Here is a 53,791-nt window from a genome sequence, read left to right on the forward strand (position 1 = left end):
CTTCCGTGCTTTTAGCCCCGGTGTCGCCCGATCACTCGTGAAATCCCGAGGCTAGAGCAGGATGCCCAGCGCCGCGTCGGCCAGGGCAACGATCGCCACGGCGGCATCGGGGTCGGAGGTGTCGGCCAGGCCGTCGACGCCGAGGGTCGCGGCGACCCAGGCATCGATGGCGGCCACCGCGCGCGGGGCGTCGAGGTCGTCGGCGATCGCGGCGAGGACCTCCTCGACCACGGGACCGGCCGGCGCGCCGGTGCCGAGAGCGGCCGCCTTGCGCCACTGTGCCAGCGAGTCCAGGGCCTCGAAGAGCTCGGCGTCGGTCCACTCCCAGTCACTGCGGAAGTGGTGGCGCAGCAGCGCGAGGCGGATGGCCATCGGATCGATGTCGCTGTTGCGCAGGGCCGAGACGAAGACGAGGTTGCCGCGCGACTTCGACATCTTCTCGCCGTCGTAGCCCACCATGCCGGCGTGGCTGTACACCTGGGCGAACGACGTGCCGGGGACCGCTACCTGGGCGTGACCGGCACACATCTCGTGGTGCGGGAAGACCAGGTCGCTGCCGCCACCCTGGACGTCGATGCCGGCGCCGAGGTGGGTCATCGCGATCGCGGCACACTCGATGTGCCATCCCGGCCGCCCGGCACCCCACGGGCTGGGCCACGAGGGCTCACCGGGACGCTCGCCACGCCACACGACGCAGTCGAGCGGGTCGCGCTTGCCCTCGCGGTCCGGGTCTCCCCCTCGCTCGCCGAACAGCGACAGCATCGTGTCGCGGTCTAAGCCGGACTCGTCACCGAAGGCGGTGTCCGCGGTGACCGAGAAGTACAGGTCCTGCTCGACCTCGTAGACCGCCCCCGCCTGCTCGAGGACCTGGATGAGGTCGATGACCAACGGGATCGACTCGACGGCGCCGACGTAGGCCGCAGGTGGCAGGACCCGCAAGGCCTGCATGTCCTGGCGGAACAGCTCGGTCTCACGCTCCGCGAGCTCGACCCAGTCGATGTTGACCTTCGTGGCCCGCTCCAGGAGCGGGTCGTCCACATCGGTGACGTTCTGCACGTAGGTGACGTCGTGTCCGGCGTTGCGCCAGGCCCGGTTGAGGAGGTCGAAGCCGACGTAGGTCGCCGCGTGGCCCAGGTGGGTGGCGTCGTACGGCGTGATCCCGCAGACGTAGAGGCGCGCTGGGCCCTCGGGCGACGTGGTGACCTGCCGGCCGGAGGACGTGTCGTGCAACGCGACCGCCGGAGCGGTCACGGGCAGCGTCGGGATCGTCGGGGGGTTCCAGGCACGCATGTCGGCAGCCTACGGCCAGGGCTCAGAACGGTGGCCACGGGATCGATGGCCACTCACCACGGGGCACCGGAAGCACGCCGTGCTCCAGGAGCCGCCGGCAGCGTCGCCCCAGCACGGTGATCTCCAGGTCCGTCAGGTGATCGGCCAGGGTCTCCCCCAGGTCGCCGGACAACGCGCTGATCACGCGCTCGATGCCGGCGACGTCCTCGTCGCCGAGGGGCTCCCCGTGCCAGCCCCACAGCACCGTGCGCAGCTTGGCCTCGTGGTGGAACGTCAGACCGTGGTCGACTCCGTAGCGATGACCGGAGGTCATCTCCAGGACGTGTCCGCCCTTGCGGTCGGCGTTGTTGGTGATGACGTCGAAGACGGCCATCCGACGCAGCGGCGCCGTGTCCTCGTGGATCAACGTGACGTCGCGGTCGTGGTCGTCGACACCCTCGAAGACCGTCCGCCACCCCCGCGGCACCTCGGTCGGGGCCACCAACGTCACGGCCTCCTGCTCGGGATCGGGCTCCTGCCACTCCTGAAGCATCCCGAGCCCGTGCGGCCCGTCGCCCAACCAGGTCCGGGGCACGACGTCCCAGCCGACGACCTGCGAGACGGCGTACGCCGCCACCTCGCGGCCGGCGAGCGTCCCGTCGGGGAAGTCCCACAGGGGCCGCTCCCCCGCCACGGGCTTGTAGACCACCTTGCGCCCGTCCAGCTCACCGAGGAAGGTCGCGTTCGAGGCCGGCATGATCCGGCCGTGCAGCTCCAGTGCGCTCATCGGGCCGCGGGTGCCCACAGCCAGGTCACGGGTCGCGCCGGCGGAACCCGTTGGCGCGCACGCACAGGTGTCCGGCGGGGTCGATCGGGTTGCCGCAGAACGGACAGCTGGGACGGCCCGCCTCCAGGACCTGCTCGGCCCGCTTGACGAACGAGCGCGCGGCCGCGGCGGTCAGCCGGACCAAGAACACCTCGTCCGGCTCGGGCTCCTGGAAGTCGTCCTCGTCGAGCTGGTCGGGCGAGACCACAGCCGCCTCGGAGAACGGGAACACCTCGATGACCACGCGTTCGTCCGAGGGATCCCACGACAACGTCATCGTCCCGGCACGAAACTCCTCCTCGATCGGCTGCTCGAGCGGTGCCGCGTCATCGAGGGCCAGGGGCGCCACCGCCGGGACCACCGACTGGCTCGCCTGGTTGGCCATCACCTCGTCGAGCAGCTCGTCGATGCGCTCGGCGAGCGCGGAGACCTGTTGCTTCTCCAGCGAGACACTGGTCAGCCGCGCACCCGTGCGCGCCTGCAGGAAGAACGTGCGCGCGCCCGGCTCACCGACGGTGCCGGTGACGAAGCGTTCCGGCGGGTCGAAGCCGTGGACGATCGGAGCCATGCCGCTCACCCTATGACCGGGCCGTAGGGCTCGCGCCCGGGGCATCGGGTCCGGCGCCACCGCCGACGACGGCACCAGCGTCCACGGACGCACCAGCCGAGGACTTGCGTGAGGTGCGCCCCTTGCGTGGCGCGGCCTTGAGCCACGAGAGATCTCCCTCGTGGGTGTTGGAGGCCAGCACGTACGGGCGCGCGCCGGTGTAGCGGATGATCGAGATCGATGCCGGGTCCACGCCGATGCGCTGGAACAGGTCCAGGTGCATCCCGAGCGCATCGGCCAGCACCGACTTGATGATGTCGCCATGGCTGACGGCCACCCACACCGCTCCCTCGCCGTGCTCGGCCTCGATGGCGGCGTCACGCTGTCGGATCGCCGTCACCGAACGCGCCTGCATGGTCGCCATCGACTCCCCGCCCGGGAAGGTGGCGGCGGAGGGCTGCGACTGAACCGTCTTCCACAGCGGCTGCTTCGCCAGGTCCCTCAGGGCGCTGCCCTGCCAGTCGCCGTAGTCGCACTCGGTGATCCCCTTGTCCACCGTGACCCGCAGGCGACGGTCGGCGCCCTGGGCGCCCAGGACAGCCTTCGCCGTCTGGCGGCACCGCTCCAACGGGCTGCTCACCACTGCCACGAGCGGCACGGCCGCGATGCGCGCGGCGGCGCGGTCGGCCTGCCCGGTGCCGACGTCGTCGAGCTTCACCCCGGTCATCCGCCCCGCGAGCATGCCCGACGCGTTCGCCGTCGTACGCCCGTGTCGGACGAGGATCACCGTTGCCATGTCGGCGACTCTAGGGCGTCCACCGAAACCGTCGACGGCGCTAGGTTGAGCACGTGATCGTCGACAGCGCCGTCTACAAGGGTGGCAACCGATTCGCCGTCGACTGCCAGCCGCACGACTACGCGGCCCTGCGGCAGAGCGCCGCCGACGGCGAGGGCTTCGTCTGGCTCGGCCTGTACCAGCCCAGCGAGATGGAGCTCACCGAGGTCGCCGAGGCGTTCGGGCTCCACGGACTGGCGGTCGAGGACGCCGTCAAGGCGCACCAGCGGCCCAAGGTAGACCTGTACGACGACCATCTCTTCCTCATCCTCAAGACGCTCTGGTACGTCGACGCCGACGACGCCGTGGAGACCGGTGAGATCAGCCTCTTCGTGGGACCCGACTTCGTGATCACCGTCCGCCACGGTCGCGGCTCGCAGCTGCAGGACGCGCGACACCGGCTGGAGCAGTCGAGCTCGCTGCTCACCCACGGGCCCTCCGCGGTGGTCTACGCCGTCAGCGACGTGGTCGTCGATGCCTACACCGAGGTCGTGGTCGCGCTCGAGGAGGATGTCGACGAGGTGGAGGCGTCGGTGTTCTCCCCCGAGCGCACCCGCGACTCGGCGAGGATCTACGCCCTCAAGCGCGAGATCGCCGAGGTACGGCGTGCCGTCCTGCCGCTGCGCGAGCCGATGCGACGCCTCGCCGCCGGGACCGTCCCCGGCGTACGCGGGGAGGCGGCGCCGTTCTTCCGTGACGTCGTCGACCACCTCAACCAGGCGGCCGAGATCGTGGACAGCCTCGACGGCCTGCTCTCGACCGCCTTCGACGCCCACCTGGCCTCGATCTCGGTGCAGCAGAACGACGACATGCGCAAGATCTCCGCGGGCGCCGCCATCGTCGTCGTCCCCACGCTGATCGCCGGGATCTACGGGATGAACTTCGACGACATGCCGGAGCTGCACTGGAGCCTGGGCTACCCGTTCGCCCTGCTGCTCATGGCCGGTGCCTCGGGGGCACTGTGGTGGTTCTTCAAGCGGGCCGGCTGGCTATGACGACGCTCAGGCGATGAGCACACCGGTACCGACCAGCACCAGCGTCGAGACACCCAGCACCACGCGGTAGAGCACGAACGGCGTGTAGGAGCGGGTGGAGACGTAACGCAGCAGCCACGCGATCGCGGCGTAGCCGACGACGAAGGAGACCACCGTGGCCACCGCGGTGGGGCCCCAGCCGTAGGTGTTCTCCCCGTTGGGGATCTCCTTGAGCTCGAACAGACCGGCGCCCACGACGGCCGGGATGGCGAGCAGGAACGCGTAGCGCGTGGCCGCCTCCCGCTCGTAGCCGAGAGCCCGGCCCATCGACAGCGTCGCCCCGGACCGCGAGACTCCCGGGATCAGGGCCATCGCCTGGGCCACGCCCATCAGCACGGCGTCGCGGAGCGTGATCTGCTTGATCTTCTTCTCGTTCGAGCCCAGACGGTCGGCGACACCGAGGATCAGGCCGCCGACGATCAGGGTCGTGCCGATGATCCACAGGCTGCGGAAGTCGTTCTCGATCACGTCCTTGAGGGCGATGCCCAGGACCACGATCGGCAGGGAGCCGACGATGATGAACCAGCCCATCCGCGCGTCGAGATGACCGCGGAGCTCGGGGCGCACCAGGGACCTGAGCCAGGTGGAGGCGATGCGGAGGATGTCCTCGCGGAAGTAGATGAGGACCGCGAGCTCGGTGCCGATCTGGATGACCGCGGTGAAGGCGGCTCCCGGGTCTCCCCAGCCGAACAGCTCGGGATAGATGCGCAGGTGCGCGCTGCTCGAGATCGGCAGGAACTCCGTGAGCCCCTGGATCGTCCCGAGCACGATGGCCTGGAGCATCTCCCACACCCGCCGAAGCCTAGGGCGTGTCGGTGGGCAGTTCACCACCGGCTGGCCCCACTTGGTTAGGTTTCTGCCATGCAGCAGCGACGTGTCGGCGGCACCGGCCTCCAGGTCTCGCGTCTGGGCCTCGGCACGATGACCTGGGGACGAGACACCGACGAGCACGAGGCTCGCGAGTCCCTGATCGCCTTCGCCGAGGCCGGCGGGACGTTGATCGACACCGCGGCCGGCTACACCGACGGCGAGTCCGAGCGACTCGTCGGGCACCTGATCGGCGACGTGGTGGCCCGGGACGAGATCGTCCTCGCCACCAAGGCCGGCGTGTCTCGCCGCTCGGGCGAGCGCGTCGTGAACACCTCGCGCGGCCACCTCCTCGCGTCGTTGGACGCCTCCTTGGAGCGGCTCGGCGTCGACCACGTCGACCTGTGGCAGGTGCACACCTGGAGCAACCAGGCCCCTCTCGAGGAGACCTTGGCCGCACTCGACCACGCCGTCTCGTCGGGACGCACGTCGTACGTCGGGATCAGCAACTACACCGGGTGGCAGACCGCACGCGCCGCGACGTGGCAGGAGACCGTGCCCGGGCGCACGCCCGTCGCCAGCACGCAGGTCGAGTACTCCCTGCTCAACCGCTCCGTCGAGCGAGAGGTGCTGCCGGCCGCCCTGGCGATGGGGCTGGGAGTCCTCCCCTGGTCACCGCTGGGCCGCGGAGTGCTGACCGGCAAGTATCGAGGAGGGACGCCGGTCGACTCCCGCGGCGCGTCCCCGACGTTCGCCGGCTTCGTGGGCGCCTACCTCGACGAGGCGAGCGCCCGCGTCGTGGAGGCTGTCGCGCGCGCTGCCGAGGGCCTGGGGTGGACCCCGCTGGAGGTGGCCCTGGTCTGGGTGCGGGACCGCCCCGGGGTCACGGCGCCCATCGTCGGGGCACGTACGGCGGCCCAGCTGCGCGGTTCCCTCGACCTCGAGGACAAGACCCTGCCCACCGAGCTCGTGCGGGCGCTCGACGACGTGTCGCAGCGATCCGCATGAGCCGCAGGGAGCGGCGTGCCCCGCGCGCCGGCGTGGAGTGGGAGTTCGACAAGGTCAGCTTCGACCGGGACTTCTCTCGCGGCGTCGTCACCAAGCTGCTCGTCGACCGTGCCGAGCACGGCGGCTGGGAGCTCGACCGCGTCCGCATCGGCAACGACGGCGTGCGCCGAGTGATCCTGCGCCGCAAGATCATCCGGGCCGTCCGGACCGCGTAGGCGCACGCGGCGCACCTGCGCGGCCTACGCCTCGCCGAGGAACCGGTCGAAGACCCGCGCGCCGAACTCCAGCGCGTCGACCGGCACCCGCTCGTCCACCCCGTGGAAGAGCGCCGTGAAGTCCAGGTCGGCCGGCAGGCGCAGCGGGGCGAAGCCGTAGGAGCGCATGCCGAGCTTGCGGAAGTGCTTGGCGTCGGTGCCTCCGCTCATCGTGTACGGCGCCACGATGCCCTCCGGGTCCTCGGCGAGGATGGAGCGCGTCATCGTGGCGACCAGGTCGCCGTCGTACGGCGTCTCCCACGGCTGCTGGTGGGAGACGAAGTCCCACTCGATGCCGTCGCCGCAGAGCTCGCGCAGGGTCTCGAAGAACTCGTCCTCGTAGCCGGGCAGGAAGCGACCGTCGATGTGGGCGCTGGCCTCGGTGGGGATCACGTTGACCTTGTAGCCGCTCGCGAGCTGCGTGGGGTTGACGGTGTTGCGGATGACCGCGCCCAGCATCCGGGTGGCTCCCCCGAACTCCTCGACCAACGCCTGGGCGTTCTCGGGGGTCGCCTCGGTCCCGGCCAGGTCGGCCACTGCAGCCAGGAGCACCTCCATCGTCGGCGTGAGGCGGACGGGCCACTGGTGGGCGCCGATGCGGGCCACCGCGGCGGAGAGCCGGGTGACGGCGTTGTCTGAGTTGATCATCGAGCCGTGTCCGGCCCGTCCGCGGGCGGTCAGCTTCATCCAGGCCATGCCCTTCTCGGCCGCCTCGATCAGGTAGAGCCGCCGACCACGCACGGTGGTGCTGAACCCACCCACCTCGCCGACGGCCTCGGTGACGCCCTCGAACTCGTCGCGGTGCTCGTTGACCAGGACCTCGGCGCCGTGATGGCCGCCGGCCTCCTCGTCGGCGGTGAAGCAGAGCACCATCGGACGGTCCGGGACCTGTCCGGCGCGCTGGCGGGCCCGCACGGTCGAGAGGAGCATCGCGTCGAAGTCCTTCATGTCGACCGCGCCGCGCCCCCACACGTAGCCGTCCTGGATCTCCCCGCTGAACGGGTCGACCTGCCAGTCCTCGGCGGCAGCCGGCACGACGTCGAGGTGCCCGTGCAGCAGGAGCCTCCCCCGACTGTCGTCGCCGCCACCCCAGGTGGCCACGACCGAGGTGCGACCCGGCGTGGACTCGTAGAGACGCGACTCGATGCCTACCTCGTCGAGCAGGGCCGCGACGTACTCGGCGGCCTTGCGCTCTCCCGGACCCTCGGTGCCGGACGGGTCGCCGTAGTTGGTGGTGTCGATCCTGATCAGCTCGCGGCACAGGTCCACGACCTCCGCGGCGGGGTCGTAGGACGGGACACCCGGACCGGCAGGAGCGCCTGCCTCATCGCTGCTCATGTGCCCATAGTGGCATTCGCGGGAGACAGCCCCGATGCAGGTCGTGGGCACGTCCTTTGCTACTGTTCCGACGCACTCGTCCGGGTGGCGGAATTGGTAGACGCGCTAGCTTGAGGTGCTAGTGCCCCATTAGCGGGCGTGGGGGTTCAAGTCCCCCCTCGGACACTCAGAAGGCCCAGGCTCCACTGGGCCTTTTGTTCATTTCCCCTGCGCCGGCACCCGCGATCAGGGCGCGGCGTTCCCCAGCGGCCGGGCAGGATGGGCGGGTGTCCTCCGACTACCACTTCACCGGCACGTGGACGCTGCCCTCACCGCCGCATCAGGCCCGCGAGGTGGTCGTGGACCTGGCCCGCTATCCCGAGTGGTGGCCCCAGGTCGTCGCGGTGGCCTCGCTGGGCCTCGATGTCGCTCGCGTGCTGTGCCGTTCCCGGCTTCCCTACACCCTCGACCTCGTGCTCCACGCCGCGTCGCGCGAGCTGCCCGACCTCGAGGTCCGGGTGGGTGGCGACCTCGACGGCTACGTGCGCTGGCGGCTGACCCCGGGTGCCCAGCCGCGCACGACGCTGATGGAGCTCGACCAGCGCGTCCGGGTCACGGGCCCCCTGACCCTCGTGTCTCCACTGTTGCGCCCGGCCCTCGCCTGGAACCACCGACAGATGATGGACTCCGGTGTCGCCGGCCTCGTCGACCGGCTCACCCGCGCGTGACCTGCGGGCACGCGCCGCCGTACGACCAATCTTGACTCGTTCAAGTTTGTGGGACACAGTGGAGCCATGGCGACGAGTCCTGGATCCGAGCAGCTCCTGCGCTCCGCGCAGCTGCGCGTGACCCGACCGCGGATGGCGGTCCTCGACGCGGTGCACGACCACCCGCACGCAGACACCGAGCAGATCATCGCCTCGGTCCGCACACGCCTCGGCGACGTCTCGCACCAGGCGGTCTACGACGTGCTGCGGGCGTTGACGTCCAACGGTCTCGTCCGTCGCATCCAGCCGTCCAACTCCGTGGCGCGCTACGAGGCCAGGGTGGGCGACAACCACCACCACGTCGTGTGTCGCGCGTGCGGCTCGATCGCCGACGTCGACTGCGCCGTCGGCGAGACCCCGTGCCTGACGGCCAACGACGACCACGGCTTCACGATCGACGAGGCCGAGGTCATCTACTGGGGCACGTGCCCCGCCTGCGCCGCCTCGTCCGCGCCCTCCTCCTGACCCCTTGGCCCGACCCTGCAACACCTCGACGCACCGCCCGTCTGATGCACCGCTACGAAAGGAACCCGATGACCGAGAGCGACCACGTGACTCGCGAGAAGGAAATGAACACCCAGGAAGCCGGCGGTTGCCCCGTCGGCGGCCGGTTCAAGCACCCCACCGAGGGTGGTAGCAATCAGGGCTGGTGGCCCAACCAGCTCAACCTGAAGATCTTGCGCAAGCACGCGGTCGCGGCCAACCCCATGGGCGAGGAGTTCGACTACGCGCAGGCCTTCGCCGGCCTCGACCTGGACGCGCTGACCCGTGACGTGGACGCCCTGATGACGGACTCTCAGGACTGGTGGCCGGCGGACTTCGGTCACTACGGCGGCTTCTTCATCAGGATGGCGTGGCACAGCGCCGGCACCTACCGGGTCAGTGACGGCCGCGGAGGTGCCGGGGCCGGCATGCAGCGCTTCGCACCGCTGAACAGCTGGCCTGACAACGGCAACCTCGACAAGGCGCGGCGACTGTTGTGGCCGATCAAGCAGAAGTACGGAAGCGCCATCTCGTGGGCCGACCTGATGGTCTTCACCGGAAACCGCGCGCTGGAGACGATGGGCTTCAAGACCTTCGGCTTCGCCGGTGGTCGCGCCGACGTCTGGGAGCCCGACGAGGACGTCTACTGGGGCCCCGAGCAGACCTGGCTCGGCGACGAGCGCTACACCGGTGACCGCGAGCTGGAGAACCCCCTCGCGGCCGTGCAAATGGGCCTGATCTACGTCAACCCCGAAGGCCCCAACGGCACACCCGACCCGCTCGCCTCGGCACGCGACATCCGAGAGACGTTCGGCCGGATGGCGATGAACGACGAGGAGACGGTGGCCCTCATCGCCGGTGGCCACACGTTCGGCAAGACGCACGGCGCGGCCGACCCGGAGCAGTACGTCGGCGCCGAGCCGGAGGGCGCCGACCTCGAGGAGCAGGGCTTCGGCTGGAAGCAGGGCTTCGGCTCCGGCAAGGGCCGCGACGCCATCACCAGCGGCCTCGAGGTGACCTGGACCTCCACGCCCACCCAGTGGAGCATGAAGTACTTGGAGAACCTCTATGCCCACGAGTGGGAGCTCACCAAGAGCCCCGCGGGCGCCTACCAGTGGCAGCCCAAGGACGGCGCCGCTGCCAACACCGTGCCTGACCCGGAGAGCGGCGAGCTGACCCGGCCGCCGACGATGCTGACGACCGACCTGGCCCTGCGCATGGACCCGGTCTACGGGGAGATCACGCGCCGGTTCCTGGCCAACCCGGACGAGTTCGCCGACGCGTTCGCCCGCGCCTGGTACAAGCTCACGCACCGCGACATGGGACCGATCCAGCGCTACCTGGGGCCCCAGGTCCCGCAGGAGACGCTGCTGTGGCAGGACCCCGTCCCCGCCCTGGACCACGACGTCGTCGACGCCGACGACGTCGCCTCGCTCAAGGCCGCGATCCTCGAGGCCGGCCTCAGCACCTCCCAGCTCGTCTCCACCGCCTGGGCCTCGGCCTCGACGTTCCGCGGCAGCGACAAGCGCGGCGGCGCCAACGGCGGCCGGATCCGTCTCGAGCCGCAGAGCAGCTGGGAGGTCAACGCCCCCGACCAGCTGGCGACGGTCATCAGCGCCCTGGAGGGCGTCCAGGAGTCGTTCAACGCGGCCCAGTCCGGCTCCAAGCGGGTCTCGTTCGCCGATCTCGTCGTCCTGGCGGGCTGCGTCGGTGTCGAGCAGGCCGCGAGCGCCGCCGGAAGCCCGGTGCAGGTCCCGTTCACCCCGGGCCGCACCGACGCGACCGCGGAGATGACCGACGTCGAGTCCTTCTCGTGGCTCGAGCCGGCGTCCGACGGGTTCCGGAACTTCTCGGGCAAGGGCCACCGCCTTCCGGAGGAGTACCAGCTGGTCGACCGCGCCAACCTGTTGACCCTCACCGCACCCGAGATGACGGTCCTCGTCGGTGGGCTTCGCGTCCTGGGTGCGAACTACGACGGCTCGGACCTGGGCGTCCTCACCAGCACCCCGGGCACGCTGACGAACGACTTCTTCGTCAACCTGCTCGACATGGGCCACACCTGGTCGAAGGTGTCGGAGAACCCCGACACCTACGAGGCCCGGACCGCCTCCGGCGACGTGGCGTGGACCGGGAGCCGGGTGGACCTGCTGTTCGGCTCCAACTCCGAGCTGCGAGCGATCGCAGAGGTCTACGCCAGCGCTGACAGCCGGGAGAAGTTCGTCACCGACTTCGTGGCCGCATGGTCCAAGGTGATGGACCTGGACCGCTACGACCTGGACTGACCCTCCCCCAGGCGTCACCAGGCGTCACCAGGCGTCACCAGGCGTCCCCAGACGTCCCCAGACGTCCCCAGACGTCCCCAGACGTCCCCAGACGTCCCCAGACGTCGTGGCATGATCCCTCGGCTCGACGCCGACGTTCACCCCAAGGCACCCGGTTCCACTCAACGCAGTGGAACCGGGTGCTTTGCTGTCCCCGGACGTCGAACAGGTCTGGACCAGCCATGCAAAGTAAAATTTCTGTGCAGCGTGCATAGCCTGCACGCAGTCGGGCACGTAGGTCACCCAGCCCGGCACCGGCGACGTCGAGTCAGCCCGATCGGTCGGCGTCTCCCCCGGGTCCGGACCCCGGAGCGCGACCGGCAAGAATCACGCTCGCGAGGCCCGAAGCGTCGGGTGCGCACATGCCCGCTTGCTCGCTGTTAGCGCAGGTCAGTAGGGATTGCCCCGACTCGCTCGACTCGCGGGCGCGCCCGCGGCACGCCCCCTCGGCCGGGCCCGCAAGAGTCGTGACCGGCGCATCCTGGCGAACGCCGTCGCCGAGCTCGGCCGGCCCTCGCAGGGACCGCGAATGCCCTCCGCAGCCCTGCACAATCCGGCCACCATCCTGCCCGCTTTCGGGCATCACCGGGCCCCACAGGTCGCAACGACCCTTCCCAGCGGTCGAGGATCCGGCACAATCATCGTGAGTCAAGCCTGCTTGACAACAAATGACCAGCCGGAGTGCGCATCACCCTGACGCGCACCTTCACCCCAGGAGATCTCGATGACCAAGTTCCGCACCGCACTGCTCGCCCTGACCGTCGCTTTCACGATCGCCGGCGGCGCCGGCGCCGCCAGCCAGGTCGACGCCGCACCTGCCGGCAAGACGATCGTCAAGCAGACCAACGTCCGCGGCGGCGACAGCTGGTGCTGCTGAGCCGGCGGCTCATCACCACGACGCCACCCCACCCAGGCACACCCCACAGCACGCCACTCTTCAGGAGATCTCGATGACCACGTTCCGCACCGCACTGCTCGCCCTGACCGTCGCCTTCACGATCGCCGGCGGCGCCGGCGCCGCCAGCCAGGTCGACGCCGCACCGTCCGGGAAGACGATCGTCAAGCAGACGAACGTCCGCGGTGGCGACAGCTGGTGCTGCTGAGCCCCGAGCTCGGGCTAGGAGGACGGGACGGGCGCCGCGGACGGCGCCCGGCTGAGTCCCGTGGTCGCACCCGCTGATCGGTAGGCGGCTGCCGACTCGCGATACAGGCCCAGCTCGTCGAGGAACGCCCCCAGCTCGAACCAGAGCTGGCCGACGCCGTGCTCGTCCTCGACCTCGGCCAGGCGCGCTGCGCCTTCGCGGAAGTGGGCGACTGCTGCGTCACTGCGACCCTGGGCCGCTGCCACCTGACCGCGCAGCACCAACGCCTCGACCGCCAGGAGCTCGGAGGCGTCGGCACACGTCACGGCGGCGATCTCGACCAGGGTGGCCGCCTCGGCCAGGTCGCCGATCAGGAAGTGGGCTCGAGCCAGCCCAATCTGGATGCGGGCGCGGTCGAAGGCGTTGATGTCGCTGACCTGGCCCTCGGCCTGGGCATGGATGAGCAGCGCCAGGGCCTGCTCCGGCTCCGGCGGCGAGGTGCGCAGGTGCAGCAGTCCCAGCTGGATCCGCAGACGAGCCTGGCTGCGAGCGTCCTCGGCCACTTCGAGCAGCGCCAAGGCCTTCTCGGCCAGCGGGAGGGCTGCGTCGATGCGACCCTGCCGCGACTCCATCACCGATGTGTTCCAGTACGCGGCCGCGCGAGCAGCCGGGGAGTCGAGCTCCTCGGACTGCTGGACCGCTCGCTGGCACACCCGCACGGCGTGGCTGGTGTCGCCTCGCTCGTAGTGGGCCGCAGCGACGGTCACCGCGAGACGGATCCCGTCGGCCGTGCCCTCCAGCTGGCCGCGATCGACCAGCGCCGCGGCACGGTCCCCGATGTCGGCTGCACGGGCGAAATCACCGGCCTCTCGGTAGCAGCGGCTGAGCGCCGTGAACGCGCTCAGAAGGCGCAGTGCGTCGGTGTCGCCAGTCACGACAGCTTCCAGGGCCTCGATGGCGGCGTCCTGGTTGTCGTTGGCCTCGAGGGCCAACGCGCGCAGCAGCCGGGCCTGACGAGCGAACTCCGGCGGCACCGCCGACGTGCGTGCCGCCTCGGCGAGCACGTCCTCGACCCCCTTGAGCGCCACGTCGGGCGACCCGGTCTTCAGCGAGAGCTCAGCGAAGTCGAGCTCCAGCGTCAGCCGGGCGACCACGGACGCATCGTAGGTGATCAACGAGTCGTCGGGAGCGAGGAGTTCCTCGGTGGTGCAGTGCAGACGCTCGGCCAAGGCGATCAGCAAGTCGGCGCCGGGGCGACGCTGTCCCGCCTCGATCCGCGAGATGTACGCCGTCGACATGTCGGTGCCGGCGGCGTCCCCCTGCGTGAGCCCCGCACGTTGACGAGCGTGCCGGATCCGTCGGCCCAGAAGCGCCGGATCGATCGCCTTGACGTCGACGCGGAGGTCGGCGAGAGCCGTTGAGGTAGGGGTCACGAGGCCATTGTGCCCGAATGTGCCTGACAGGTGTTGTTCTTGGGGCACACATTTTCCTGTGAGTGCTCCGGCGAGAGGCCTCACTGAATACTCTGGTGGGTAATTTCGATCAGGTCAACCGCCAGGTGGTCCCGACCCAGCCGGGATCGCTCTCCGCCTCGCCCTGCACGTCTCCGTCGAGCGCCGTCGCATCGCGTCCACCAGCCAGCGAGCGTTCGATCGCCTCGTCGATGCCCAGGTAGGTGCGTCCCGGAAGCAGCTCTCGGCGCACGTCCCTCTCGGCGCAGACCATGTCGTGCGAGAGGCTCTTGACCAGGGCCTTGACGGTCGAGCGGGGAACGCCGGTCAGCGCGGCCACGGCCTCGCCCACGAGCACGGTCGGAGCGAACAGCACCGGCACGTGAGGGCGACTCACGCCCGCCGCCTTGGCGTACCGGGCGAGCAGCTCGGCGTAGGAGACCACCTCGTCCCCGCCCACGTCGTAGTGCCGGTTGCGGGGCTCCCCCACCAGGGCGGCTGCGATCAGGGCGACGACGTCGGAGACCGCGATGGGTTGGATCCGACGGTTCATCCACAACGGGACCGCAGAGACCGGCAGCCGGTCGCTGACGCGCCGCAGCACCTCGAAGGACAACGACCCGGCGCCGATGACCATGGAGGCACGCAGGACCGTCGCCGGCGTGGGACCAGCCAGCAGGAGCTCCTCGACCTCCAGCCGGGAACGGAGGTGATCGGAGAGCTCGCCCTCGGGCACGATGCCCGACAGGTAGACGATCCGGCCGACCCCCGCGTAGGCGCACGCCGCCACGACGTACTCGGCGGCCTCCCGGTCCCGGTTCACGAACTCTCCGGCACCCATCGAGTGCACCAGGTAGACGACCGCGTCCACGTCGCGGATGGCCAGGTGCACCGACACGGTGTCCTCGACGTCGAGGTGACGGGTGGTGACCGACTCGCCCCAGGCGTACGACGCCAGAGCGTCGGTGTCGCGGGCCGTGGCCACCACCTCGTGCCCGTGCTCGAGCAGCGCGGGGATCAGCCGCGAGCCGATGTAGCCGGTGGCCCCGGCCACCAGGACGCGCATCTAGGAGTCCCGCGCTGCAGGGAGACGATGTGCCATGCGCGTCACGCTACGCGACGGCCGAGGACCCATCGGGGGGAGAAGATCGACCCGCCATACTCACGCCATGACCCGACCCCCCGCTCTTCGGCTCGGCTTCGTCACCGGTGCGACCCCGGACAAGTGGGCGCGCACCTGGCGAGAGCGCCGGTCCGAACCCCTGGAGCTGGTGCCCCTGAGCGAGACACACCAGGAGGCCGCGTTGCGGGGTGGCGAGGTCGACATGGCCCTGGTCCGCCTGCCCGTGCGGCGCGAGGCACTCCACTGCGTCACCCTGTACGACGAGGTCCCCGTCGTGGTCGCCTCGCGCGAGCACTTCGTCGCCGCGGCCGAGGGCGCAGTCACCCTCGCCGATCTCGTCGACGAGCAGCTGGTGCTGCCCCACGTCTCCGGTTGGACGCCCACGTGCCCCCAGCAGCCGTGGCCGCCGATGTCCGCGCAGGAGGCGATCGAGACAGTGGCCGCCGGCACGGGCGTCGCGATCGTGCCGCGCTCGATCGCCCGGCTCCACTCCCGCAAGGACGTCGTGGAGCGGGAGGTCGGCGACCTCGCCCCCACCAGCATCGGGCTGGCCTGGCTCGTCGAGCGCGACGACGAGCAGACGCAGGCCTTCGTCGGCGTCGTGCGTGGCCGGCGGGCGGGCTCGAGCCGAGGCTAGGGGGCGGAGGCCACCGCGCCGCGAGGACCTACCAGCTGGTCGGGAGGGGGCGTCCCTCGTGGAACCCGGCTGCGGACTGCACCCCGACCAGCGCTCGCTCGTGCAGCTCGGCGAGGCTGGTCGCACCCGCATAGGTGCATGCGGAGCGGACCCCGGAGCAGATCTGGTCGATGAGGTCCTCGACGCCGGGACGCTGCGGGTCGAGGTACATCCGCGACGACGAGATGCCCTCCTCGTAGAGGCTCTTGCGGGCTCGGTCGTAGGCGGACTCGGTCACCGTCCGGTTGGCCACGGCACGGGCCGACGCCATGCCGAAGGACACCTTGTAGGCGCGTCCGTCCGCGTCCTCGAGCAGGTCTCCCGGGGACTCGTGGGTGCCGGCGAACCACGATCCCACCATCACCGACGACGCACCCGCGGCGAGAGCCAGGGCCACGTCGCGCGGGTGCCGGACCCCTCCGTCGGCCCAGACGTGGCCGCCCAGGTCGGCCGCCGCCTCCGCGCACTCGAGCACGGCGGAGAACTGCGGCCTACCGACTCCCGTCATCATCCGAGTCGTGCACATGGCGCCCGGGCCGACCCCGACCTTGACGATGTCGGCCCCGGACTTCAACAGCGCCCGGGCCCCGGCCGCCGAGACCACGTTGCCCGCTGCCACCGGCACCTCGGGCGAGAGTGCTCGGACGGCGCTCAAGGCGTCGATCATCCGGTCCTGGTGGCCGTGGGCGGTGTCCACCACCAGGCAGTCCACTCCAGCCGCCAGCAGCGCGGACGCCTTCGCGTCGACGTCGCCGGTGACCCCGACCGCGGCGGCGACGCGTAGGGACCCGCTCTCGTCCACAGCCGGGTCGTAGAGCGTCGCGCGCAGGGCGCCGGTGCGGGTCAGCACCCCCACCAACGACCCGTCGGCGTCGACCGCCACCGCGAGCGCCACCCGAGCCGCATCGATCTGGTCGAACGCGTCGCGGGGGGCAGTGTCGGCCTCGATGACGACCGCCGGCGCCCGCATCACCTGGCCCGCCTGCGCGAACCTGTCCACGTCACGGCAGTCCTCCTCCGTGACGATCCCCACGGGTCGACCCTCGACGACGACGACGGCGGCACGGTGTGCTCGCTTGGGCATCAACGAGAGCGCCTCGGCGACCGTCTGGTCAGGCCGCAGCTGGATGGGCGTGTCGAAGACGAGGTGGCGCGACTTCACGTGGGCCACGACGTCCGCGACGACAGGAGCGGGGATGTCCTGGGGCAGCACCGTCAGCGCACCACGGCGAGCCACGGTCTCGGCCATGCGTTTGCCGGCGATGGCGGTCATGTTCGCCACGACCAGAGGAAGGGTGGCCCCGGTCCCGTCACGCGTGGTGAGGTCGACGTCGTACCGGCTGGCCACCGCTGACTCGCGCGGCACCATGAAGACGTCGTCGTAGGTCAGGTCGTGGGCGGGGGTGACGTCGTCGAGGAACTGCACGTCCCGATGCTACGAGGTGGCGCCACGCACTCCGCACCTACAGTGGCGGCCATGACGAGGACGGCAGTCGCGCGCGCGCCCGGACGGGTCAACCTGGTCGGCGAGCACACCGACTACAACGACGGTGTCTGCCTCCCCATCGCCCTGCCGCAGGACACCGTCGCCCGGGTGAGCCTGCGCGCGGGCGACCGGATCAGCATCACGAGTGCGCAGCAGGCGTCCGTCTGGACCGGGGACCTTGCCGGCTGCGGGCCCGGACGAGTGGACGGGTGGGTGGCCTACGTCGCCGGGGTGCTGTGGGCCCTGGACCAGGAGGGGTACGACGTACCGCCGGGCCTGGACGTGCACGTGACGGGCACTGTCCCGCTCGGTGCCGGACTCTCCAGCTCCGCGTCGCTCGAGGTGGCCGTCGCCGTCGGGGTGCTCGCCCTGACCGGACGGCGGCTCGACGAGAGCGAGCGGCGTCGTCTCGTGCAGGTGTGTCGGCGAGCCGAGACCGAGGTGGCCGGAGCCCCCACGGGAGGGCTCGACCAGTCGGCTGCGCTGCTGACCGAGCCCGGTTGCGCGCTGCTGCTCGACTTCCAGGACGGCTCCACCGCGACGGTGCCTCTCGGATGGACCGCGGCCGGGCTGGAGCTGGTCGTCATCGACACGGGCGTCTCGCACGCCTTGACCGCCGGGGACTACGGGGCCCGGCGACGCGAGTGCGAGGACGCCGCCCTCGCGCTGGGGCTACCGAGCCTGCGCGACGCCGACGAGGACGCCGTGCGCCGACTCGCCGACGCCACGCTGCGGCGTCGTGCGGCACACGTGGTGTCCGAGAACGCACGGGTCCTCAGCGTCGTCGCGGCCCTCGATCGGGGGTCCTGGACCGACGTCGGGGAACTCTTCACCGCCTCGCACGCGTCGCTGCGCGACGCCTTCGAGGTCTCGTGCCCCGAGCTCGACCTGGCGGTGGACACGGCCCTGGCTGCCGGTGCCCTGGGCGCTCGGATGACCGGGGGCGGTTTCGGGGGCTCGGCGATCGCCTTGCTCCCCGCCGACCGCGTCGACGCCGTACGGCGTGCCGTGGACACGGCGTACGCCGACGCCGGGTTCCGCGCGCCGCGGCACCTCGACGCACCCGCGTCGGCTGCGGCGCGGGTGGTCGAGGTCAGCGGCTGAGGAGTCCTACTTCAGCTCGGCGCTGCTGAGCCCCAGGACGCGACGAGCCACGATCAGCTGCTGGATCTGCTGGGTGCCCTCGAAGATGTCGAGGATCTTGGAGTCGCGCGACCACTTCTCGAGCAGCTCGGCCTCGCTGTAGCCGACGGAACCGGCCAGCTCGACGCAGCTCAGCGTGATGTCGGAGCCCACGCGGCCGGCCTTCGCCTTGGCCATGGAGGCCTCCAGCGAGTTGGGCTCGCGGTTGTCGGCCATCCACGCCGCCTGCAGGGTGAGCAGGTAGGCGCCCTCCCAGTCGGCCTCCATCTGGAGGAACTTCGCAGCGGCCGCGGACTGCACGACCGCGGGGCGGTCGTAGTCGACCTCCACCCCGGCCTTCGCCAGCAGCTCGCGGGTCAGGTCGAGCGACGCGCGGGCGCAGCCGACGGCCATCGAGGCCACCAGCGGGCGGGTGTTGTCGAAGGTCGCCATTGCTCCGGCGAAGCCCTGCCCACTGCCACCCGGGTCGATCTCGGGCGAGCCCAGCAGGTTGTCCTTCGGCACCCGGCAGTCCTCGAAGATGATGGTGGCGGTGTCGGAGGCCCGGATGCCGAGCTTGTGCTCCAACCGGTCCACGCGCATCCCGGGGGTGCCCTTGGCGACGACGAAGGACTTGATCGCGGCTCGTCCCAGGTCTCGGTCCAGGGTCGCCCAGACGACGATGTGGTCGGCCCGGTCGCCCGAGGTCACGTAGATCTTCTCGCCGTTGATGACGTACTCGTCGCCGTCGAGCACGGCGGTGGTCGTGATGTTGGCCGAGTCGGAGCCGGTGCTCGGCTCGGTGATCGCCATCCCGGCCCAGACGCCGTCCAGCCGGGCGAGCTGCTCGTCGTTGGCCACCGACGCGATGGCGGAGTTGCCGAGTCCCTGACGAGGCATCGACAGCAGCAGACCGACGTCGCCCCAGCACATCTCGGCGATCGACATGACCGACGCCAGGTTGGCGCCGTTCTTGACCGTCGTGTCGGCGTCCTTCTCGTCGCGGCGCACGCCGGCGGCACCGGCGCCCTCGCTCGCGCCGGAGTCGGCGAGACCGTCGATCATCGCCGCGAGCATGTCGAGCTCCTTGGGGTACTCGTGCTCGGCGCGGTCGTACTTGCGCGAGATGGGGCGCAGCATGTTCATCGCGACCTGGTGGGCCTGACCCACGAGTGGGCGGAACTTCTTGGGGTCATCGAGAGAGATGGCCATCAGACGAGCACCGAACCTTCCATGATGCCGATGGCCCGCAGGTCGCGGTACCAGCGTTCGACGGGATGTTCCTTGACGAAGCCGTGTCCGCCGAGCAGCTGCACGCCGTCGAGGCCGATCTGCATGCCCTTGTCGGTGCACAGCTTGCGGGCCAGGGCCACCTCACGGGTGAAGTCCTTGCCGGCGGCCGCGCGGGAGGCCGCCTTGTAGGTGACCAGGCGCATCGCCTGCAGCTCGATGGCGATGTTGGCGACCATGAACGCGACCGACTGACGGTGGGCGATCGGCTCGCCGAACGCCTGGCGTTCCTTGACGTACGGCGTCACGTAGTCCAGGACGGCCTGCGCCGTCCCGACGGCCAGTGCGCACCAGGCCAGGCGCGAGAGCCGCACGCACTCGCGGTACGTCGTCCCGCCGTCGTCGCCGAGCACCGCGTCCGAGCCGACCGTCACGTCGCTGAGGGAGAGACGAGTCAACGAGGCCGCACGGACCCCCATTGCCGGGTCACCCTCCACGGCGAGTCCCTCGGCGCCGGACTCCACCAGGAAGAGCGTCGGGGCACCGTCCAGCAGTGCGCCGACGATGAACAGCTCGGCCTCGGCGCCCCGAGGCACCAGCGACTTCACGCCGTTGAGGGTGAAGCCGTCGCCGGACCGCACCGCGGTGGTGGCGGGGGCGAGGACGTCGAAGAGGACGGTCGGCTCGGTTAGGGCGAGCGCGGCTGCCGGTGCGTCGTCGCCGGTGAACGACGGGAGGTAGGTCTGCTGCTGGGCGTCGGTGCCCCACAGCCCGAGGGCCGTGGCGACGGCGCCCGACGACAGGCTGGCGACGGCCAGGCCCATGTCCCCCTTCGCGAGCGCCTCCGCCACGAGGGTCCCGGCCATCGCCGAGCGCTCCTCGGAGATGCCGCCGAGCGCCTCGGGCACACCGAGGATCGGCAACCCGATCTCCAGTCCGGCCTTCAGGACGGACTCGGGCGCTGCACAGGCCTCGTCGGCCTCGGCGGCCGCGGGCCGCACGACCTCCGCGGCGTACTCCGCGACGACGTCGACGAGCATCTGCTCGTCCTCGGTCGGAGTCAGGTCGAACACACCTGTCCGCGGAGCAGGCTCGACACGCACGCCGGGACGACCGACCTTGCCCGCCCTGGCGAACGTGCGCCCGGCGGTGGTCAGCGTCTTGAAGCCGCTGCTGGTGATGCTGAAGACCGCCTGCTCGGTCGGCTTGCGCAGGCCGACGCGGTCGATGAGGTCGCTCTGGGCGAGCCGGTTCAGGCCGGCCACGAGGTAGCCGATCGGATCTCGCGACTCGGTGGTCGCAATGCCGTGCCGGCCGCCGGGGCGGAGGCTGTTGAGGAGGGACATGCGCCAAATGTAACTCCGAGTTACACATTGCGCTACACCTGTGGTGGTGGGAGCCGTCACAGTCGGCGGGAGCTCGCTCGCGCCCTTCCCGGCCGCTCTCTAGGATTCGGCTCATGCCCGACGACGTACCCCTCGCCCCGCACGGCCCCCTTCCCGACGGCGGCACGGTGCGCCCGATGACGCGCTGGGGCACCCCGGTGATGCACCGACCCCAGGCGAAGGTCACGACCTACGACGAGGCCCTGCGTGGCCTGGCCGCCGACATGGTCGCCACCATGTACGCCGCCGACGGCGTCGGGCTGGCCGCGTGCCAGATCGGTGAGGACGTGGCGATGTTCGTCTTCGACTGCCCCGACGAGGACGGCACCCGCACGGTCGGACTGGTGTGCAACCCCGTGCTGTCCCTCCCCGAGGGCAAGGACCGCCGGCTCGACGAGGACGACGAGGGGTGTCTGTCGTTCCCCGGCGCCTTCGTCGAGTGCGCTCGCCCCGACGAGGCGTCGGTGACGGGGACGGGGCTCGACGGCGAGCCCGTCGCCTTCTCCGGCACCGGCCTCCTGTCCCGCTGCCTGCAGCACGAGACTGACCACACGCTGGGCACGGTCTTCGGCGACCGACTGCCGACCAAGGCACGCAAGCGGCTCACCAAGGCCCACGACAAGGCGGCCGACGAGTTCCCACCGGGCTGGCCCGCCGAGGTCTGAGGAGCCTGGGGGCGGCCCGAGGTCTGCCGTTTGGTCCCAAACGACGACATCCGGGCCGCGAGAATCGTCGTTTGGGACCAAACGGCGTCCTGACCAGCCCGGGATCGCGCTCGGGAGCGCGTCAGCGTCGGGCGGTGACGTAGCAGGCGACCGCGGAGGCGGCGGCGACGTTGAGGGAGTCGATGCCTTCGCGCATCGGGATGATCGCGCGGCGATGAGCGGCGTCCTGCCAGCGTGACGAAAGCCCATGGCCCTCCGACCCCAGGACGAGGGCCACCCTGTCGAGACCGGACACGGCGTCCTCGATGGGTGTCGCGTCGTCGGCCAACGTGAGTGCAACCGTCGTGAACCCGGCTGCCCCGACGACGTCCAGACCGCTGGCCCAGTCGGGCAGGCGGGTCCAGGGCAGCGCGAAGACGGCACCCATCGCCACCTTGATCGAGCGTCGGTACAACGGATCCGCGCACCGCGGGGCCAGGAGCACGGCGTCGAAGCCCAGGGCCGCCCCCGAGCGGAACACCGCGCCCACGTTGGTGTGGTCGACCAGGTCCTCCAGCACCAGCACCGAGCGTGCGCCGTCCAGCACGGTGTCGACCGTGGGCAGGGGGCGCCGCTCCAAGGACGCCAGCGCGCCGCGGTGCACGTGGAAGCCGGTCACCTCCTCGGCCAACGACTCCGCCAGCACGTAGCAGGGCGCGTCCGTGGTCGAGAGCACGTCGGCCAGCCCGTCCAACCAGCGCGGCGCCATCAGGAACGAGCGCGGCGCGTGCCCGGCCTCGACGGCACGACGTACGACCTTCTCCCCCTCCGCCAGGAAGAGTCCGTGCTTCGACTCGAAGCTCTTGCGCAGCTGTACGTCGCGCAGGTCGCGGTAGTCGAGGAGCCGCGCGTCCTCGGGATCATCGATCTCGACGAGCTCAGCCATCGAGCGCTGCCGAGTCGTCCTCCGCGTCGACGGGCAGGTCGGGGTACCGCTCGGGGTGCGCGACGGCGACGACCTCGCCGACGACGATGATCGCCGGCGGGCGGACGTCCAGGGCCGTGAGGTCGTGGGTGAGCTCGCCCAGGGTCGACAGCACGGTCCGCTCCCCCGGCATCGTCCCGTCGCTCACGACCGCGACCGGGGTGGACGCCGCTCGCCCACCCTCGAGCAGCGCCGCCGCGATGTGCGAGCCGTGCTCGACCGCCATCATCAGCAGCAGGGTGCCGCGGAGCCGGGCGACGGCCGACCAGTCCGTCAGCGAGCGTTCGTGGCCCGGAGGCAGGTGCCCGGAGATCACGGTGAACTCGTGGGCGACTCCCCGGTGGGTCACGGGGATCCCGGCGATGGCGGGCACCGCGACGGGGCTCGTCAGACCGGGGATGACGGTGACCTCCACGCCGGCTGCGCGGCAGGCCAGGATCTCCTCGTAGCCGCGCCCGAACACGAAGTTGTCGCCGCCCTTGAACCGCACGACGCGCTGTCCGGACAGTGCGCGCTCCACGATGATCCGGTTGATCTCCTCCTGCTGGGCCGAGCGGCCGCGGGGCAGCTTGGCGACGTCGATCAGCTCGACGTCGGCGGGCAGCTCGCCCAACAGCTCACGCGGGGCCAACCGGTCGGCCACGACGACGTCGGCCGCCATCAGTGCGTTGCGTCCCGCCAGGGAGATCAACGTGGGGTCGCCCGGACCACCACCGACCAGAGTCACCCCGGGGCCACGGGTGCGCTGCGGCGCCGAGGTGAACTCCCCGTTGCGCAGCGCCTCCAGCACCTGATCGCGCACCTGGACCGACCGGCGAGGATCTGCCTGGGCCAGCACGGCCACGGTCACCCCGGACTCGCGTCCCACGGCTGGGGTCCAGGCCGTCGCGGCGCCGGCGTCGTCCGAACGGACACAGAAGATCCGTCGCTGCTCGGCGGCTGCGGAGACCTCCCGGTTGACGTCGGGGTCGTCGGTGGCGGCGATGACGTACCAGGTGTCGTCGAGGTCGGCTGCCACGAACGCACGCTGCTCCCAGACGGCCTCCCCCGCGCCCACGAGTCCCTCGATGGCCGGCGACACCTCGGGTGCGACCACCACCACCCGTGCTCGCGCCGCGATCAGCTGGGGCACCCGTCGCTGCGCGACGTGTCCTCCGCCCACCACGACCACACGCCGGTCGGCCAGCAGCAGTCCCGTCGGGTACACGTATGCGTCGTCCACGTGGCGCATCATTCCGTCTCCGGGGTGAGGACTCCCAGCCGGGAGGTCGCTACCGTCGGGGACATGGTTCTCGAACGCCCCGTCAGCCCCAACCCCTACGACCTGCTGCCCGCGGCCGCGTCGTTCACCGTCACCAGCGCGGACGTGACCGAGGGTCAACCCCTGAAGGACGACCAGGTGGCGGCCCTGGGCAACACTTCGCCCCAGCTGTCCTGGGACTCCTTCGACGGCGCCCAGAGCTACACCGTGACCTGCTTCGACCCGGACGCACCCACTCCCAGCGGCTTCTGGCACTGGGTGCTGGTCGACCTCCCCGCCGACGTGACCTCGCTCGCCCCGGGCGCGGGCGCCGAGGGCGCCGAGCTGCCCGGCGGCGCGTTCATGTGCCGCAACGACGGCGGCGGCCACGGCTACATGGGCGCCGCACCGCCGGAGGGGGACCAGGTGCACCGCTACTACTTCGTCGTCCACGCGGTGACGCAGGACGCCCTCGGCGTCGATGCCGACGCCTCGCCGGCGGTCGTTTCGTTCAACCTCGCCTTCAAGACCGCCGGGCGCGCGATCCTGCACGGCACCTACCAGCACTGAGCAGCCCTGAGCAGCCCTGAGCAGCGCTGAGCAGCCCTGAGCAGCGCTGGGCAGCCCTGGGCAGCCCTGGGCGCCGTGACTACCGGCGGGTGATGATCAACACGGCCCGGTCGTCATCGCCGCGCGCGACCTGACCGACGATGCGGGCCGCCGCACCGTGCACCCCGCGCCGGAAGGCGCTCCGCCCGACGTCCTGCAGCCAGGCGATGCCGCTGTCGAGGTCGTTGGTCGGTGTCTCGACGACCCCGTCGGTGTAGAACATCAGCGCGTCCTGGGGCGCCAGCACTCCCGAGCTGCCGGTGAGCTCCGGCTGCGGCATGATCCCCAATGCCAGTCCACGTGAGTTGTCCACCGTCCAGGCCTGGTCGCGTGCCGTCCAGCGCAGGGCGGGCGGGTGACCGGCGCTGAGGATCGTGTAGCGACCGCTCTTCAGGTCCAGGCTCAGGTGCACCGCCGTCGCGAAGGTCTCGACGGAGTCCTGGCGCAGCAGGAAGTCGTTGGCCGCGTCGAAGAGGTCACGCTCGTGCATGGCACCGACGAGGCCGCCCAGGGCCCCCGCGAGCAGCAGTGCGGACGGCGCCGCGGTGACGCCCTTGCCGACGACGTCCACGAGCACCAGCTCCAGCTGCTGCTTGTCCTCGTCGAGGTCGGCGACCATGAAGTCCCCGGCGTACCCCACCCCGTACGCCGCCACCATGGCACTCTGGGCGTGCCACCCCGGTGGCAGGTCGGGGACCCGGCCCTGGGCCGTGAGCCGGTCTCGGAGATCTGAGAGCAACGCCTCGCTCAGCGGCGTCGGCAACCCGCTGCGCTGTCGGCTGGCCACGTAGAGCACCAGGGCCACCGCCAGGGTCAGGATCACGATGCCCGCCACCCTCCTGTCCGTGGCTGCTTCCTGGGAGAGGCAGGCCACGACACCGGCAACGCTGATCGCGCCCGTCAGGCCGACCAACGGCCAGAAGCGCAGCAGCAGCATGCCCAGCATCAACCACAGGAGGTAGCCGGCGAGCGGGAAGAGCTCGTAGCGGCTCACGGACACGGCGAACGACGCGGCCACCCCCGCGGTCAGTCCCCCAGCGGCGACGAGCTGGCTGCGATGAGTGCCCGAGCGCCAGGAGGTGCTCAACTCGGCCAACCAGCTCACAGCCGAACCGTAACCGCTGGTCGTCGCCCACTCGCGCAGCGCCGCGCTCGCCGGGTCTCGTCGTGGCGGCTCGTCCCGCGGACTCTGTCCCGCGACCCGGGGCGGAGGCGCCCGCACCTGCTGGAAGACTGCTCCACATGGGTCACGCGCAGAGCCCCGACATCCTGGGCCCGCCGTGGGAGGCGGAGACGATCACGTTGCCCCCCGACGACGAGGGGCCGGTCGTGGTCACTCTCGTGCGCCGGCGAGCGGCTCGTCCCACGGGACGCGCCGTGCTGCACGTGCACGGCTTCGCCGACTACTTCTTCCACACCGAGTACGCCGCGTGGTGGCTCGAGCGAGGCTACGACTTCTACGCCGTCGACCTGCGCAAGTACGGCCGCTCGATCCGCCCGCACCAGACCCCGACGTACGTCGCGGACCTGCACGAGTACTTCGCCGACCTCGACGTGGCCTGGTGGCGCATCGTCCGGCGCGACGCGCACGACCACGTGGTGCTCAGCGGTCACTCGACAGGTGGTCTCACGGTCCCGTTGTGGGCCGACGCCCGGCAGCCGCCGGAACTGGCCGGGGTGGTGCTCAACTCACCCTGGTTCGACCTTCAGGGGGCACCGTGGATGCGCACACCCCTGGCCGGCGCGCTCTTGGAGCGCCTGGGTCGTGCCCACCCTCACCGCGAGATCCCCCGCGACGTCAGCGGGGTCTACGGGCGAAGCCTGCACGTCGACCACGGCGGTGACTGGGAGTACGACCTGGGGTGGAAGCCCGTGGAGTCCTACCCCGTGCGCCTCGGATGGCTCCGGGCGATCCGGCGCGGACACGCCCAGCTGCACGCCGGCCTGTCGGTGCTCGCACCGGTGCTGGTGCTGACCTCGGCGTCGACCCTGCACACCGCGGAGATGAGCGATGACGCCCACACGCACGACATCGTCCTCGACGTGCCACAGATCCGTCGCTGGACCACGTCGGTCGGCCCCCACGTCACCTACGTGGCGATCGACGGCGCCCGGCACGACCTGGTGCTGTCACGTCCCGAGCCCCGGCAGCGCGTCTACGACGCGCTGGGACGCTGGTGCGGCGCCTACCTCACGTGATCCGCGGCGGGCCCGGTCAGCCAGCGTGCAGAGCGGTGGCGCCCGACGGGGCCACGCGGCGCAGCCCGAACCCGGAGCCGCCCCGCCCAGCGCGACGCGACGGCGTGTGGCGTCCGCCCAGGGCGGCCGCGACGGCACGTCCACGAGCGCTGATGAGCGCCGGGTCGACCTCGGGCAGCATCGCGTGCAGGAAGGCGACCGGCGTGTCACCGTGCTCTCCGGACGTCGGACGCGCCATCGCCAGGACCTGCAGGTGGGGGGTTGCCGGACCGGTGTCGCGGAACTCGAAGTCGCCCACCTCCGGGTAGTCGCGAAGCGCTGCGGCCATGGTCTTGAGGGTCTTGCGGATCCGGCGCTGCAGCCGGGCATCCACCTGGTCGGCCGACAGGTGGCCGACCGGGACGACACTGGCGGCGAAGGGCAGGCCCGTGGGACCGCCGAGCAGGACCCGCAGCTCGTGGTCCTCCCAGATGACCGCCTCGGACGGAGCGCACAAGCGGCAGTGACCGGCGGCGGCACTCTCGCCGGCACCGCGCGACGAGGCCGCACGGGACGAGTCGGGGGACACGGTGTGGGGGGGCACACACCGAATCTAGAGGTTGCAGGAGCCCACCAGGGTCGATTTGGCGCGATTCCACCCGAGTGACCACGTCCGTCTAGTCACATCTAGTCATCGGGCGCACGGCCTCCCGGCGCGAGGAGGGGCAGTAGGGTCCTGGGCATGAACTCTGTGACGGGACTCTCCCTCGGCCGCATCGGCATCGGCATCGCCTCCCTGGTCAAGCCCGACCTCGTGCAGTCGACGATGGGCACCACCACGACCAACCCGCTGCTCACCCAGTGGTTCGGATCGCGCGAGGTCGCTCTCGGCGCCGCGACCCTGCTCGCCAGTGGTGGCGCACGCAGCAGCCTGGTGCTGATCGGCATGGCGGTCGACGCCGCGGACGCGGCGACCGCCTACCAGGCCGTGCAGAAGGAGCTGATGCCGCGCAACGTCGGGCTCGGCTTCGCCGGCGTCGCCGCGGGCGCCGTCCTGTCCGGCCTGCTCGGCCTGCGGGTGAAGAAGAAGGTCAAGCTCACCAAGGCAGAGAAGAAGGCCTTGGCGCGAGCCTGAGCAACGCGCGCGCACCTGAGCAACGCGCGCGCACCAGGGAGCCCGCCCGGACCCGAGCCACCGGCCGAGCTCCCCCACAGAGCTGTCAGGGTCGCCTGTGGATGTCCTCGCTCATCCGCACGATGGCAAGATAGAACTCCAGGGTCATCCTGATGAACGCCAGGTACAGCACGACACCGACGGGGCCCAGGAGCAGGACAACGACCCCAGCGCCGGCGGACTGGCTGAACGCTGCGATGAGGAATATCAACCAACCCAGCACCAGCGCGATGGTCGCCAGCACGTAGACGAACTTCACGATCATGGGCGTGATGAAGTGGTTGAAGCCGAAGTCAAAGAGCGCCCCGAAGAAGCCCTTCGCCTGGTCTTGGGGCGATGGGCTCCCCGGTTGGCCGCCAGGTGGCGGAGGGGGAGTCGATCCGTAGTTGCTCATGCGTTCCTCCAGAGTGTTGGGTGCACGTGAGCCTAGCGATCCTCGAGGCTCCTTCGGGTCAGATCAGAGCGGACGTACTCGACGGCCCCTCGCCCCGCAAGACCGCCCTCACGTCAGGACGAACGTCGTCAGGGCGACGACTCCCACCACCACGATCACCGTGCGCAGCACGATCGGCGGGAGTCGTCGCCCGACGCGTGCGCCCAGCAGCCCGCCGAGAGTGGCGCCCACCGCGATCAGCCCCACGATCGCCCAGTCGACGTCGGCGACGACCACGAAGATGACGCCGGCCACGAGGTTGACCGAGCCGGCAAGGACGTTCTTGACGGCGTTGTTGCGCTGGATGTCCTGCGGGACGCCGATGCCCAGGACGCCCATGAGCAGCACACCCTGCGCAGCGCCGAAGTAGCCGCCGTACACGCCCGTGCCCAGCACTGTGGGCCAGACCCACGCGGACTCACGCTCGCGCGGCGCCTCGTCGCTTTCGGCGGCACGCGCGGCGACGCGGCGCGAGATCCGCGGCTGGAAGATCACCAGCAGCACGCCCAGCCCGATCAGGACGGGTACGACGGCCTCGAACGCTCCCTCCGGCAGGACCAGCAGCAGGACCGCGCCCACGACCGCGCCGATGACGGACGCGGACAGCAGCCGCAGCACGAGGCCGCGCTGACCCTCGAGCTCTCGCCGGTAGCCGTAGGCGCCGGTCAGCGAGCCCGGTACCAGTCCGATGTTGTTGGAGACGTTGGCGGTCACCGGTGGCACGCCGAAGGCGAGCAGCGTCGGGAACGTGATGAGCGTGCCGGAGCCCACGACGGTGTTGATCGTCCCGGCCCCGACCCCGGCGAGCAGGATCGCGACCGCCTCGAACAGCGACACCTCAGGTCTGGGGTGGAGCCGGGGGCTCCTCCGGTGGGACCTCTCCGGGCGCCACGGTCGGGTCAGGTACGTCGGTCTGCGGTGTCGGGCCGGGCGCCTTCGCGCCGGCGTTCGGGTTGGCCGCGGCGGCGGCCTCGGCGATCGCCTGCTCCACGGCTGCACTGGTGCGCTGGCGCTCCGGGTCGGAGTCGCCCGGCGCCGCGCCCACCTCGGGGGTCTCCACGGAGCCCATGTCGACGCGCTGCCGCACCCCGTCGGTCTTGTCCGGGATGCCCTTCAGGTCGTTCATCGTGGAGCCGAGCCCCTCGAGTGCCTTGCCGATCTCGCTCGGGACGATCCACACCTTGTTGGCGCTGCCCTCGGCGATCTTCGGCATCATCTGGAGGTACTGGTAGGACAGCAGCGACTGGTCCGGGTTGCCGTCGTGGATGGCCTGGAAGACGGTCAGGATCGCCTGGCCCTCACCCTGGGCGCGCAGGATCGAGGACTCCCGGTCGGCCTGGGCGCGCAGGATCAGTGCCTCCCGGTCACCCTCGGCGGACAGGATCGAGGACTGCTTCTCACCCTCGGCCGTCAGGATCGCCGCCTGGCGACCACCCTCGGCCGTCAGGATCTGGGCCCGCTTGTCCCGGTCGGCACGCATCTGCTTCTCCATCGAGTCCTTGATGGAGGGCGGCGGGTCGATCCCCTTGAGCTCGACGCGGTTGACCCGGATCCCCCACTTGCCGGTCGCCTCGTCGAGGACCCCGCGCAGCCGGTTGTTGATCTCGTCGCGGCTCGTCAGGGTGCCCTCGAGGTCCATGCCGCCCACGATGTTGCGCAGGGTGGTCATGGTGAGCTGCTCGACGGCCTGGATGTAGTTGGCGATCTCGTAGGTCGCCGCCACCGGGTCGGTGACCTGGAAGTAGATGACCGTGTCGATCGAGACCACCAGGTTGTCCTGGGTGATCACCGGCTGCGGCGGGAAGCTGACGACCTGCTCGCGCAGGTCGATGGTGTAGCGCACCTTGTCGATGAACGGGACCACGACGTTGAGCCCCGCGGACAGCGAGATCCGGTACTTGCCGAACCGCTCGACGATGCCGGCGCGGGCCTGAGGCACGATCCGTACCGTCTTGGCCAGCAGCACGATCACGAAGATGAGCAGCAGGGCCAGCAGGATGAGGGCGACGTCCATGATTCTCCTCGTTCGAACGGGTGGGGTCTCGGTGCAGCACGCGGACTCGGCGGGGACCTGGGATCAGATCACACGTCGTTCAGGACTCCAGACGCGGGACCGGGTGCACGTAGGCGGTGGCGCCCCGGATCTGGAGAACCTCCACGGTCTCGCCCTCAGCGATCGAGACGTGCTCGTCGTAGGGCGCCGCGGTCCACACCTCGCCGGCCAGCTTGACGCGTCCGACCTGAAGGCCGCTGATCTCCTGGGTGACGAGTCCTCGCTGGCCCAGGAGCTTGTCGTGCCCCTGGGTGAGCGTGGGACCGCTGTGCAGCCGGCGCGCCACGGAGGGCCGTACCAGGGCCAGCATCCCGACCGAGGCACCGGCAGCGATGACCGCCTGGACGGCGAACGGGGCGCCGAGCAGCGCCAGCACCATCCCGGCGACGGCGCCGACGGCGAGCATCATCAGGATGAGGTCCAAGCTGAACATCTCGGCCACACCCAGGAGCACCGCAGCCGCGAGCCAGGCGCTCCACAGGTTGTCACTGAGCCAGTCCATGACGCGACTCTACCCGCGCCCGGTGCCGCGTCCGGCTCAGCGGTGCCGGACGTGGCGCCGCGCCGCGTAGCGTCCGTCCTCGGCCTGTGAGAGCACCAGCGGCATGCCGAAGGCAGCCGAGAGGGTGCGCTCGGTGAGCACGTCGTCGACGGGCCCCTCGGCCACCACACGACCCTGCCGCAGCAGCAGAGCGTGGGTGAAGCCCGGCGGGATCTCCTCCACGTGGTGGGAGACGAGCACCGTGGCCGGGGAGTCGGGGTCGTAGGCCAGGGTCGAGAGCGTGGAGACGAGGTCCTCGCGGCCGCCCAGGTCCAGTCCGGCAGCCGGCTCGTCGAGGAGGAGCAGCTCGGGGTCGGTCATCAGGGCACGGGCGACCTGCACCCGCTTGCGCTCGCCCTCGCTCAGGGTGCCGAACGTCCGGTCGGCCAGGTGCTGGACGCCGACCTCGATCAGGAGGTCGTCGGCTCGTCGGTGGTCGAGGTGGTCGTATTCCTCACGCCAGCGACCCAGCACGCCGTACGCCGCCGAGATGACGACGTCGCGCACGACCTCGTGGCGGGGCAGCCGCTCGGCCAGGGCGGCGCTGGTGAGCCCGATGCGTGGGCGGAGCTCGAAGACGTCGACGGCGCCGATCAGCTCCCCGAGGACGCCCGCGGCACCCGAGCTCGGGTGCATCTGCGCGGCCGCGACCTGGAGCAGCGTGGTCTTGCCGGCGCCGTTGGGACCGAGGACGACCCAGCGCTCGCCATCGCGCACCACCCAGGTGATCCGATCCAGCAGCACGGCATCGCCACGGCGCACCGTGACGTCCGAGAACTCCAGCACCGCAGCCATGCCGTCACCCTAGCGAGAGCTGTCGCCGGCCTCGTCGCGACCTGTGTGGGGCGGGTGGATAGCGTCGGGCGACGTGACCGACGAACGCACGACCGGCCTTGCGCTGCTGCCGCTCTCCGGCCGCCTGGCGTGGTGGGGTACGTCGTGGCTGCGCGGCGCGGTGGGGCCCGACGACCTGCTCGACGCCGTCATCGCCGGCGACGTCACCCATGTGGTCCTCGGGACCGATGGGCCCGGCGGTCTGCTGTCCGCACTCGCCGAGCTGCGCACCCACGGCGCGTCGGCGTTCGGGGCTGCCTTCCCCGCGGAGGGCGACCTGGTCGGGCTGGGCGGGCCGCGGGAGTTCAACGACGCTGCCCTGGACGTCGGCGAGGCGGTGGTGGCCCTCGGGTGCGACGCCGGACTGGTCCCCTCCCGGGTCGGCCCGACGGTGGAGTGGACCGTCCTCCAGGCGCGGCGCCGTCAGGTGCCCGACGTCGGGGAGGCCGATCGTGAGCTGCGCTCGGTGCTCATCGACACAGCGCAGCGGCTGGCGGACCTCGACGTGGCCCGCTGGCGACCGGAGATCGCCGATCGACTGATGAACCTGCGACGTCGTCCGTCGCTGGTCGCCGCGCCCGGGGTCCCGACCCGCTGTGTCGACCTGGCTGCCCGGGCCCTGCAGGCCCTCGAGATCGCCGACCTGGCCCTGGAGGACGACGGTGCCGCGCTGTCGGTGCACGAGATCGACCGGCGCCGGGGAGCCCTGACTCCCCTGGCTCGTGCGGGGCGTCGGGCACTGGTGGCAGCGTGCTCTCCCGACGGATGGCCGCCGGCCTGACCCGGCGACCGGCGCCCGACGTGAGGACCGGCTCAGGCTCCCCACACCCCGAGCTCGTTGCCACTCGGGTCGACGAAGTGGAAGCGTCTCCCGCCGGGGAACTCGTAGGGCCCCGTCACGATCTCGCCCCCGGCGTCGGCGACCGCAGTGGCGCTCGCGTCGAGGTCGGCAGACCACAGCAGGACCAACGGACCCCCGCGCGACGGGACGCCCGTGGCGTTGAGTCCCCCGACCTCACCGTCCCCCTCGACCCACCGGATCCCGGCGTACTCGGGCCCGTAGTCGTTGAACTGCCAGCCGAATGCCTCGGCGTAGAAGGCCTTCGCCTGCGCCAGGTCGGAGACGTTGATCTCCACGTAGTCGATCGCGTGGTGCACGTGTTCGCTCATGACGTCCAGCATGGACCACAGCACCGACAGCCGGCGCGACAGCGATAGCCTCGCTGGCGATGAGTGCCCAGCGTCCCGAGACCCTGCTGATCACCCTGACCGGCAAGGACCGGCCGGGGGTGACGTCGTCCATGTTCAGCACGTTGGCACTGGCCGGGGTGGAGGTGATCGACCTCGAGCAGATCATCTTGCGACGCCGCCTGATCCTGGGCGTCCTGGTCAGCGCGCCACGGGACTGGAAGAAGCTCGCCACGGCGGTGGAGGCCACCGCCGCGTCCCTGGACATGAGCGTCGAGATCGAGCGAGGCTCGGGTGACAACAAGGCACGACGCGAGGGTCGTTCCCACGTCACGGTCATCGGCACCCCGCTGCGCGCCGCCGCGATGGCGGCGATCGCGGGGCGGATCGCGGACACGGGCGGCAACATCGACCGCATCGAACGCATGGCGCGCTACCCCGTCACGGCCATCGACCTCTTCGTGTCGGGCTCCGACCCCGAGACCCTGCGCACCCTCCTGGCCCCCGAGGCCGCCGAGCAGGGCATCGACATCGCCGTCCAGCCCGCCACGATGCTGCGCCGCGGGATGCGGCTGATCGTGCTCGACGTCGACTCGACGCTGATCCAGGGCGAGGTGATCGAGATGCTGGCCGCCCACGCCGGCCACGAGCCCGAGGTCGCGCGGATCACCGAGCAGGCGATGCGGGGCGAGATGGACTTCGAGGAGTCGTTGCGCCGACGCGTCCGCTTGCTCGCCGGGCTCGACGCCGCCGTCCTGGACCGCGTGTACGCCGACATCGTCGTCGCCCCCGGGGCCCGGACGATGGTGCGCACCCTGCGCCGCCTCGGTTACCGCTTCGCGATCGTCTCGGGCGGCTTCAGCCAGATCACCGACCGGCTGGCCGACGACCTCGGCATCCACTTCGCCCGTGCCAACGAGCTCGAGATCGTGGATGGCCGCATCACCGGCGAGATCGTCGGCGCCGTGGTCGACCGGGCCGGCAAGGCGGAGGCACTGCGCGAGTTCGCCGAGAAGGTCGGCGTCAGCCAGGACGCCACCATCGCGATCGGTGACGGCGCCAACGATCTCGACATGCTCAACGCCGCCGGGCTCGGGATCGCGTTCAACGCTCGCCCTGTCGTGCAGCAGGCAGCCGACACGGCGGTCAACGTGCCCTACCTCGACGCCATCCTCTACCTGCTCGGCATCTCCCGGGAGGAGATCGAGGCCGCCGACGCCGAGGCCGGCTTCGTCACGCCCTCCCCGCCGGTGTGAGCACGACGCGCTGCCCGAAGTCCGGGGTCAGCGCGGTGGTCTCGAGCCGGTGCGCCTCCATCGCGCGCTGAAAGCGCTGGGCAGGCGTCACGAAGAGCCGGTGGTGGTTGCCGGGTCGCAACCGCTTGAGCCACAGCGGCCAGAACGTCCCGTAGTGGACGGCGAGCGCCCAGGTGGCACCCACCTGGGACAGAGCCTCCACGGCCTCCTCCGGGTCGAGGTGCTCATCACCGAGCGAGGGGCCCCAGCCGCCGATCGGCACGGCCGCGAGGTCGACCGGCTCGAGGGCCTCGAAGGTCTCCCTCATGCCGGTCAGGCCGGTGTCGCCCGGGTACCAGCAGCTGGTCCGGCCGTCGGTGAAACGGAACCCGATCGCCGGCACGTCTCCCCCGCGCTCGAAGGTGCTGCGCCGACCGCTGTGGTGTGCCGGGAGCACCTCGAGGTCGAGGCCCGCCACGTCGACCCGGTCCCCCGGCTCCACCTCCACGAGGGCCCGGCCCCGAAGCGACCTCACCACGTCCGGCGCACCGCGTGGCACCACCACCGGCACCTCGCCTGCGAAGGAGTCGAGGGACGGCACGTGCAGGTGGTCGTGGTGCAGGTGCGAGATCAGCACCACGTCGGCGCGTGCGGCATCGCTCGGCGGTGCGGGCGCGTGGCGTCGCAGGTGGTAGAGCCGGTCGGTGAGCAGCGGGTCCGTGGCCACGGTGACGTCGCCCAGCTCGATGCTCGTCGTCGAGTGCCCCCACCACGTGACTGCGGGGGCCCGGTCCGGTTCTTCGCTGCGCATGGCGGTGCGGTGTCGTCCCGAACCCTCAGCCGCGACCCACGTGGTGACCGGTGAGGCGCGCCGTGCCCGGGGCCAGGTCGGCCCAGCTGCCGTCGTACCGGAACACCGTGGCCGCACTCGTCGGGTAGCCCATCGCCAGCTCGTTCGTCGCCTCGACGTCGCCCTCGCCGTCGTCCAGCAGCTGTGCGAGGTAGGCGACCGTTGGGTTGTGCCCGACGACCAGGACGTGCCGATGAGCGTCGTCGACGAGCCGCACCAGGTCCAGGGCCGTCTCCACGCCGGCGGCGTACAGACCCTCGTCGTACGACGTGTCGACGCCGCGCCAGGCGGCCCCCGCTCCGCGGGAGACGTGCTCGAAGGTCTCCCGCGTGCGCAGGGCGCCGGAGACGAGTGCGTGGTCGGGGACGACGCCGCGGCCCGTCAGCCAGGCCCCGGCCGCGGCGGCGTCTCCGTGACCTCGCCGGGCCAACGGGCGCTCGAAGTCGGAGGGGCCGGCCTGCTCGGCCTTGGCGTGGCGCATCACCACCAGGGTGCGGGGCGTGGACATGTCCTCATCCTATGAGGGTCGATCGGAGTCCCTCTCCTATGGTGTGCTCATGTCTCCTGGGCCCCTCATGATCATCGGCGGCGCCGAGGACAAGCTGCGCGGTCGCGCGATCCTGCGCGAGTTCGTGGCCGCGAGCGGCGGCGCGGGCGCCAGGATCGTCGTCATGCCGACGGCCTCCGCACTCGGGTCGGAGGTCGTGGAGGTCTACGACGCGCTGTTCAGGCGTGAGGGCGCCGGCGAGGTGCTCGCCGTTCGTCCTGAGACCCGCGCCGATGCCCAGGCTCCCGACCTGGTCCGCGTCCTCGACAGCGCGACGGGGATCTTCATGACGGGCGGCAACCAGCTGAAGCTCTCGGCCATCATCTCCGGCACGCCGCTCGGGGACGCCGTCGTGGCCGCCCACGAGCGCGGCGCCGTCGTGGCCGGGACGTCGGCGGGAGCCAGCATCCAGTCGAGCCACATGGTCGCCTTCGGCGGCCCCGGGGCGACGCCCAAGCAACGGATGACCCAGGTTGCCGCCGGGCTGGGACTCCTCCCGTCCACGGTGATCGACCAGCACTTCGACCAGCGCAACCGCTACGGCCGGCTGCTGATGATCGTGTCGCAGTCCCCCCAGCTGCTCGGGATCGGCGTCGACGAGGACACCGCGGCCGTCGTGGAGCACGTCACCGAGGCCGACGGGTCCGAGCACGAGATCCTCTCGGTCGTCGGGAAGGGTGCGGTGACCATCTTCGATCCCGCCCACATCGTGACCAACGCCTACGAGGCCAGCCGATCGGCCCCGCTCCTGGCCAGCAACGTCGTGCTCCACGTGCTGCCGGAGGGCTCCTCCTTCGACCTGGGCACACGTACGCTCGTGCCGCCGCGCCCCGCCGTCGAGTCGAGCGTCGCTGCCGAGCTCGCGGCCGCCGGACGCGACCTACGTCAGCAGGCTCGCGACATCGCCGCCGACGACGCCTCTCCGCAGTCGCTGCGCCGCAGACTGGCGCGCAACCGACGCAAGCCCGACCCCCTGGCCGCTTCCGAGGACGGAGTCACCTCATGACCGAACGCCCCACCCCGGACCTGACCATCACGGAGACCCGCGTCTACCGCGGGGCCAACGTGTGGTCCTACGACCGAGCGATCCACCTCGTCGTGGATCTCGGGTCGCTGGAGGACTACCCCACCAACACGCTGCCCGGATTCACCGACAACCTCGTGGCGATGCTGCCGGGGCTGCGGGAGCACTCCTGCTCGCGCGGGAAGCGGGGCGGGTTCGTCGAGAGGCTCAACGAGGGCACGTGGCTGGGTCACGTCGCCGAGCACTGTGCCCTTGCCCTGCAGCAGGTCGTGGGGCACGACGTCCGCCGTGGCAAGACGCGCGGGGTCAAGGGCAGCACCGGGGTCTACAACGTGGTCTTCGGCTACATCGACGAGCAGGTCGGGCTCGCTGCGTCCCGGCTCGCCGTACGACTGGTCAACCACCTCGTGGAGGCCGACCCCGGCTTCGACTGGGACACCGAGCTGGAGGACTTCATCCGGCGCGCCCAGCGCACCGCCTTCGGTCCCTCGACCCAGGCGATCCTGGACGAGGCCGTCTCGCGAGACATCCCGTGGATCCGGCTCAACCAGTACTCCCTCGTGCAGCTCGGCCAGGGTGTCCACGCCAAGCGGATCCGCGCGACGATGACCTCCGAGACCTCCGCCATCGCCGTCGACATCGCCTCCGACAAGGACCTGACCACGCGCCTGCTCGCGGCAGCCGGCCTGCCGGTCCCCAAGCAGGACACGGTGCGCACCGAGGACCAGGCGGTGCGCGCCGCCGAGCGGATCGGCTACCCAGTGGTCGTGAAGCCGCTCGACGGCAACCACGGCCGCGGCGTGTGCCTGGACCTCCAGGACGAGGCAGACGTGCGGGAGGCCTTCCCGATCGCCCAGGAGCAGTCGCGGCGCGGCTCGGTCATCGTCGAGTCGCTGATCGTCGGCAAGGACTACCGCTGCCTGATCATCGACGGCCGGGTGGCCGCGATCGCCGAGCGGGTGCCCGCCTCGGTCACCGGCGACGGCATCTCCACCATCGAGCAGCTGGTCGACACCGCCAACGCCGACCCACGCCGCGGTGTGGGACACGAGAAGGTGCTCACCCGGATCAAGGTCGATGGCGCGGCCGTCCAGCTGGTGCGTGAGCAGGGCTTCGAGATGACCGACGTCGCCCCCGACGGGCAGGTGGTCAAGCTGGCACTGACCGGCAACATGTCGACCGGCGGCATCTCCATCGACCGCACGTTCGAGGCCCACCCCGAGAACGTCGAGATCGCCGAGGAGGCCGCCCAGATGGTCGGCCTCGACATCGCCGGCATCGACTTCATCTGCCCCGACATCACCGAGCCCGTGCGCGAGACGGGCGGGGCCATCTGCGAGATCAACGCGGCGCCCGGCTTCCGGATGCACACCCATCCGACGATCGGCGAGCCGCAGTTCATCGCCAAGCCCGTGGTGGACATGCTGTTCCCGCCCGGCGCCACCTCCCGGATCCCGATCGTGGCGGTGACCGGCACCAACGGCAAGACCACCACCTCGCGGATGATCAGCCACGTCTTCAAGGGCATGGGCCGCAAGGTCGGGATGACCTCGACCGACGGGGTCGTGATCGACGAGCGTCTCCTGATCCGCTCGGATGCGAGTGGTCCCCGCTCGGCCCGGATGGTGCTGCAGAACCCCCGCGTCGACTTCGCGGTCTTCGAGGTCGCCCGCGGCGGCATCCTGCGTGAGGGCCTGGGCTACGAGCGCAACGACGTCGCCGTCGTGCTCAACGTCCAGCCCGACCACCTGGGGCTGCGGGGCATCGACACCGTGGAGCAGCTCGCGGACGTCAAGGCCGTCCTGGTGGAGGCCGTGCCGCGCGACGGGCACGCCGTGCTCAACGCCGACGACCCCCTGGTGCGCGACATGCGGCGGCGCTGCTCGGGTCAGGTGGTGTGGTTCTCGATGGACGAGCCCGGCTCCGAGACCCGCGACATGATCGATGCCCACTGCCGCCGCGGCGGCAAGGCGCTGGTCCTCAACCCCAGCGAGCGCGGAGAGATGATCGTGGTCAAGCACGGACCCCGCGAGATGCAGCTGGCCTGGACCCACCTGCTGCCCGCCACCTTCGGCGGCAAGGCCCGGATGAACGTCCAGAACTCCCTGGCCGCGGCGGCCGCCGCGTTCGCCGCGGGCGCTCCGCTGCACGACATCCGGCAGGGCCTGCGGACCTTCTCGACCAGCTACTACCTCTCGCCCGGCCGCCTCAACGAGGTCGAGGTCAACGGCATCAAGGTGATCGTCGACTACTGCCACAACGCTCCCGGCATGCGGATGCTCGGCGACTTCGTCGACCGGGTGGGCGACTCCCTGGAGTCCTCCCACGATCTGGCCCGGCCCTCGCGGATCGGGGTGATCGCGACAGCCGGAGACCGTCGCGACCAGGACATGCGCGAGCTCGGCGAGATCGCCGCTGCGCACTTCGACGTCGTGGTGGTGCGCGAGGACGTCGCGCTGCGCGGCCGCGCGCGCGGTGAGGTGTCCGGGCTGGTCACCGAGGGAGTCCGTACGGCGATGGCCGCCGGCTCCCGGTGCAAGCAGGTCGAGGAGGTCCTCGACGAGATCGAGGCCGTCCAGCACGCCATGGCGCGCGCCAACCGTGGTGACCTCCTGGTCATCTGCGTCGACGAGCACGCCTCGGTGATGAGCGAACTCGAGAACTGGTCGTCGCAGGCCCAGGCCGGCTCGGGCGCCTCGCCCGACGCCCCAGGGGCCGACCCCGACTACGCCCCGGCTCCCACGGAGCCCTGAGGTGGCGGCGGCCGAGTCGTGGGGCCGACTGCTCGCCTCGGCCTGCATGCGCTCGGGCACTCCGGGCGCCGTGCTGGGCGTGTGGCACGACGGAAGCCGCACCGTGGTCCCGCACGGCGTGCTCAACACGCGTCCGGGGGTCGAGACGATCGAGGACTTCGTGCTGGAGCGTCGGGCCGTGCGGCTCGAGGTGTTCGAGGACGCGTCGGGGCTCGGGGTCCACATCCGGCCGACCGGCGACTTCGTCCTGGGCACCCCGGAGACCGTACGACTCGTGCCCTGTGACTCGTCGGGTGACCGGCACGTCGCGCGCTCCGAGGAAGGCGACCCGTGGACGCCCTTCACCTTCTCCACCCTGCCCGACGGCACCCCCCAGCTGTTCTTCAGCAGTCGCGTCGCGCCACTGGTCTCCCGACGTCCGCAGGTGGAACGATGAGGATCCTGGACCTGGCCTCGGTGCCGCGGCGACGGGTGGAGGCGCACGGCAGCCGGGGCTTCGACGTCGGCGCGCTCGGCCTGACCGCTGAGGCCCACCTGGTGGTGGTGCGACTCGAGGCCGGGGGTGTGGTCGGGCGGCACCCTGCTGCGGGACGCCAGCTCATGGTGGTGGTCAGCGGTGACGCCCTGGTGGCGGGCTCCGACGGCGTCGAGGTGGCGCTCGTCCCGGGTCAGGCGGCCGTGTGGGAGCCGGGCGAGGAGCACCGCACGAGCACCGTGGCCGGCCTGGTCGGCTTCGTCATCGAGGGCGACGTGGACCTGGCGGCGCCCGGCCATCACGTCGATCCAGGAGACGTCTGAGCTGCGCTGACCCGAACCAGTCCTGCGGGTCAGCCCAGTCCTGCCGGGTGGGTCGGGGTCAGTCCGTGACCGTCACGTCGGCGCGGAAGTCGCGGGTCGTCTCGGCCGCCGACTCCAGGTTGATGCCGTCGACTCGATAGGTGGCGGTCCCGATGCCACCGGAGTCGGCCCAACCGCACACCAGGAGGTCGACGTAGGGCCCCAGGCGCGGGATCGTGCCGCACGCCATGGCCCCGCTGAGCTCACCAGCCGGGACCTCCACCACGTCCACGATGCCCGTCCCGTCGAGATAGTCCTGCAGCGCGTCCTCGGGAGTGCCGACCAGCTCGCGCGCCAGGTCGGTGGAGGCCGGCACGTTGATGCCGTTGTAGACGAGGATGTCGTCGGCCGAGCGACGGTACTGCCCGTAGACCGGCTCCAGCGTCTCGTCGGCCCGCAGGAGTCGCTCGCGCAGCTCGGCCTCCTGGGCCTCCGGGCCGGCGCCCGTCTGCAGGGTCCACAGTCCGGCCTGCTCGGGAGCCACGAGACTCCGGTTGCCCTGGTCCCCGACGTCCTGCGGGACGTTCTCCAGCCGGTCGGGCACCTCGTTGGTGAGCACCACGAGGACGACCGCCGGGATGACCACGATCGGCGGGTAGAGCCACCAGCTCCACGCGGACGTGGAGCGCCACGCCACCAGGGCACAGACCGCCGCGACCAGCAGGGCCGGCCCGGCGACCGCGCCGATCGAGGACACCGTGCTCTGGCCGGGGTTGCGCGAGATGACGAACGGAGCCAGGACCGCAGTCGTCAGGGCTGCCCACGGCAGCACCATCAACCACGCAGAGCGGTTGGGACCGCCCGGGGCGGACCGGTGGCTGCCTTGTCCGGACCGCTCCGAGGGCCCGGGCGCGGCCGAGGTAGCCGGGTCGGCGGTCTCGGTCGGCTCGGGCATGCCCACAGTCTCCCCTACTCCGCGCCGTCACGGCATGCTTGGGCCATGGAGCCGTACGGCGTGGCGCACCTGGTGATGCTCGGCGTCTTCGTCGTCGGTGTCCCGGCGGCCGTGCTGCTCGGGCGACGTGGCCGACGTACGGGTGCCATCATCGTCTCCCGAGCGCTGGCACTGCTCCTGCTCGTCGCTGCCGTGCCCTTCCTGGTGCTGGACCTCGCCACTCGCTTCGAGGTCGGAGTCAGCCTTCCGCTGCACCTCAGCGACCTGGCCTGGATGGCGGCGGCCCTCGCGCTGTGGACCCGGTGGCGATGGGCGGTGGCCCTGACCTACTTCTGGGGTCTGGTCCTGACGACCCAGGCGATCGTCACCCCCTCCTTGGGCGAGGACTTCCCGGACCCGCGCTTCGTCGGGTTCTGGGTCCTGCACCTGCTCGTCGTCTGGGCCGCGATCTACCTGGTGTGGGGACTCGGGCTGGCGCCGCGGTGGCATGAGTACCGGATCGCCCTCGGGCTGACGCTCGGGTGGGCGGTCGGGGCCTACGCGTTCAACCTGCTGGCCGACACGAACTACGGCTACCTCATGCGCAAGCCGTCCAGTGGATCGGCGCTCGACCTCTTGGGGCCCTGGCCGGTCTACGTGGCGGCGGAGATCGCCATCGTGGCCGTCGTCTGGGCGCTGATGACGTGGCCGTGGGTGCATCGCGCGGAGGCCGCGACCTCGGGATCAGGGTGAGGCGGCGGCGCGCACCTTGGCTGCGAGCGTCGGATGGTCGTCGGCGGTGCCGCCGTGCTCCGCGATCCAGTCGTAGCAGCCCTGACGGTCGGCATGGCACATCACGCCCACGACGTCACCGGGCAGCGCCTGGCCGACCAGCGCCGACAGGACCGCCACCTCCGTCGGGTAGGCGGGAACGCCCGAGACGCCCACCCGCTCGGCTCCCGCCCGCATCAGTGCCTCCAGCTCCTCGGTCGAGCGTCCTCGCAGGTACTTCTCCTTGTGACCGATCGCGACGACGTCACTGTCCCGGGCCGCGATCTCGCCGAGCTTCTCGATCAGGTCGTCGGTGCGGTCCCCGACCACCCCGAGACCGAGCAGCAGCCGCCCGCCCTGCTGGCGGACTCCGTTCATGATCTCCATGAGCGCCTCCAGGCCCGCCTCGTTGTGCGCCAGGTCCATCACGACCGACACCGGCGTGGCCTCCTGGGAGGAGGCGGGCAGGCTGAAGAAGTTCATCCGACCCGGGTTGTGCTCCGCGTCGGGCAGGAAGGTGCGCAGGCCCTCGACCACCACGTCACGGGGGATCCCGATCGCCAGCGCGGCCGACGCCGCGGCCAGCGTGTTCTCCACGTTGAAGCGCGAGAGACCCGCGAGGGTCATCGGTACGTCGACGAGCTCGATGAGGGGGTCGGGATCGGCGTTGGCGCGCAGCACCGACACCCAGCCGTCGATGACCACCGTGGCCCGCCCGCGCTCGCTGAGCGTGTCCCGGACGCCGGGCGCGTCGACGTCGCGGGAGAAGACCCATGGCTTGGCGCGGACCGCGGTGCGCATGGCGTAGACCCGAGGGTCGTCAGCGTTGAGCACGGCCCACCCGCCCTTGCGCGTGATCCGCGGCACCACCGCCTTGACCTCGGCGAGCTGGTCGACGGTGTCGATCCCCTGCTGTCCCAGGTGGTCGGCCGTCACGTTGGTGACCACCGAGACGTCGTTGTGGACCAGGCCGATGCCCTTCAACAGGATCCCGCCGCGAGCGGTCTCGGTGACGGCGAGCTCGACCTCCGGGTGCGCCAGCACCCGACCAGCCCCGCTGGGACCCGAGTAGTCCCCGGACTCGACCATGGTCCCGTCGACGTAGATGCCGTCGGTGTTCGACCACCCGACGTGCAGCCCGCGCGTGCGGGCTATGTGGGCGATCATCCGCGACGTCGTGGTCTTGCCGTTGGTGCCGGTCACGGCCACGACGGGCACGTGGGGCGTGATCGTGGTGGGGCCGGGCCCCCGCTCTGCCGCGGCGACGCGTGCGGCCGCCGTACTGACCGCGGACTCGATGTCGGCACCTGGTACGGCGTCCAGGACTGCTCCGACGGCCCGCCCCATCTCCTGCGCACGGATGCGGTGCAGCCACGGGAACGCCACCACCACCTGGTGCGGGTCGCGGGTGGAGCGCACCCGGACCGCGAGCCGGGCCGTGCCGGCCTCCTGGGCCACCTGACGGACCAGCCGAGCGACCGCGCGCATGGCGAACCGCTGGCGGAACCCGGTGTCCGGCGCACCGGGACGCGCCCGCTGCAGACCGATGCGGCGGGCGAAACGCGTCGCGGTCTCCTCGGAGGCCACCGACAGCCCGCCGACGTCCAGGGTGAGCTTGATGGCGGCGCGCGGGAAGTACAGGTTGGGGCCCTCGAGGACCCGGAGCTCGATGAGGGAGGAGACCGTCACCCGCGCGACGTTAGCGCCTGCGTGGAGGAAGACTCACGCGCCCATCGCGTGGAACCCCCCGTCGACGTGGACGATCTCACCGGTCGTGGCCGGGAAGAAGTCCGAGAGCAGGGCGCACACGGCCTTGGCCGTCGGGGCGTGGTCGGAGTTGTCCCAGCCGAGTGGCGCCTTCGTCTCCCACATGGCCTCGAGGTCCTCGAACCCCGGGATCGCCTTCGCTGCGAGGGTCTTGAGCGGTCCGGCTGCGACCAGGTTGACCCTGATGCCCTCGGGTCCCAGGTCGCGGGCCAGGTAGCGCGAGCACGACTCGAGCGCCGCCTTGGCGACCCCCATCCAGTCGTACACCGGCCACGAGACGCTGGCGTCGAACGTCAGCCCGACGATCGACCCACCCTCGCCCATCAGCGGCTTGGCGGCCATCGCCAGGGACTTCAGAGAGTACGCCGAGACCTGCACCGCCTGCGAGACGTCGTCCCAGGGGCCGGTGAGGAACTTGCCTCCCAGCAACGTCTCGGGGTTGCCGTAGGCGATGGAGTGCACGACGCCGTCCAGGTGGGCGTCGTCCCCCAGGTGCTCGCGCACCGCGTCCGCCAGCCCCGCCAGGTGCTCCTGGTCGGTCACGTCGAGCTCCAGCACCGCAGGCTCCACGGGGAGCCGCTTCGCGATGCGCCGCGTGATGCCCAGCGCACGGCCGAAGTTGGAGATCAGCACGGTCGCGCCCTGCTCCTGAGCGACCTTGGCGGTCGCGAAGCCGATGGACGAGTCCATCGTGACGCCCGCCACGAGGATGGTCTTGCCGTCGAGAAGTCCCATGGTTCAGTGCCCCATTCCTAGTCCGCCGTCGACGGGGATGACCGCCCCGGTCACGTATGCCGCTCCGTCACTTGCCAGCCAGGTCACCGCGGAGGCGACCTCGGTCGGGTCGGCGTACCGGCCCAACGGCACCTGGGTGCGGATCGCCGACTTCTGCTCGTCGCTCAGCACCGCGGTCATGTCGGTGTCGACGAAGCCGGGTGCCACGACGTTGGTGGTGATCGAGCGTGAGCCGAGCTCGCGCGCCAGCGAGCGGGCCAGTCCGACCAGCCCCGCCTTGGACGCCGCGTAGTTCACCTGTCCGGGAGAACCGAGCAGGCCGACGACCGAGGAGATCAGGATGATCCGCCCCCGACGAAGCCGCAGCATGCCCTTGGCCGCTCGCTTGGCCAGCCGGAACGTCCCGGTGAGGTTCGTGTCGATGACGCTCGACCAGTCCTCCTCCGACATCCGCAGGATGAGCGTGTCGGCCGTGACCCCCGCGTTGGCCACCAGCACCTCGACCGGCCCCAGCTCGGCCTCGATCGTCGCGAAGGCAGCGTCCACCGCCGCCTGGTCGGTGACGTCGCAGGTGACGTCGAGCGTCCCCGCGGGTGCACCACCGCTACGTGTGGTCACCGCGACCTTGTCGCCCTGGGCCACGAAGGCCTCCGCGATGGCGCGGCCGATGCCCCGGTTGCCTCCGGTGACGAGGACGACTCGGGGTGTCTTGCTGGTGCCCGCAGGGGCTGTCTCACTCACGCTGCTCGACGCTAGCGATTACCGCGGGGTAGTCCTATCCGCGGCTCGGCGCGGGCGCGACCCGACGCGGCTCGCGGCGTCCAGGGGACGTCGTTTGGTCCCAAACGACAAGGATTCGGCCCCGAACGTTGTCGTTTGGGACCAAACGGCACCACCTGGTGCCGACAGCCGGACGGCAGGCCTACTCGTCGTCCTCGAGTCGGAAACCCAGCTTGAGGCCGACCTGGAAGTGCTCCACGGTGTCGTCCTTGATCTGCCCCCGGACCTGGGTGATCTCGAACCAGTCGAGGTGCCGCAGGGTCTGGCTGGCTCGTTCGATGCCGTTCTTGACGGCCTGCTCGATGCTCTCGGGCGAGGTGCCCACGATCTCTGTCAGGCGATAGGTGCGGTCAGTCATGGCCACACCCTAGAGTGCCTGGTCCCGCGCGTAGGCTGAGGACATGGCACGGGAGCACCAAGGGTCAGGCGAGGCGATCCGGATCACGACAGCGGCGGCCAATCGCGCTGACGACATCCGAGCACGTCAGAAGCGCTACCTGCTCTCCATGAGTCTGCGCACGCTCTGCTTCGTGGGAGCCGTTCTCGCCTCGTTGGCCGGCATCGACTGGCTCTGGCCCTTCCTCATCGCCGGTGCGCTGGTGCTGCCCTACATCGCCGTCGTGATGGCCAACGCGGCAGCCAACCTCACCGACGGGTTCAAGCTGCGCGAAGCCGACTTCAGTCGTCGAGAGCTCGAGCCCGGTCGCTCGTCACACGCCTCCGAGCTCTGACGTCGACGCGAGTGAGACGCTGGAGACATGGAACCTGACGTCTGCTCCGCCAAGGGCTGCTCAGCACCGGCCACGTGGCAGCTGCTGTGGAACAACCCCAAGCTGCACACTCCGGAGCGCCGCAAGACCTGGCTCGCCTGCGACGACCACAAGACGTCGCTGTCGCAGTTCTTGAGCGCGCGGAACTTCCTCAAGGACGTCGTCGCCCACTGACCCTCTGGGTCCCGGGACCGCGGCGACAACCCGACAGACTGTCGAAGCCGCGTACGGCGGCTCGGCCTGCGGTGGGGGTCAGCCGCCGATGGCCGACATCGAGCGCGTCGGCTGCAGAAAGGTCTCGTCGTCGATCCCGTGGCCGGGTGCCTTCCCGCGCATGGCGATGACCCACAGGCGGGCGATCTCCTCGTCGTCCGCACCGCGGCGCAGCGCCGCCCGCAGGTCCGACTCGTTGCGAGCGAAGAGACAGTTGCGGATCTGGCCGTCCGCGGTGAGGCGCACCCGGTCGCAGTCCCCGCAGAAGGGCCTGGTGACCGACGCGATCACGCCCACGGTGGCGGGACCGCCGTCGACGAGGAACTTCTCGGCGGGGGCGCTCCCTCGCGGCTCCTCGGCCGGGGTCAGGTCGAACTCCTGGTCGAGGGCGGCGAAGATCTCGTCGGCGGTGATCATGCCGTCGCGCGACCAGCCGTGCTGCGCGTCGAGCGGCATCTGCTCGATGAAGCGCAGCTCGTAGGAGCGCTCCAGGCACCAGCGCAACAGCTCGGCAGCCTGGTCGTCGTTGACTCCGCGCATCAGCACCGCATTGACCTTGACCGGGCCGAGGCCAGCCGCCGCGGCGGCCTCGAGGCCCGCCACCACGTCGTCGAAACGGTCGCGCCGCGTCATCTCGTGGAACGTGTCGCGGCGCACCGTGTCGAGGCTGACGTTGACCCGGTCGAGACCGGCGTCGGCCAGCGCCTGCGCGGTGCGTGCGAGACCCAGCCCATTGCTGGTGATCGAGAGCTCGAGGTCAGGACTGATGGCGCGGGTCCGGGCGACGATGTCGACCAGTCCCCGCCGCACGAGGGGCTCGCCGCCGGTGAACCGCACCTCGTCGACCCCGAGGCGCTCCACGGCGATGCGCACCAGGCGCACCACCTCGTCGTCGTCGAGCACGTCGTCGTTGGGCAGCCAGTCGAGCCCCTCGGCCGGCATGCAGTACGAGCACCGCAGGTTGCAACGGTCGGTCAGGGACACACGAAGATCGGTCGCCACACGTCCGTAGGCGTCGGCGAGCGGAAGGACCTGCATGCCCCTACCCTACGGGTCGTCGGATAGCCCGCGGAGATAGATTTCGGTGGTGCAGTCCTTCCGGTTCCTCCTCAGTCGACGCTGGGCAGTCTTCGCCCTGGTCGTCGTGCTCCTCGCCTACGCGGCGTGGTGGCTGGGCGAGTGGCAGTTCGGTCGGCTGGACGACCGGAAGCAGAGCAACGCCATCATCCGCGCCAACGAGGCCAGGGACCCCGCACCCGTCGACGCCGTCCTCACGCGCGCAGAGGCGGTCGACGAGGATCAGGAGTGGCGCCAGGTGACAGCGACGGGCACCTACGACACGGACAACACGATCATCGTGCGCTACCGCAGCGGACCCTCGGGCGAGCCCGGGGTAGACGTGGTCGTACCCCTGGTGACCGCGTCCGGCAACACGCTCGTCGTGGACCGCGGCTTCCTGCAGATCGACACCCGCTCGGCGGACATCGGGGACGTGCCACCCGCACCGACCGGCGAGGTCACCATCACCGGCTGGGTGCGAGTCGACGGCAGCGGCGACAGCACCGAGGTGGTGGACCTGTCCGCGCGTGCGATCAACTCCCAGCGCATCGGCGAGGCGATCGGTCGACCCACCTACGGCGGTTTCGTCGACCTCACCACGGAGGCGCCTGACCCGGACAGCCCGCTCCTCCTGCGCGAGCTCCCCGAGCTCGACAACGGCCCGCACTTCTTCTACGGCCTCCAGTGGTGGTTCTTCGGGGTGCTCGCGCTGTTCGGCTTCGGCTACCTCGCCTACGACGAGCTCAAGCGGGGTCCCCGGGGCGAGCGCCCTCACCGCCCGCAGCGCCCTCGGCGGCCTGAGCGCGTGCGGCGCACGAACGTGCCGGCTGCCTACCAGCGCAAGGGCTGAGCGCGGCTCGCAGCTCGCGTCAGACGGGGTCGACCACAGCCTCCTCGACGAAGAACTGGGTGCGGTAGAGGTCGGCGTACAGCCCCTCCTGCGCCAAGAGCTCGCTGTGCGTGCCGAACTCCACGATCCGGCCCTCGTCGAGCACCAGGATCTGGTCGGCGTTGCGCACCGTCGAGAGGCGGTGGGCAATGACCAGGGACGTCCGGCCCTCCAGTGCGGCGTCCAGCGCGCGCTGCACCGCCGCCTCGGACTCGCTGTCCAGGTGCGCGGTGGCCTCGTCCAGCACCACGATCGAGGGCGACTTGAGCAGCAGTCGCGCGATGGCCAAGCGCTGCCGCTCCCCACCGGAGAGCCGGTAGCCACGGTCGCCGACGACGGTATCGAGTCCGTCGGGGAGATCGCGGACGAGGCGCTCGACCTGGGCTGCCGCAAGTGCGTCCCAGATCTGCTCGTCGGAGCTCCCGGGACGGGCGTAGAGCAGGTTGGCGCGGATGGTGTCGTGGAACATGTGGGCGTCCTGGGTCACGTAGCCCACGACGTCCTCCAGGGACTGCAGCGTGACGTCGCGTACGTCGTGGCCACCGACGCGCACGGCGCCGCCCTGTGCGTCGTACAGGCGAGCGACGAGGTGGGTGATCGTCGACTTGCCCGCGCCGGACGGACCGACGAGCGCGACCATCTGACCGGGCTCCGCGACGAACCCGACGTCGGTCAGCACCTGGGCGTGCTCGCGCGACTCGGTGCGGCGCAGCGCCTCCAGCGAGCCGAGGGACACGTCGTCGGCCCGGGGGTAGGTGAAGGAGACGTGGTCGAACTCCAGCCGAGCGGCAGTGGTGGGCAGCGCGACCGCGTTGTGCTTCTCCGAGATGAGCGAGGGCAGGTCGAGGACCTCGAAGACCCGTTCGAAGCTCACGAGGGCCGTCATCACGTCGATGCGGACGTTGGAGAGCCCCTGCAACGGTCCCAGCAGCCGCAGCAGGAGGGTCGCCAGGGCCAGCAGCGTGCCGACCGTGAGGGAGCCGTTGATCGCCAGGTAGCCACCCACGCCGTAGACGAGAGCGGTCGCCAGCGCGGGGACCAAGGTCATCGCCGCACCGAAGACCCGGGTGATCAGGGAGATCCGGATGCCGAGGTCGCGCACGTTCGCCGCCTTGGTGCCGAAGAGCGCGTCCTCCTCGCCGCGACGGCCGAACAGCTTCAGCAGCATGGCACCACCGACGTTGAAGCGCTCGGTCATCAGGTTCCCGAGATCGGCGTTGCCGTCCATCTGCTGACGAGTCAGCCCGGCCAGTCGTGCACCGACCCAGCGGGAGACGATGAACAGGATCGGGAAGAGGAGGAGGCACAGGAGCGTGACCTGCCAGCTCAGGAACAACATCGTGATGCCGACGACACCCACCGCGATCACGTTGGACACCGTGCTCCCGAGAGCAGAGGTGAATGCGCGCTGTGCACCGATGACGTCGTTGTTGAGGCGCGAGACCAGCGCACCGGTCTGGGTGCGCGTGAAGAAGGCGAGCGACTGGCGTTGGACGTGACCGAAGACCTGGGTGCGCAGGTCGTAGATGAGTCCCTCCCCGATGCGGGAGGAGAACCAGCCGCCGAGGATCGCCAACGCGGCGGTGAACAGGGCGACTCCGACCATGGCCAGGGCAGCGGTGGCGACGACACCCTTGTCCCCGGCGATGATCCCGTCGTCGACGGCGTACTTCACGAGCAGCGGCAGGACCACGACCATCGCGGCGTCGATGACGGTGACTCCGAGGAAGACGGAGATGAGGCGACGGTGCGGACGGGCGAAGCCGAGGACACGCCGAACGGTCTCGCGGCCCAGCTTGTTGGACACCGCACTACGGTCGGAGCGCAGGTGGCGCCAAGCAGCGGCATTGGGGTTCATGGAGGACATGTGTCCACCTCCTGGTGCGACACCTACTCCGCAGGAGTCATCAGGGCAGCCAGCTCACGGAAACGACGCGTCTGTGCCTCGCGCTCGAGGCGACACTGCTCGTCAAGCTCACGCCCTGCCGCTCCCAGCAGCAGTGCCTTGGTTTCTCGGACCGCACCCGGGAGAGGTGCGGTGAGGGAGGCCACGAGGTCGGCGACCACCGTGTCGAGCTCCGCCTCCGGCACGGCGGTCAGTGCCAGGCCGATGGCGACGGCCTCGCTCGCTCCAACCATCCGTGCGGTGGCGCAGATCTCCAACGCCCTCGCGTAGCCAACCGCCTCCACCAGCGGTTTTGTTCCCGCCAGGTCCGGCACGAGACCGAGCGCGGACTCCTTCATGCAGAACTGGGCGTCGTCGGCGATCACCCGCAGGTCGCAGGCGAGGGCGAGCTGGAAGCCGGCGCCGATGGCATAGCCCCGGACCTTGGCGATCGAGACGAACCGCGGGTCGCTCAGCCAGACGAAGCCGTCCTGGTAGGCACGGATCGTCGAGGAGACCTCGTCATCAGGCAAGGCCAGCAGGTCGGCCACGCTCTCCTGGCCGTCTCCCCCGCCGGGGGTGAGCAGGTTGCGGTCGAGCCCCGCCGAGAACGTCGTGCCCTCGCCCTGGACGACGACGACCCGCACGTCGTCGGGCAGCTCGTCGCCCAGCGCGGCCAGCGTGCGCCACATGGTCGGAGTCTGGGAGTTGCGCGAGGCGGGGCGGTCCAGCGTGATCGTGGCGACAGCGCCGTTGATCTCGAAGCGCAGGCCGGCCGTGGCGAGATCCTCAGGTGTCATGCAGCAGAGTCTAGGGAGGCCCACCGACAGCCGAGGCCGGGCCTCCTGACCCAGGCTAGGCCAGCGAGACGAGGTCGGCGTACCCCTCGTTCCAGAGGTCCTCGTCCCCGTCGGGAAGAAGCAGGACCCGGTCGGGCTCCAGGGCGCGCACGGCACCCTCGTCGTGGGTCACGAGGATGATCGCGCCCTCGTAGGTGCGGATGGCCGCGAGGACCTCCTCGCGCGACGCGGGGTCGAGGTTGTTGGTGGGCTCGTCGAGGAGCAGCACGTTGGCGCTGGAGACGACCAGGGACGCCAGCGCGAGCCGGGTCTTCTCGCCGCCCGACAGCACCGCGGCCGACTTGTTGGCGTCGTCGCCGGAGAACAGGAACGACCCGAGGACCGAGCGCGCCTCGGTGTCGGTGAGCTGGGGGGCCGCGCTCTGCATGTTCTGCAGGACGGTGCGGCTGGTGTCGAGGGTCTCGTGCTCTTGGGCGTAGTAGCCGACCTTCAGCCCGTGCCCCGGGACGACCGCGCCGGTGTCGGGCGCATCGACGCCCGCGAGGATCCGCAGCATCGTCGTCTTGCCCGCGCCGTTGAAGCCGAGGATCACCACGCGCGAGCCCTTGTCGATCGCGAGGTCGACGTCGGTGAACACCTCGAGCGAGCCGTAGGACTTCGACAGCTCCGAGGCCATGATCGGGGTCTTCCCGCAGGGGGCGGGTGAGGGGAACTTGATGCGGGCGACCTTGTCGGCCTGCCGCTCGCCCTCCAGGCCGGCCATCATCTTCTCCGCCCGCTTGAGCATCGACTGCGCCGCCTGCGCCTTCGATGCCTTGGCGCGCATCCGGTTGGCCTGGTCGGTGAGGGTCTTGGCCTTGGTCTCGGTGTTGGCTCGCTCGCGCTTGCGCCGCTTCTCGTCGGTCTCCCGCTGGCTGAGGTAGTTCTTCCAGCTCATGTTGTAGACGTCCATCACCATGCGGTTGGCGTCGAGGTGGAGCACCTTGTTGACGGTCTCCTCGAGCAGGTCGTTGTCGTGGCTGATCACGATGAACCCGCCCTTGTGCGACTTGAGGAAGCCGCGCAGCCACACGATCGAGTCGACGTCGAGGTGGTTGGTGGGCTCGTCGAGGATCAGCACCTCGGCGTCCGAGAAGAGGATGCGGGCCAGCTCGACCCGGCGACGCTGGCCGCCGGAGAGGGTCTTGAGCTGCTGGTCGAGGATGCGGTTCTCGATGCCGAGGCTCGCCGCGATCGTCGCGGCCTCCGACTCGGCGGCGTACCCGCCCCCGGCCTGCATGTCCTCCTCGGCCCGCGTGTAGCGCTTCATCGCCCGCTCGCGGGTCCTCGGGTCGTCGCTGCCCATGTCGTGCTCTGCCTGGCGCAGCCGCTTGACGACGTCGTCGAGCCCACGCGCTCCGAGAATCCGGTCTCGCGCCAGCACCTCGGGGTCCCCGGTGCGGGGATCCTGCGGGAGATAGCCCACGGCCCCGCTGTTGGTGACCGAGCCGCCGGCGGGCTGGGACTCGCCGGCCAGGATCTTGGTCAACGTGGTCTTGCCGGCGCCGTTGCGGCCGACGAGCCCGACCTTGTCCCCGGCCCCGACGCGGAAGGAGACATCCTCCATGAGCAGGCGCGCGCCGACACGGACCTCGAGCTGGTGGGCGGTGATCATGGCGTGCAGCAGTCTCTCTGTGGTGACAGGCAGGAAGTGACCGGTCTGGTGACCGATCGCAGGGGTGAGCCGAACGAGCGGGGAGAACCACGCACCTCGGCTCCGCCTAGTCTGTCAGCCATGCGTTTCAACCCGAAGTCGCGGCTGGACAGGAGCCGGGTCTCCGACGCCGGCCGAGGCCGATCTGCAGGTCGATCCCGAGGGCGCTCCACGTCCTCCGGAGGGATCCCCATCCCCGGCGGCGCCGTCGGTGGTGGCGGGGTCGCCGGACTCGTCATCGCGGTCGTCGTCATCTTCTTGGTCAGCCAAGGAGGCGATGACATCCCCGGCCTGGGCGCAGACAGCGGCTACGACACGAGTGCCTTCGGCGACACCGGCCGCTACGACGGGTGCCGGACCGGCGAGGACGCCAACGCCAGCTCCGACTGCGCCCGCGTCGCGGTCGAGAACTCCCTGACGGACTTCTGGGCCGACGAGCTCGGCCCGCGGTTCCGCCCGGAGGAGGCCATTGTCACATTCTCCGGAGGCGTCGACACGGCCTGTGGTGGTGCCTCCTCCGACACGGGGCCGTTCTACTGCTCGGCCGACGAGACGATCTACCTCGACGACGCGTTCTTCGACGACGTCCTCGCGGGCGCCCTGAACGGACCCCGCGGGGCCTTCGTCGAGCCCTACGTCCTCGCCCACGAGTACGGCCACCACATCTCCTACCTCATCGGCACGCTCGGGCAGGTCACCGGGGACAAGGGCCCGCAGAGCAGCGGGGTGCGACTCGAGCTCCAGGCCGACTGCTTCGCCGGTGTCTGGACCAAGCACGCGACCGAGACCGAGGACGCCGAGGGCAACGTCTTGCTCCTCGAGCTCAGCCAGGACGACATCGACACCGCGCTGGCCGCAGCCAAGGCGGTCGGCGACGACTACATCCAGCGGCAGTCGGGTCGCCGCGTCGACGAGGAGGTCTGGACCCACGGGTCCTCCGAGCAGCGTCGGACGTGGTTCATGGTCGGCTACGAGCAGGGGACGATGCAGGCGTGTGACACGTTCGGCATCGAGACGGTCTAGTCAGTCGACCACTGGTCGAGGCGGTCATCCATCTCACCGGGCTTCGACGCGCTCGCGCGGCTTCGTTCCTCAGCCGCGTCGCTTGCTCAACCTCGTCTCGCGACGCAGCGCGCTCGTGCCTCGCGCCCTGCTGCTCGCTTGACTACCACCCCAGGAGAGCCTCGATCTGGGCGAACTGGCGCTGCAGCGTGCGCAGGTGCGGCGCCACGGCCGGGTGGCGATACTTCGATGCCAAGGCCCCCTCCCCCGTCGCGACGCGGGCCAACGCCCACTCGGCGCGTCCCAGAGCCGTGTAGACCGCCGTGATCTGCGCCCCGAGGAGGACGTCGTCGCGCGCCGCGACGCCGTCGGGGAGACCCATCAGGTAGGCGTCCAGCAACGGCT

58 protein-coding genes and 1 tRNA gene (1 of these 59 cut by a window edge) are annotated in these 53,791 nt (G+C 70.8%); 26 read left to right on the plus strand and 33 right to left on the minus strand.

The annotated features are described in order from the left end of the window. Nucleotides 1–51: 51 nt before the first annotated feature. The 4 genes from mshC to Q1K33_RS05685 are packed head-to-tail and all read right to left on the minus strand — an operon-like array spanning nucleotide 52 to nucleotide 3,438. Nucleotides 52–1,290: a cysteine--1-D-myo-inosityl 2-amino-2-deoxy-alpha-D-glucopyranoside ligase gene (mshC, locus tag Q1K33_RS05670; protein WP_300401551.1), complete on the minus strand. Its 1,239-nt coding sequence runs from the start codon at nucleotides 1,288–1,290 to the stop codon at nucleotides 52–54. 22 nt (nucleotides 1,291–1,312) lie between these two features. Beyond that, a complete protein-coding gene (locus Q1K33_RS05675) occupies nucleotides 1,313–2,056 on the minus strand; it encodes an SCO1664 family protein (RefSeq protein WP_300401553.1) in 744 nt (247 codons plus the stop codon). A gap of 25 nt (nucleotides 2,057–2,081) precedes the next feature. Next, entirely contained in the window at nucleotides 2,082–2,663 is a 582-nt protein-coding gene (locus Q1K33_RS05680; protein WP_300401555.1) for a DUF3090 domain-containing protein, read from the minus strand. A gap of 10 nt (nucleotides 2,664–2,673) precedes the next feature. Next, on the minus strand, nucleotides 2,674–3,438 hold the full coding sequence (locus Q1K33_RS05685; RefSeq protein ID WP_300401557.1) for a histidine phosphatase family protein: 765 nt from the start codon (nucleotides 3,436–3,438) through the stop codon (nucleotides 2,674–2,676). Between the two features lie 53 nt (nucleotides 3,439–3,491). Between Q1K33_RS05685 and corA the strand changes: the two genes are divergently transcribed. Next, nucleotides 3,492–4,472 carry a magnesium/cobalt transporter CorA gene (gene corA, locus Q1K33_RS05690; protein WP_300401559.1) on the plus strand — a complete coding sequence of 327 codons (981 nt, stop codon included), beginning with the start codon at nucleotides 3,492–3,494 and terminating at the stop codon, nucleotides 4,470–4,472. Between the two features lie 6 nt (nucleotides 4,473–4,478). Here the strand turns inward: corA and Q1K33_RS05695 are convergent, their stop codons facing one another. Then, nucleotides 4,479–5,303, minus strand: coding sequence for an undecaprenyl-diphosphate phosphatase (locus Q1K33_RS05695; RefSeq protein ID WP_300401561.1), 825 nt, complete (start codon nucleotides 5,301–5,303; stop codon nucleotides 4,479–4,481). 69 nt (nucleotides 5,304–5,372) lie between these two features. Between Q1K33_RS05695 and Q1K33_RS05700 the strand changes: the two genes are divergently transcribed. Further along, entirely contained in the window at nucleotides 5,373–6,326 is a 954-nt protein-coding gene (locus Q1K33_RS05700; RefSeq protein WP_300401564.1) for an aldo/keto reductase, read from the plus strand. Then, nucleotides 6,323–6,541 (plus strand): DUF5703 family protein, encoded by a 219-nt coding sequence (locus Q1K33_RS05705; RefSeq protein ID WP_300401567.1) that lies wholly within the window; start codon nucleotides 6,323–6,325, stop codon nucleotides 6,539–6,541. Before Q1K33_RS05700 ends, Q1K33_RS05705 begins: the two co-directional genes overlap by 4 nt. Before the next feature lie 24 nt (nucleotides 6,542–6,565). On the opposite strand, the gene Q1K33_RS05710 is transcribed toward Q1K33_RS05705, so the two are convergent. Then, nucleotides 6,566–7,918, minus strand: a complete 1,353-nt coding sequence (locus tag Q1K33_RS05710; RefSeq protein ID WP_300401570.1) for a M20/M25/M40 family metallo-hydrolase — start codon at nucleotides 7,916–7,918, stop codon at nucleotides 6,566–6,568. Between the two features lie 78 nt (nucleotides 7,919–7,996). Between Q1K33_RS05710 and Q1K33_RS05715 the strand changes: the two genes are divergently transcribed. The 6 genes from Q1K33_RS05715 (at nucleotide 7,997) to Q1K33_RS05740 (ending at nucleotide 12,571) form a co-directional block, all read left to right on the plus strand. Next, nucleotides 7,997–8,083: transfer RNA gene (locus Q1K33_RS05715), tRNA-Leu, on the plus strand. Between the two features lie 101 nt (nucleotides 8,084–8,184). Then, complete coding sequence (locus Q1K33_RS05720) at nucleotides 8,185–8,625, plus strand: polyketide cyclase (protein ID WP_300401573.1); 441 nt, start codon at nucleotides 8,185–8,187, stop codon at nucleotides 8,623–8,625. Nucleotides 8,626–8,691: 66 nt separating this feature from the next. Next, nucleotides 8,692–9,129 carry a Fur family transcriptional regulator gene (locus tag Q1K33_RS05725; RefSeq protein WP_300401575.1) on the plus strand — a complete coding sequence of 146 codons (438 nt, stop codon included), beginning with the start codon at nucleotides 8,692–8,694 and terminating at the stop codon, nucleotides 9,127–9,129. Between the two features lie 68 nt (nucleotides 9,130–9,197). Further along, nucleotides 9,198–11,429, plus strand: a complete 2,232-nt coding sequence (gene katG, locus Q1K33_RS05730) for a catalase/peroxidase HPI (protein ID WP_300401577.1) — start codon at nucleotides 9,198–9,200, stop codon at nucleotides 11,427–11,429. Between the two features lie 763 nt (nucleotides 11,430–12,192). Further along, nucleotides 12,193–12,345 carry a hypothetical protein gene (locus Q1K33_RS05735; RefSeq protein WP_300401581.1) on the plus strand — a complete coding sequence of 51 codons (153 nt, stop codon included), beginning with the start codon at nucleotides 12,193–12,195 and terminating at the stop codon, nucleotides 12,343–12,345. 73 nt (nucleotides 12,346–12,418) lie between these two features. Beyond that, complete coding sequence (locus Q1K33_RS05740; protein WP_300401583.1) at nucleotides 12,419–12,571, plus strand: hypothetical protein; 153 nt, start codon at nucleotides 12,419–12,421, stop codon at nucleotides 12,569–12,571. A 14-nt stretch (nucleotides 12,572–12,585) separates the two neighbouring features. Here the strand turns inward: Q1K33_RS05740 and Q1K33_RS05745 are convergent, their stop codons facing one another. Together Q1K33_RS05745 and Q1K33_RS05750 are read right to left on the minus strand one after the other, a co-directional pair. Then, on the minus strand, nucleotides 12,586–13,983 hold the full coding sequence (locus Q1K33_RS05745; RefSeq protein WP_300401585.1) for a helix-turn-helix domain-containing protein: 1,398 nt from the start codon (nucleotides 13,981–13,983) through the stop codon (nucleotides 12,586–12,588). A gap of 109 nt (nucleotides 13,984–14,092) precedes the next feature. Then, nucleotides 14,093–15,067, minus strand: a complete 975-nt coding sequence (locus Q1K33_RS05750) for an NAD(P)H-binding protein (RefSeq protein WP_300401588.1) — start codon at nucleotides 15,065–15,067, stop codon at nucleotides 14,093–14,095. 103 nt (nucleotides 15,068–15,170) lie between these two features. Here Q1K33_RS05750 and Q1K33_RS05755 point away from each other — a divergent pair, with 103 nt between their 5' ends. Next, nucleotides 15,171–15,761, plus strand: a complete 591-nt coding sequence (locus tag Q1K33_RS05755; RefSeq protein WP_300401591.1) for a LysR family substrate-binding domain-containing protein — start codon at nucleotides 15,171–15,173, stop codon at nucleotides 15,759–15,761. A gap of 28 nt (nucleotides 15,762–15,789) precedes the next feature. Here Q1K33_RS05755 and Q1K33_RS05760 read toward each other — a convergent pair whose 3' ends face one another. Further along, the gene (locus tag Q1K33_RS05760; RefSeq protein ID WP_300401594.1) at nucleotides 15,790–17,226 is read right to left on the minus strand and encodes a GuaB1 family IMP dehydrogenase-related protein; all 1,437 of its coding nucleotides are present in this window, start codon (nucleotides 17,224–17,226) and stop codon (nucleotides 15,790–15,792) included. Nucleotides 17,227–17,277: 51 nt separating this feature from the next. Between Q1K33_RS05760 and galK the strand changes: the two genes are divergently transcribed. Further along, nucleotides 17,278–18,390 carry a galactokinase gene (gene galK, locus Q1K33_RS05765; protein ID WP_300401596.1) on the plus strand — a complete coding sequence of 371 codons (1,113 nt, stop codon included), beginning with the start codon at nucleotides 17,278–17,280 and terminating at the stop codon, nucleotides 18,388–18,390. Nucleotides 18,391–18,396: 6 nt separating this feature from the next. On the opposite strand, the gene Q1K33_RS05770 is transcribed toward galK, so the two are convergent. Then, a complete protein-coding gene (locus tag Q1K33_RS05770) occupies nucleotides 18,397–19,620 on the minus strand; it encodes an acyl-CoA dehydrogenase family protein (RefSeq protein ID WP_300401598.1) in 1,224 nt (407 codons plus the stop codon). Then, the gene (locus tag Q1K33_RS05775; RefSeq protein ID WP_300401601.1) at nucleotides 19,620–20,984 is read right to left on the minus strand and encodes an acyl-CoA dehydrogenase family protein; all 1,365 of its coding nucleotides are present in this window, start codon (nucleotides 20,982–20,984) and stop codon (nucleotides 19,620–19,622) included. The genes Q1K33_RS05770 and Q1K33_RS05775 overlap by 1 nt, the downstream gene beginning before the upstream one ends. A gap of 113 nt (nucleotides 20,985–21,097) precedes the next feature. Between Q1K33_RS05775 and Q1K33_RS05780 the strand changes: the two genes are divergently transcribed. Next, complete coding sequence (locus tag Q1K33_RS05780) at nucleotides 21,098–21,688, plus strand: peptide deformylase (RefSeq protein ID WP_300401602.1); 591 nt, start codon at nucleotides 21,098–21,100, stop codon at nucleotides 21,686–21,688. 121 nt (nucleotides 21,689–21,809) lie between these two features. On the opposite strand, the gene Q1K33_RS05785 is transcribed toward Q1K33_RS05780, so the two are convergent. Both Q1K33_RS05785 and cobA read right to left on the minus strand, forming a co-directional pair. Next, nucleotides 21,810–22,613 carry an RNA methyltransferase gene (locus Q1K33_RS05785; protein ID WP_300401603.1) on the minus strand — a complete coding sequence of 268 codons (804 nt, stop codon included), beginning with the start codon at nucleotides 22,611–22,613 and terminating at the stop codon, nucleotides 21,810–21,812. Then, nucleotides 22,606–23,874 carry a uroporphyrinogen-III C-methyltransferase gene (gene cobA / locus Q1K33_RS05790; RefSeq protein ID WP_300401604.1) on the minus strand — a complete coding sequence of 423 codons (1,269 nt, stop codon included), beginning with the start codon at nucleotides 23,872–23,874 and terminating at the stop codon, nucleotides 22,606–22,608. Before cobA ends, Q1K33_RS05785 begins: the two co-directional genes overlap by 8 nt. A 63-nt stretch (nucleotides 23,875–23,937) precedes the next feature. On the opposite strand from cobA, the gene Q1K33_RS05795 reads away from it, so the two are divergent. Next, nucleotides 23,938–24,462: a YbhB/YbcL family Raf kinase inhibitor-like protein gene (locus Q1K33_RS05795; protein WP_300401607.1), complete on the plus strand. Its 525-nt coding sequence runs from the start codon at nucleotides 23,938–23,940 to the stop codon at nucleotides 24,460–24,462. Nucleotides 24,463–24,541: 79 nt separating this feature from the next. Here Q1K33_RS05795 and Q1K33_RS05800 read toward each other — a convergent pair whose 3' ends face one another. Further along, nucleotides 24,542–25,606: a PP2C family protein-serine/threonine phosphatase gene (locus Q1K33_RS05800; protein ID WP_300401610.1), complete on the minus strand. Its 1,065-nt coding sequence runs from the start codon at nucleotides 25,604–25,606 to the stop codon at nucleotides 24,542–24,544. 137 nt (nucleotides 25,607–25,743) lie between these two features. On the opposite strand from Q1K33_RS05800, the gene Q1K33_RS05805 reads away from it, so the two are divergent. After that, nucleotides 25,744–26,700, plus strand: coding sequence for an alpha/beta hydrolase (locus Q1K33_RS05805; RefSeq protein ID WP_300401612.1), 957 nt, complete (start codon nucleotides 25,744–25,746; stop codon nucleotides 26,698–26,700). Nucleotides 26,701–26,716: 16 nt separating this feature from the next. Here Q1K33_RS05805 and Q1K33_RS05810 read toward each other — a convergent pair whose 3' ends face one another. Continuing rightward, the gene (locus tag Q1K33_RS05810; protein WP_300401615.1) at nucleotides 26,717–27,283 is read right to left on the minus strand and encodes a hypothetical protein; all 567 of its coding nucleotides are present in this window, start codon (nucleotides 27,281–27,283) and stop codon (nucleotides 26,717–26,719) included. Between the two features lie 138 nt (nucleotides 27,284–27,421). Between Q1K33_RS05810 and Q1K33_RS05815 the strand changes: the two genes are divergently transcribed. Then, complete coding sequence (locus Q1K33_RS05815; RefSeq protein ID WP_300401617.1) at nucleotides 27,422–27,814, plus strand: hypothetical protein; 393 nt, start codon at nucleotides 27,422–27,424, stop codon at nucleotides 27,812–27,814. Nucleotides 27,815–27,899: 85 nt separating this feature from the next. On the opposite strand, the gene Q1K33_RS05820 is transcribed toward Q1K33_RS05815, so the two are convergent. The 5 genes from Q1K33_RS05820 to Q1K33_RS05840 form a co-directional block, all read right to left on the minus strand. Beyond that, nucleotides 27,900–28,247 carry a DUF4282 domain-containing protein gene (locus Q1K33_RS05820; RefSeq protein ID WP_300401619.1) on the minus strand — a complete coding sequence of 116 codons (348 nt, stop codon included), beginning with the start codon at nucleotides 28,245–28,247 and terminating at the stop codon, nucleotides 27,900–27,902. 108 nt (nucleotides 28,248–28,355) lie between these two features. Continuing rightward, entirely contained in the window at nucleotides 28,356–29,123 is a 768-nt protein-coding gene (locus Q1K33_RS05825) for a sulfite exporter TauE/SafE family protein (RefSeq protein WP_300401622.1), read from the minus strand. Nucleotide 29,124: 1 nt separating this feature from the next. Next, the gene (locus Q1K33_RS05830; protein WP_300401625.1) at nucleotides 29,125–30,300 is read right to left on the minus strand and encodes an SPFH domain-containing protein; all 1,176 of its coding nucleotides are present in this window, start codon (nucleotides 30,298–30,300) and stop codon (nucleotides 29,125–29,127) included. A 79-nt stretch (nucleotides 30,301–30,379) separates the two neighbouring features. Next, nucleotides 30,380–30,841, minus strand: a complete 462-nt coding sequence (locus tag Q1K33_RS05835; RefSeq protein ID WP_300401627.1) for an NfeD family protein — start codon at nucleotides 30,839–30,841, stop codon at nucleotides 30,380–30,382. A 36-nt stretch (nucleotides 30,842–30,877) separates the two neighbouring features. Continuing rightward, the gene (locus Q1K33_RS05840; RefSeq protein WP_300401629.1) at nucleotides 30,878–31,675 is read right to left on the minus strand and encodes an ABC transporter ATP-binding protein; all 798 of its coding nucleotides are present in this window, start codon (nucleotides 31,673–31,675) and stop codon (nucleotides 30,878–30,880) included. A 73-nt stretch (nucleotides 31,676–31,748) separates the two neighbouring features. Between Q1K33_RS05840 and Q1K33_RS05845 the strand changes: the two genes are divergently transcribed. Then, complete coding sequence (locus Q1K33_RS05845; protein ID WP_300401632.1) at nucleotides 31,749–32,495, plus strand: hypothetical protein; 747 nt, start codon at nucleotides 31,749–31,751, stop codon at nucleotides 32,493–32,495. 32 nt (nucleotides 32,496–32,527) lie between these two features. On the opposite strand, the gene Q1K33_RS05850 is transcribed toward Q1K33_RS05845, so the two are convergent. After that, complete coding sequence (locus Q1K33_RS05850) at nucleotides 32,528–32,884, minus strand: VOC family protein (protein WP_300401634.1); 357 nt, start codon at nucleotides 32,882–32,884, stop codon at nucleotides 32,528–32,530. A 59-nt stretch (nucleotides 32,885–32,943) separates the two neighbouring features. Between Q1K33_RS05850 and serB the strand changes: the two genes are divergently transcribed. Continuing rightward, a complete protein-coding gene (gene serB, locus Q1K33_RS05855) occupies nucleotides 32,944–34,158 on the plus strand; it encodes a phosphoserine phosphatase SerB (protein WP_300401637.1) in 1,215 nt (404 codons plus the stop codon). On the opposite strand, the gene Q1K33_RS05860 is transcribed toward serB, so the two are convergent. Continuing rightward, nucleotides 34,136–34,948 carry an MBL fold metallo-hydrolase gene (locus Q1K33_RS05860; RefSeq protein WP_300401639.1) on the minus strand — a complete coding sequence of 271 codons (813 nt, stop codon included), beginning with the start codon at nucleotides 34,946–34,948 and terminating at the stop codon, nucleotides 34,136–34,138. The genes serB and Q1K33_RS05860 overlap by 23 nt on opposite strands. A 25-nt stretch (nucleotides 34,949–34,973) precedes the next feature. After that, nucleotides 34,974–35,495 carry a histidine phosphatase family protein gene (locus tag Q1K33_RS05865; protein WP_300401641.1) on the minus strand — a complete coding sequence of 174 codons (522 nt, stop codon included), beginning with the start codon at nucleotides 35,493–35,495 and terminating at the stop codon, nucleotides 34,974–34,976. Nucleotides 35,496–35,544: 49 nt separating this feature from the next. Here Q1K33_RS05865 and Q1K33_RS05870 point away from each other — a divergent pair, with 49 nt between their 5' ends. Genes Q1K33_RS05870 through Q1K33_RS05885 form a run of 4 tightly spaced genes read left to right on the plus strand, consistent with a single transcriptional unit; the run spans nucleotide 35,545 to nucleotide 40,109 of the window. Next, nucleotides 35,545–36,540: a cyanophycinase gene (locus tag Q1K33_RS05870; RefSeq protein ID WP_300401643.1), complete on the plus strand. Its 996-nt coding sequence runs from the start codon at nucleotides 35,545–35,547 to the stop codon at nucleotides 36,538–36,540. After that, nucleotides 36,537–39,311 (plus strand): cyanophycin synthetase, encoded by a 2,775-nt coding sequence (gene cphA / locus Q1K33_RS05875; RefSeq protein ID WP_300401644.1) that lies wholly within the window; start codon nucleotides 36,537–36,539, stop codon nucleotides 39,309–39,311. Before Q1K33_RS05870 ends, cphA begins: the two co-directional genes overlap by 4 nt. A 1-nt stretch (nucleotide 39,312) precedes the next feature. Further along, the gene (locus Q1K33_RS05880; RefSeq protein ID WP_300401646.1) at nucleotides 39,313–39,747 is read left to right on the plus strand and encodes a hypothetical protein; all 435 of its coding nucleotides are present in this window, start codon (nucleotides 39,313–39,315) and stop codon (nucleotides 39,745–39,747) included. Continuing rightward, on the plus strand, nucleotides 39,744–40,109 hold the full coding sequence (locus Q1K33_RS05885; protein ID WP_300401648.1) for a cupin domain-containing protein: 366 nt from the start codon (nucleotides 39,744–39,746) through the stop codon (nucleotides 40,107–40,109). The genes Q1K33_RS05880 and Q1K33_RS05885 overlap by 4 nt, the downstream gene beginning before the upstream one ends. Nucleotides 40,110–40,167: 58 nt before the next feature. Here Q1K33_RS05885 and Q1K33_RS05890 read toward each other — a convergent pair whose 3' ends face one another. Then, nucleotides 40,168–41,043: a hypothetical protein gene (locus tag Q1K33_RS05890; RefSeq protein WP_300401651.1), complete on the minus strand. Its 876-nt coding sequence runs from the start codon at nucleotides 41,041–41,043 to the stop codon at nucleotides 40,168–40,170. Between the two features lie 45 nt (nucleotides 41,044–41,088). Between Q1K33_RS05890 and Q1K33_RS05895 the strand changes: the two genes are divergently transcribed. Next, the gene (locus Q1K33_RS05895) at nucleotides 41,089–41,775 is read left to right on the plus strand and encodes a TIGR02206 family membrane protein (protein WP_300401653.1); all 687 of its coding nucleotides are present in this window, start codon (nucleotides 41,089–41,091) and stop codon (nucleotides 41,773–41,775) included. Here Q1K33_RS05895 and Q1K33_RS05900 read toward each other — a convergent pair. The 4 genes from Q1K33_RS05900 to Q1K33_RS05915 form a co-directional block, all read right to left on the minus strand. After that, entirely contained in the window at nucleotides 41,767–43,482 is a 1,716-nt protein-coding gene (locus Q1K33_RS05900) for a Mur ligase family protein (RefSeq protein WP_300401656.1), read from the minus strand. The genes Q1K33_RS05895 and Q1K33_RS05900 overlap by 9 nt on opposite strands. 33 nt (nucleotides 43,483–43,515) lie before the next feature. Next, complete coding sequence (fabI, locus tag Q1K33_RS05905; protein WP_300401658.1) at nucleotides 43,516–44,295, minus strand: enoyl-ACP reductase FabI; 780 nt, start codon at nucleotides 44,293–44,295, stop codon at nucleotides 43,516–43,518. Between the two features lie 3 nt (nucleotides 44,296–44,298). Then, a complete protein-coding gene (locus tag Q1K33_RS05910; RefSeq protein ID WP_300401661.1) occupies nucleotides 44,299–45,036 on the minus strand; it encodes a beta-ketoacyl-ACP reductase in 738 nt (245 codons plus the stop codon). Between the two features lie 181 nt (nucleotides 45,037–45,217). Further along, nucleotides 45,218–45,433, minus strand: a complete 216-nt coding sequence (locus Q1K33_RS05915) for a dodecin (protein ID WP_300401664.1) — start codon at nucleotides 45,431–45,433, stop codon at nucleotides 45,218–45,220. 43 nt (nucleotides 45,434–45,476) lie between these two features. Here Q1K33_RS05915 and Q1K33_RS05920 point away from each other — a divergent pair, with 43 nt between their 5' ends. Beyond that, on the plus strand, nucleotides 45,477–45,806 hold the full coding sequence (locus Q1K33_RS05920) for a DUF3099 domain-containing protein (RefSeq protein WP_300401667.1): 330 nt from the start codon (nucleotides 45,477–45,479) through the stop codon (nucleotides 45,804–45,806). Between the two features lie 27 nt (nucleotides 45,807–45,833). Continuing rightward, the gene (locus Q1K33_RS05925) at nucleotides 45,834–46,019 is read left to right on the plus strand and encodes an acetone carboxylase (protein WP_300401670.1); all 186 of its coding nucleotides are present in this window, start codon (nucleotides 45,834–45,836) and stop codon (nucleotides 46,017–46,019) included. 78 nt (nucleotides 46,020–46,097) lie between these two features. Here the strand turns inward: Q1K33_RS05925 and moaA are convergent, their stop codons facing one another. Further along, a complete protein-coding gene (gene moaA, locus Q1K33_RS05930; RefSeq protein ID WP_300401672.1) occupies nucleotides 46,098–47,096 on the minus strand; it encodes a GTP 3',8-cyclase MoaA in 999 nt (332 codons plus the stop codon). Between the two features lie 49 nt (nucleotides 47,097–47,145). Here moaA and Q1K33_RS05935 point away from each other — a divergent pair, with 49 nt between their 5' ends. Beyond that, nucleotides 47,146–47,967 (plus strand): SURF1 family protein, encoded by an 822-nt coding sequence (locus tag Q1K33_RS05935; protein ID WP_300401674.1) that lies wholly within the window; start codon nucleotides 47,146–47,148, stop codon nucleotides 47,965–47,967. Nucleotides 47,968–47,986: 19 nt separating this feature from the next. Here the strand turns inward: Q1K33_RS05935 and Q1K33_RS05940 are convergent, their stop codons facing one another. From Q1K33_RS05940 to Q1K33_RS05950, 3 genes are read right to left on the minus strand one after another with little or no spacing between them, the layout of a single operon-like run. Continuing rightward, entirely contained in the window at nucleotides 47,987–49,873 is a 1,887-nt protein-coding gene (locus Q1K33_RS05940) for an ABC transporter ATP-binding protein (protein ID WP_300401676.1), read from the minus strand. Between the two features lie 23 nt (nucleotides 49,874–49,896). After that, nucleotides 49,897–50,691 (minus strand): enoyl-CoA hydratase/isomerase family protein, encoded by a 795-nt coding sequence (locus Q1K33_RS05945; RefSeq protein ID WP_300401678.1) that lies wholly within the window; start codon nucleotides 50,689–50,691, stop codon nucleotides 49,897–49,899. Between the two features lie 55 nt (nucleotides 50,692–50,746). Continuing rightward, nucleotides 50,747–52,345: an ABC-F family ATP-binding cassette domain-containing protein gene (locus tag Q1K33_RS05950; protein WP_300401681.1), complete on the minus strand. Its 1,599-nt coding sequence runs from the start codon at nucleotides 52,343–52,345 to the stop codon at nucleotides 50,747–50,749. Between the two features lie 120 nt (nucleotides 52,346–52,465). On the opposite strand from Q1K33_RS05950, the gene Q1K33_RS05955 reads away from it, so the two are divergent. Then, nucleotides 52,466–53,407, plus strand: a complete 942-nt coding sequence (locus Q1K33_RS05955) for a neutral zinc metallopeptidase (RefSeq protein ID WP_300401684.1) — start codon at nucleotides 52,466–52,468, stop codon at nucleotides 53,405–53,407. A 142-nt stretch (nucleotides 53,408–53,549) separates the two neighbouring features. Here the strand turns inward: Q1K33_RS05955 and Q1K33_RS05960 are convergent, their stop codons facing one another. Further along, on the minus strand, nucleotides 53,550–53,791 hold the 3' end of the coding sequence (locus tag Q1K33_RS05960) for a phosphotransferase (RefSeq protein WP_300401686.1). Its footprint extends 667 nt past the window's final position; the window shows 242 of its 909 coding nt (coding positions 668–909); its start codon lies off the right edge, out of view — the gene reads right to left on this strand; its stop codon occupies nucleotides 53,550–53,552.

It is taken from the genome of Nocardioides sp. (assembly GCF_029937575.1).
GTDB lineage: Bacteria > Actinomycetota > Actinomycetes > Propionibacteriales > Nocardioidaceae > Nocardioides.

Coding starts and splice junctions, on each gene's coding strand:
- Q1K33_RS05915 (WP_300401664.1), bottom strand. CDS start 45,433: ATGACTGACCGCACCTATCGCCTGACAGAGATCGTGGGCACCTCGCCC.
- katG (WP_300401577.1), top strand. CDS start 9,198: ATGACCGAGAGCGACCACGTGACTCGCGAGAAGGAAATGAACACCCAG.
- Q1K33_RS05710 (WP_300401570.1), bottom strand. CDS start 7,918: ATGAGCAGCGATGAGGCAGGCGCTCCTGCCGGTCCGGGTGTCCCGTCC.
- Q1K33_RS05740 (WP_300401583.1), top strand. CDS start 12,419: ATGACCACGTTCCGCACCGCACTGCTCGCCCTGACCGTCGCCTTCACG.
- galK (WP_300401596.1), top strand. CDS start 17,278: ATGACGAGGACGGCAGTCGCGCGCGCGCCCGGACGGGTCAACCTGGTC.
- Q1K33_RS05860 (WP_300401639.1), bottom strand. CDS start 34,948: ATGCGCAGCGAAGAACCGGACCGGGCCCCCGCAGTCACGTGGTGGGGG.
- Q1K33_RS05785 (WP_300401603.1), bottom strand. CDS start 22,613: ATGGCTGAGCTCGTCGAGATCGATGATCCCGAGGACGCGCGGCTCCTC.
- Q1K33_RS05955 (WP_300401684.1), top strand. CDS start 52,466: ATGCGTTTCAACCCGAAGTCGCGGCTGGACAGGAGCCGGGTCTCCGAC.
- Q1K33_RS05805 (WP_300401612.1), top strand. CDS start 25,744: ATGGGTCACGCGCAGAGCCCCGACATCCTGGGCCCGCCGTGGGAGGCG.
- fabI (WP_300401658.1), bottom strand. CDS start 44,295: ATGGGACTTCTCGACGGCAAGACCATCCTCGTGGCGGGCGTCACGATG.
- Q1K33_RS05925 (WP_300401670.1), top strand. CDS start 45,834: ATGGAACCTGACGTCTGCTCCGCCAAGGGCTGCTCAGCACCGGCCACG.
- Q1K33_RS05835 (WP_300401627.1), bottom strand. CDS start 30,841: ATGGACTGGCTCAGTGACAACCTGTGGAGCGCCTGGCTCGCGGCTGCG.
- Q1K33_RS05770 (WP_300401598.1), bottom strand. CDS start 19,620: ATGGCCATCTCTCTCGATGACCCCAAGAAGTTCCGCCCACTCGTGGGT.
- Q1K33_RS05685 (WP_300401557.1), bottom strand. CDS start 3,438: ATGGCAACGGTGATCCTCGTCCGACACGGGCGTACGACGGCGAACGCG.
- Q1K33_RS05675 (WP_300401553.1), bottom strand. CDS start 2,056: ATGAGCGCACTGGAGCTGCACGGCCGGATCATGCCGGCCTCGAACGCG.
- Q1K33_RS05750 (WP_300401588.1), bottom strand. CDS start 15,067: ATGCGCGTCCTGGTGGCCGGGGCCACCGGCTACATCGGCTCGCGGCTG.
- Q1K33_RS05815 (WP_300401617.1), top strand. CDS start 27,422: ATGAACTCTGTGACGGGACTCTCCCTCGGCCGCATCGGCATCGGCATC.
- Q1K33_RS05885 (WP_300401648.1), top strand. CDS start 39,744: ATGAGGATCCTGGACCTGGCCTCGGTGCCGCGGCGACGGGTGGAGGCG.
- Q1K33_RS05920 (WP_300401667.1), top strand. CDS start 45,477: ATGGCACGGGAGCACCAAGGGTCAGGCGAGGCGATCCGGATCACGACA.
- mshC (WP_300401551.1), bottom strand. CDS start 1,290: ATGCGTGCCTGGAACCCCCCGACGATCCCGACGCTGCCCGTGACCGCT.
- Q1K33_RS05870 (WP_300401643.1), top strand. CDS start 35,545: ATGTCTCCTGGGCCCCTCATGATCATCGGCGGCGCCGAGGACAAGCTG.
- Q1K33_RS05680 (WP_300401555.1), bottom strand. CDS start 2,663: ATGGCTCCGATCGTCCACGGCTTCGACCCGCCGGAACGCTTCGTCACC.
- Q1K33_RS05840 (WP_300401629.1), bottom strand. CDS start 31,675: ATGGCTGCGGTGCTGGAGTTCTCGGACGTCACGGTGCGCCGTGGCGAT.
- Q1K33_RS05705 (WP_300401567.1), top strand. CDS start 6,323: ATGAGCCGCAGGGAGCGGCGTGCCCCGCGCGCCGGCGTGGAGTGGGAG.
- cphA (WP_300401644.1), top strand. CDS start 36,537: ATGACCGAACGCCCCACCCCGGACCTGACCATCACGGAGACCCGCGTC.
- Q1K33_RS05830 (WP_300401625.1), bottom strand. CDS start 30,300: ATGGACGTCGCCCTCATCCTGCTGGCCCTGCTGCTCATCTTCGTGATC.
- Q1K33_RS05735 (WP_300401581.1), top strand. CDS start 12,193: ATGACCAAGTTCCGCACCGCACTGCTCGCCCTGACCGTCGCTTTCACG.
- Q1K33_RS05950 (WP_300401681.1), bottom strand. CDS start 52,345: ATGATCACCGCCCACCAGCTCGAGGTCCGTGTCGGCGCGCGCCTGCTC.
- Q1K33_RS05945 (WP_300401678.1), bottom strand. CDS start 50,691: ATGACACCTGAGGATCTCGCCACGGCCGGCCTGCGCTTCGAGATCAAC.
- Q1K33_RS05940 (WP_300401676.1), bottom strand. CDS start 49,873: ATGTCCTCCATGAACCCCAATGCCGCTGCTTGGCGCCACCTGCGCTCC.
- Q1K33_RS05890 (WP_300401651.1), bottom strand. CDS start 41,043: ATGCCCGAGCCGACCGAGACCGCCGACCCGGCTACCTCGGCCGCGCCC.
- Q1K33_RS05865 (WP_300401641.1), bottom strand. CDS start 35,495: ATGTCCACGCCCCGCACCCTGGTGGTGATGCGCCACGCCAAGGCCGAG.
- Q1K33_RS05850 (WP_300401634.1), bottom strand. CDS start 32,884: ATGAGCGAACACGTGCACCACGCGATCGACTACGTGGAGATCAACGTC.
- Q1K33_RS05780 (WP_300401602.1), top strand. CDS start 21,098: ATGCCCGACGACGTACCCCTCGCCCCGCACGGCCCCCTTCCCGACGGC.
- moaA (WP_300401672.1), bottom strand. CDS start 47,096: ATGCAGGTCCTTCCGCTCGCCGACGCCTACGGACGTGTGGCGACCGAT.
- Q1K33_RS05700 (WP_300401564.1), top strand. CDS start 5,373: ATGCAGCAGCGACGTGTCGGCGGCACCGGCCTCCAGGTCTCGCGTCTG.
- serB (WP_300401637.1), top strand. CDS start 32,944: ATGAGTGCCCAGCGTCCCGAGACCCTGCTGATCACCCTGACCGGCAAG.
- Q1K33_RS05795 (WP_300401607.1), top strand. CDS start 23,938: ATGGTTCTCGAACGCCCCGTCAGCCCCAACCCCTACGACCTGCTGCCC.
- Q1K33_RS05725 (WP_300401575.1), top strand. CDS start 8,692: ATGGCGACGAGTCCTGGATCCGAGCAGCTCCTGCGCTCCGCGCAGCTG.
- Q1K33_RS05775 (WP_300401601.1), bottom strand. CDS start 20,984: ATGTCCCTCCTCAACAGCCTCCGCCCCGGCGGCCGGCACGGCATTGCG.
- Q1K33_RS05820 (WP_300401619.1), bottom strand. CDS start 28,247: ATGAGCAACTACGGATCGACTCCCCCTCCGCCACCTGGCGGCCAACCG.
- Q1K33_RS05895 (WP_300401653.1), top strand. CDS start 41,089: ATGGAGCCGTACGGCGTGGCGCACCTGGTGATGCTCGGCGTCTTCGTC.
- Q1K33_RS05755 (WP_300401591.1), top strand. CDS start 15,171: ATGACCCGACCCCCCGCTCTTCGGCTCGGCTTCGTCACCGGTGCGACC.